A 57671-nucleotide genomic window follows, 5' to 3' on the forward strand; every position below is an offset into this window, starting at 1 on the left:
CGAGTTCAGCGGCGGCCTGCTGCATACCAAGTCAGTTGTGATTGATGAGCACTATGCGCTGATCGGTACGGTAAACCTGGACATGCGCAGCCTGTGGCTCAACTTTGAAGTCACCCTGGCGGTGGATGACAAAGCCTTTACTCAGGAGCTGTACTGGGTGCAGCAGTCCTATATCGAAAAAGCCCACAAAATTGAGTCGGCGGTATGGTCAGAGCGGGGATTCATTCACCGCTTCTTTGAACGCGCCTACTTCCTGCTCAGCCCTCTGCTCTGACCTCAACATACAGGGCATTGCTCCGTAGCCACAGATTGGTTAACCTGGAACAATGCCCGGCCGTTTTACGGCCGCATCAGAAATAACAAGGAAAAGTCATGCCTGATAAGAAACTCTCAACAAAACTGGTCACCGCCGGACGCGATAAAAAATGGACTCACGGCGTGGTAAACCCGCCGATTCAGAAAGCCTCCACCATCGTTTTCGACAGCGTGGCTGAGAAACACAAAGCCGCCAGCGAACGTATGGGGCCCACCCTGTTTTATGGCCGCCGTGGCACCCAGACCCACTTTGCTTTTCAGCAGGCAATGACGGAAATAGAAGGCGGTGCGGGCTGTGCACTCTACCCGTGCGGCGCGGCAGCGATCTCCAATGCCCTGCTTGCGTTTGTCTCCGCCGGGGATCACGTGCTGATGGTGGATACCTGCTATGAGCCAACCCGCGATTTTTGCGACATCATTCTGAAGAAAATGGGCGTGGAGACCACCTACTATCCACCACTGATCGGTGAAGGGATCCGCGATCTTATCCAGCCCAACACCAAAGTGCTGTTTACCGAGTCACCAGGTTCCATCACCATGGAGCTGCAGGACATTCCCACCCTGTCTGAGATCGCCCATCAGCACGATATAGTAGTAATGCTGGATAACACCTGGGGCGCAGGCGTGAACTTCTCCCCGTTTGAGCACGGCGTGGACATCTCGATTCAGGCGGCAACCAAATACATCATCGGCCACTCCGATGTGATGATGGGTACCGCTGTTGCTAATGAACGCTGCTGGGATCAACTGCGCGAACAGAGCTACCTGATGGGCCAGTGCATTTCTGCTGACGATGCTTACCTTGGCCTGCGCGGCCTGCGTACCCTGGAAGTCCGCCTTAAGCAACACGAGCAAAACAGCCTTAAAATCGCCAAATGGCTGGCTGCGCGCCCGGAAGTCGACCACGTTCGCCACCCGGCGCTGGAAACCTGCCCCGGCCATGAGTTTTTCGCCCGCGATTTCACCGGCGGAAACGGTCTGTTCTCGTTTGTGCTGAAAACCAGCGTACCCAAAGCCACCACTGCGCTGCTCGATGGTATGAAGCACTTCAGTATGGGCTATTCCTGGGGTGGATTTGAAAGCCTGATTCTGGCCAATGAACCGAAGAGCTTTAACAGCCTGCGCACTGTGGCAAATCCTGGCTTTGAAGGAACACTTGTCCGGCTGCATGTCGGCCTTGAAGACTGCGATGATTTGATTGCCGATCTGGAAGAAGGGCTTAAACGCTATAACCTCGCCTGTCAGTAACAATGCAACGGCTATAAAGAAGTAGCGGTAAAAAAAGAGCGAACCTCAGGGTTCGCTCTTTTTGCGGTATAGCTGCTAACGACCACGGCACGGGCAACTCACCAGGTGGTCATTCACCATTCCGGTTGCCTGCATGAAGGCATAACAGATAGTCTCGCCGACAAACTTAAAGCCCCGCTTTTTCAAAAATTTACTCATGGCTCTGGACTGGTCAGTACTCGCCGGGACCTGCTCCATCGACTGCCAGTGATTTACCTGCACCTCACCGCCGGTAAATTGCCACAGAGCGTCACTGAGCGAGCCGAACTCATCGATAAGCGCCAGTGCCGCGCTGGCATTGGAAAACACAGAGGCAATCTTGCCCCTGTGCCGGACCACATCAAAGTCTGCGATGATCCGCTCTACATCCTGCTCTCCAAAGCCCGAGAGACGTTCGATATCATAATCCTCAAACGCCTGCCGGTAGCCTTCACGCTTTTTGAGAATAGTGATCCAGCTAAGGCCCGCCTGCGCCCCTTCCAGGGTCAGGAACTCGAACAGCACCCGGTCATCAAAGACCGGGATACCCCATTCGCTGTCGTGATACTCCCGCTCCAGCGGATGATTCAGCGCCCAGGCGCAGGTCATATCTTCCGTCATCATGATACCTCTATACGATGGAAAATCCGGTACAGTACCGGCACCACAATCAGGGTCAGCACGGTCGCAAAACCAAGGCCAAACATAATGGTCACCGCCATCGGTTTAAAGAAAATATCCGGCAGAAGCGGAACCAGACCCAAGATAGTGGTAATCGCGGCCATACAAACCGGACGTACCCGGCTCAGGGACGCTTCCACCACCGCCTGATACGGCGCTTTACCTGACTTCATCTCAATCTCAATCTGATCGAGCAATACGATGCCGTTTTTAAGCAGCATACCTGACAGACTGAGGAAGCCCAGCAACGCCATAAAGCCAAACGGGGTATTGAACATCAGCAGGCCGGTGGTGACACCTATCACCGCCAGAGGTACTGTCAGCCAGACGATCAGCGGCTCTTTCACCGAGTTAAACAGGAACACGGTAATGAGGAACATAAACAGATAGCCCAGCGGCATGGTCTGATACAGCGAGCCTTTTGCTTTAGCCGATGACTCATATTCACCGCCCCACTCCAGCTGGTAGCCCGGCGGGAACTCAATGGCTTCAATTTTTTCCATCAGACGATTTTGCAAAGTAGCTGCGGTTTCCTCACCAAACGGGTCCGGGTCAGCCATCACAGTCAGGATGCGTTTACGATCTTTACGCTCTATTACCGGGTCTTCCCAGCGCAGTTCGTAATCCAGGATCACCTGCTGCAGTGGCACGTATTCACTCAGCGCCGGGCTCCAGATCTTCATCCCTTCGATGCTTTGAATCGTCGCACGTTCATCATCCGGCAGACGCGCAACGATTGGCATCAGAGTGGTGCCATCGCGGTACACACCAATGGTTTTACCGGAGAACGACATGCTCAGCATCTGATCCAGGTCCGATTTGGTTATACCGTAGCGGCGCGCCTGACTCTCGTTAAAACGTGGCTCCAGTACTTTGGTACGCTCGCGCCAGTCATGGCGAATATCAAACGCGCCAGGGTCTGCACGCATCACATCCACCACCTGACCCGCCAGACTTCTCAGAACGGTTGGATCAGAGCCAATGATCCGCGCTTCAATCTTGGAGCCACCACCTGGGCCAAGCTCGACCCGCTTCAGTTTATAATCGATTTGCGGGTAGTTTTTACCAATATGCCCTGCCAGTGATTGCATCAGGGGTTCGAGCTGCTCAAAATCTTTAACCCGTACCACTACCTGACCATACGCCGCATAGGATTTGCCCGGTGCATAAGTCAGCATAAAGCGCTGCAGGCCCCGGCCGGCGGTCGATGTGATGTGCTCCACCGCCTCGTCTTTTTCCAGCCAGTGAACCAGCTCACCGAGTTTCTCGTCAGTCGCACGAATATCAGTGCCTTCCGGCATCCAGACATCCACCATAAACATCGGCGTAGTCGAAGACGGGAAGAAAGACTGCTTAAGCTGAGTGAAGCCGTACAGTGAAGCCATCAGCGCCACCACCAGTACAATCACCGTTGCCCAGGCGCGCTTCATGCAGAACTCCAGGAAGCCTTTGTAAACAACAAACAGCATACCGTTGTACGGATCCGCCTGCTCTTCACCTTCGGCCTGCTTTTTCCCTTCCTTAAAGAAGAGATCGGCAAAAAACGGCGTCAGCGAAATTGCGGTAAACCAGCTCAGCATCAGGGAGATCAGCAGTACGCTGAACAGGGTGCCACAGTATTCACCGGTCGCATCTTCAGACAGCCCGATAGGGGCAAAAGCGGTGACGGCAATCACGGTCGCACCAAGCAGCGGCCACTTGGTCTGGGTAACGATATCGGTCGCAGCCTGAAGACGGGTCCGCCCTTTCTGGGTCCCGACCAGTATCCCCTCGACCACCACTATGGCGTTATCCACCAGCATACCCAGCGCGATAACCAGCGCCCCGAGCGAGATCCGCTGCAGCTCAATCTGCATGTACTGCATAAAGATAAATGAGCCCAGCACCGTCAGCAGCAGAATAAGCCCGATCAGCAGGCCGGAACGCAGCCCCATGAAGAACAGCAGCACCACGATAACAATCGCAACCGCCTGTGCCAGACTGACCACAAAGCCCTGTACCGATTTGTCTACTTCTTTAGGCTGACTGTAGATCTCAGCAATATCAATGCCCACCGGTTGCTGCTCTTTCAGCTCCGCCAGCCTGCGGTCAACCCGGGTACCGGCTTCTACAACGTTAATACCGGCACTGAACGAGATACCAATATTCAGCGCCAGCTTGCCATTAAAGTTGACGATGTTGCCGGGTACTTCAACGTAACCCCGCTTGATCTCGGCCACATCACGCAGATAAATCAGTCCCTGAGCGCCCCCTTCGGTAAGGATCAGGTTGCCCAGTTCATCCACATCGTTGAACTCGCCGGTTGGCTGAATACGGATGTATTCGGTACCGATACGGATCGCACCGGCGTCTGAGACGGTGTTTTGCGTCGAAAGCAGGTTATAAATGGTCGAAGGCGCGATCCCCAGGGTGTTCATCCGTTTCATCGAAATCTCAATAAACACCTGCTCCTGCTGCTGACCAGAAACACTGACTTTGCCTATCCCATCAATCAGCTCCAGGTCACGGCGCAGATAATCCACGTAGTCGAGCAACTCTTTATAAGAGTAGCCATCGCCAGTCACCGCCAGCAGAATCCCGTACACGTCACCAAAATCGTCAATCACCTGTGGCGGATTCACCCCGGGCGGAAGCTGGGCCTGGATATCGTTGACCTTACGTCTCAGCTCATCCCAGATCTGCGGCAGATCATCCGGGCCATAGTTGTTCTTCATGGTGACGGTGATCTGAGACAGGCCGCGTGTTGAGGTGGACTTGATCTCATCAACATAGGTCAGCTGCTGAATGGCTTTTTCAAGCGGGTAAGAAACCTCTTCTTCAACCTGAACCGGAGTCGCACCCGGATAGGTGGTGATCACCATGGCATCTTTAATGGTAAACGCCGGGTCTTCAAGACGGCCAAGGCCAAAAAACGCTGACGTTCCCCCAATCAGAAAGATCAGGGCAACCATCCAGCTGATCACCTTGTTCTGAATAAAGTAGGCTGCGATGCCTTTTTCCTGTGGCTGGTTAGCTACATCACTCATTGACCCGCCTCCTGCGTAACTGGTTTAACTTCCATTCCATCTCTCAGGCGGGCAACACCTGCGATAACAATCTGCTGACCTGGCTCAACGCCACTCAGTACCGCGACCTGATCATCAATCACTTTGCCGGTGCGTACCTGGGTTTTACTGACGATATTGCTCTCATTCACCAGCCAGACGAACTTGTTCTCCCGGTCAATGTCATCCCCGTCCTGGTTAAACAGAGCTTCAACCGGAATAGTCAGATGCGGGGCAAGATTGAGCTCACGGGTATTTTTAGCCCCCACTTCCAGCGCCGTACCGTCAAGAATGATGGTATCGTGTGGCATTGGCATAGTGAGTGTCAGATTGTAGGTAGCAGACTGCGGGTCTGGCTCTGTGGTGTACTCTTTGATCTTCGCCGGGTACTCCTGTCCCGGCTTGAGCCGGACACTGACTTCAATCGCATCCAGATCGATGTTCTTCGGCTGTTTGGTAAAGATCCGGTCTGGCACCTGGATCACCACATCCACACTGTCTGTGCGATGAATATTGGCGACCGGCTGGCCTGGCTGAATATTTTCAAACTGATCAACGGAAACCCGCGAAACGATACCATCAAAAGGAGCGGTTAAATCCGTGTAAGAGAGTCGCAGTTTAGCCAGATCCAGTTCAGCTTTGGCAATCGCCCGCTGAGCTTCCAGCTCGTCAAACTGGGACTGGGCCAACAGGCCTTTTTTAACCAGCTGGGCAGAGCGACGGTACTGACTGTCTGCCACGCTGTATTTTGCCTCTGCATTATCTACCGCCAGCCGGTAATCAGTCTTGTCGAGCCTGGCCAGAAGCTCGCCCTTTTTCACCAGGTAGCCGTCTGTGGCCATCAGCTTACTTATCTCACCAGAAACCCGGAAACTGAGCGCAGACTTGTGCGCCGCTTTCGCTATCGCCGGAAAGTAGAGCCGGGTATCACTTTGATTACTGCCTACATCCATCACGACTACTTCCGGCTGATAATCCCGCATACCAACCCCGGTATCACCACAGGCTGCGAGTGCGAGCGCTGACAATATTACGATTCCTGTACGTTTCATATTACAGCCCCCGCTCCTTAACCCATTCACGGACAACCAGACCTTCAGTAAGTGCACCCAGCCCTGAGCCCACAATCCGGTCACCATCACTGAGTCCCGAGACCACCTGATTGTCATCATTCAGTTCGACTTTCACTTTCGAGACCTGACCATTTTCATCCAGCCGCCATACCCAGCTCTCATCACCGGAAGTCTCCACCGCCGTCAGTGGTAAGCGACTCGGCTGCCCACGGGGAATTTCCAGTTCAACCTGACCGGACATACCTGGCAGCAGACCAACGTCTTCCGGCCGCTCCATCACCATGGTGACTTTATAACTGTTGGTTTTGCCGTCGGCCTCGGTATCTATTTCCTGAAATGAAAGCGGGAATGTACGACCCGGCGCGGTATCAAACACCATATCGGCCCGGACCACCTGATCCTGACTAAAGCGACGCAACAAATACTCTGGCAGCTGGAATACGACCTTAAGCATGCCGTTGGTCTGAATGTTCATGACCCTCTGCTGAGCATTCACATATTCGTAATTTTCAATGTCCGTCAGGGAAATCGTGCCATCATAAGGGGCTTTCAGCTCGGTATAGCTGACTTTAGCCTGAGCCTGCTCCAGATTGGCTTTGGCGCTGTTCAGGTTGGCAACCGCCTTGTCATAATCCTGCTCAGAAACAACCTTCTCACCGCGCAACCGCTTGTAACGCTTAAACTGAACATTCGCCAGCTGATAATTCGCCTGAGCCTGTTTGAGCAGTTGCTGGTACTCATCCGGGTTAAGCCGTGCCAATACCTGGCCTTTGGCAACCAGCTGACCTGCGCGTACGTCCAGACTCATCATTTGCCCGGGCACCCGAAACGCCAGTGACGCTTTGTCACCAGCTTCAGCAACCGCCGGGAAAGTTCTGATTGTCGCCTCTTCACTGAGGGAAACGGTAATGATCTTGGCCGGCCGCGATGCCGGTTCAGGAACCGGAGCTTCACGCTCCGAGCAGCCGAGCACACTCAGTGCCAGCAGAGAAACAGAAAACAATCCTGTCCGCATAGTCTATTCATCCTGATGATTTATTTACTGTTCACCATAGATGACATCCGGCCTGACCGCCACTTACCCTGTTTAAAGTTTGATGAATTTCAATTAGTTGAAATAAAAATCCCGGCAAAAGCAGCCGGGATTTACAAATTGGTGATTAATCAGACAGCTCAGAGCCTGCTGAACTCACGCTCGGTCTTAAAGGTATCAGACGTGACATGCGCTTCCATCGCCTGTACCGAACGCTCAAGACCGGTGAACTCTTTTTCAAGACTCTCCAGCAACTGATGAGGCGACTCGCCGGTCTGCCAGGGCTTGCTCTTGATCTTCATCTCTGCGTGAGGCTGATATTCACGGCCGTCACCGGCGGTGTAAGGCTTTTTTTCCAGCATCAGCGCCAGCGCAAGGTAGGCAAGTATGACCAGAAACCCACCACCCAGCAGCGCGGCCGAGGCAACCAGGATCCGCACCAGCCAGGTCTCAACACCGAAGTACTGAGCCAGCCCCGCACACACACCGGCCAGTTTGCCGTTACGCGGATCACGGTATAGTGCACGGTCACTCATAACTTCTGCCTCCAGCTCGGTGATTCAGAGTCCAGGATACGCTCAAGGGTCTGAACACGCTGCTGCAGGCCTTCCGCCTGACGGGTCAGCGACTGCAGTTTCGCAAAGTCTTCTTCTGACAGACCCTGTGCGGTATTGCGCTTGCTGCGGTAATGCAGCCACAGCCACAACGGTGCGACAAAGATCAGAAAGACGACCAGTGGTGCAGTTAAAAAAGCTGCAGACATATTCATACTCCCCTGTTAGGTTATTTATCCTGTTGATTCAGTTGCTGTTTCATTTTTTCCAGCTCCTGCTCAATCTCATCCTGCGCCTGCAGTTCAGCAAACTCCTGATCCAGGTTGCGCCCTGAGGTATAGCTGTCCGCCTCGGCTTCCAGCTCATCAATCTTACGCTCATACTGCTCAAACTTGGAGAACGCTTCCGCAGTTTTGCTTTCATGCAGATGACGCTGCACATCGCGGCGGTTTCCGGCAGCCTGACGACGGATAATCAGTGACTGCTGTTTGGCGCGGGTCTCATTGATCTTGGCTTCCAGCTTACCGATCTCACCGGTCAGCTTCTCAATGGTCTCTTCCACCAGAGTCTGCTCAGTATGCAGGCCTTTCACCATATCCTGAAGCTTCTGCTTTTCAATCAGAGCGGCGCGGGCCAGATCTTCACGACCTTTGGTCAGTGCCAGCGTAGCTTTATCCTGCCAGTCTTTGAGCTGAGCCTCAACTGACTCAACCCGGCGGGCCAGCTCTTTTTTATCCGCGATAGCACGCGCCGAGTTGGTGCGAACCTCTACCAGGGTATCTTCCATCTCCTGGATGATCAGGCGGATCATTTTTTCAGGATCTTCGGCTTTATCCAGCAGTGCGCTGATGTTGGAATTTACGATGTCTGCAAAACGAGAGAAAATGCCCATAATCAATCTCCTTCTATAATACCGTTAGCGGTGATACCTGAATATAATCAACAAGCATGCCAACTTTTTAGCTCTTATATATCAGCACCTTAACGCAATCACACTCCTATGCACAAGTATGCTATGATGAATTTCACCAATACCTGGTAAAATTCGCCACGGAGGCATGATGAAACAGCAAAACCTGATCGGAGAATCTCCCGCTTTCCTCAGCGTACTGGACAAAGTATCCCGTCTGGCCCCGATTGAACGCCCGGTGCTGATCATCGGCGAGCGCGGTACCGGTAAGGAGCTTATCGCCCAGCGCCTCCATTACCTCTCACGCCGCTGGGATCAGCCACTGATTTCCATGAACTGCTCCACCCTGAGCGAAGGAGTGATGGACTCGGAGCTGTTTGGTCATGAATCCGGCTCGTTTACCGGTGCCAAAGGCCGTCATCAGGGGCGTTTTGAACGGGCCGAAAATGGCACTCTGTTTCTCGATGAGCTGGCCACCGCCCCATTGACGGTACAGGAAAAGCTGCTGCGGGTGATTGAATACGGTGAATACGAACGCGTGGGCGGTAACCGTACCCTGAATGCCAATGTGCGCCTGGTGTGCGCCACCAATGCAGATTTGCCGAAAATGGCCGCCAGCGGTGACTTTCGCGCCGACCTGCTCGACCGGCTGGCTTTTGACGTGATCCACCTGCCACCACTCAGGGCCCGCCGGGAAGACATCCTGCTGCTGGCCGAGCACTACGCCATTAAGATGTGCCGGGAGCTTTCCCTGCCGCTGTTCGCCGGTTTCAGCCATCAGCTTCAGAAAAAGCTGACAGACTACGACTGGCCAGGCAACGTACGTGAGCTGAAAAATGTTACCGAACGCGCCGTCTATCAGCACGGCAGCAACCCTGAGCCTGTCAGCGATATTGTGTTTGATCCGTTTCGCAGTGACTGGCAGGAAACTGAAGCCTCCCCCACACCGGATGCCCCGCCATCAAAGCCGGTTTTCCCGCTCGACTACAAACAATGGCAGGAAGAAAGTGATATTCAGCTTTTAAACCAGGCACTTGAAGAAGCCAGACACAATCAGAAGCAGGCTGCGAAATTGCTCGGCCTGAGCTACCATCAGTTAAGGGGAATGCTGCGCAAATACGGACTGGTCGGACAAACAGGCGACTAATCGTTTGGTGTGGTTCAAAAAAAATGATAAATTAGCCGGATCAAGAGGTTTCAGGAAATGCCTTGTTTCACCTCGTTTTTCACCAAAGCACACTTTCACATGAAAGCGATACTACAGATAACGCTCACGCTGCTCGCCTCACTGGTGGTCAGTGGCTGCAGTGATGAAATCGATCACAGCAAGGTCCGCAAAAGCGGCTTTGTTTTTTGTGGTCAAATCAATCCGAAAACGTTTAACCCGCAGCAGGCCGAAACCGGGATAACCTCTGATGCGCTCAGCCGTCAGCTGTTCAACACCCTGTTTACCCTGGATCCGGAAACCCACAAACCGGTTGGAAGTCTGGTCACCAGCTGGGAAATGGACAAATCCGGTACGGTTTACACCTTTAACCTGCGTAAAGGGGTGAAGTTTCACACCACGCCATGGTTTAGCCCGAGCCGCGACCTGAATGCCGATGATGTGGTGTTCAGCTTTATGCGCATCATCAACCCGGACCACCCTTATCACCTTGTCGGCCCGGGACGCTACCCCTTCTTTGATGCCATCGACTTCGCAGGCCTGGTTAAGGACGTAAAGGTAACCGGTCCCTACCAGGTTACCTTTACCCTGAAACGGCCGGACAACAGTTTTCTGCCCAATATATCTACACCGTATGCTGTGATCCATTCAGCAGAGTACGCGCGTAAACTGCAGCTGATTGATGACAAACTTCAGCTGGACAATCACCCGGTCGGCAGCGGCCCGTTTATGTTTGATGAGTATCAGGTTGGAGACCTTATCCGCCTTAAACGCCATGTCAGTTACTGGCAGGGCACGCCTAAAATGAGCCAGGTGGTGTTTGACATTTCAACCCGTGGGACCGGCACCCTTGCGAAACTGCTGCGCAACGAGTGTGATGTGCTCTCCTCCCCGGTCTCCAGTCAGTTGCCGGTGATCGCCGATGACCAGGATCTGGTGTTGCACGCCAAGCCGGCGATGAATGTTGCCTTTATCGCACTGAACACTTCGCACCCTGCGCTCAACGATCAGCGTGTACGCAAAGCGCTGAATCTGGCCATTAACCGTCAGCTCATTCTGGACTCGGTTTACTACGGCACCGGTGCTATCGCCTATACCCTGCTGCCGCCTTCTTCCTGGGCTTACCAGAAAGACAGCATTCAGATCCGCTATGACGCGGATTACGCCAGAGCGCTGCTTCGTGAAGCCGGTTTTGAAAAAGGCCTGGAGCTTTCCATGTGGGTGCCGCTGGATCCCAAACCTTATAACCCAAGCCCGATGAAAACCGCCGAGCTTATCCAGAGCAGTTTTGCCGAGATCGGGGTAACACTGAATCTCTACACCGATGACCGCTTCGCCAGAACCGAACTGACCAGACACAGCGATCTGGATATGGTTCTCACCGGCTGGCTGGCCGATACCGGAGACCCGGACAACTTCCTGCGTCCGCTGCTTTCGTGCGGTGCAGAGCGTGCCGGGCTTAACGTCTCCATGTGGTGTAACGACGACTTCGACTTCCTGCTCGACCTGTCGCGGGAAACCAATCAGCCACGTTACCGGCTCAACCTCTACCGTCAGGCACAAAACCTGCTCAATGAGGAGATGCCGGTGATCCCGCTGGCACACGGCACTCAATACCAGGCCAACCACAAGTCCCTGACCGGATTTGAGCTGAGCCCGTTTAACGCCCGCTCGTTCCACAATGTAGAAAGGAAGCAGTAATGCTGGTTTACATTATTCGTCGACTTAACCTGTTTGTGATCACCCTGCTGATCCTGACAATGGTGGGATACAGTATTCTGCGGCTTGATCCCGCAGTCAGCGCTGCTGAGCCCGCGTTTTTCACCGGCTGGCTGAACTACCTGGCAAACATCAGCCAGCTCAACTTTGGCCTGAACCAGTATGGCGAGCCAATCTGGAATGACATTATGGTGGTCTTCCCGGCGACGTTTGAGCTGTGCTTCTTCGCCTTTATGATCGCCCTGCTGATTGGCCTGCCACTTGGCACTCTGGCCGGTACCCGCCAGGGTAAGTGGATCGACACCCTGATTTCGTTTGTCTCCATGGCCGGCTACTCTGCTCCACTGTTCTGGGTGGCGCTGCTGCTGATCATGTTCTTCTCGCTCAATCTTGGCTGGTTCCCTGTATCAGGCCGCTACGATCTGCTCTACCAGATCGATCACGTCACCGGTATTGCCATCGTTGACGCCCTGATGTCTGAAAAGCCGCTGCGCGCCCAGGCTCTGCAGAGCGTACTGGAGCACCTGGCCCTGCCGTGTATGGTTCTGGCGCTGGCACCAACCACCCAGATCATCGCGCTGATGCGTACCTCCGTTGCAGAAGTGATGCAGCAAAACTACATTCGTGCAGCCAAAATTAACGGTCTGTCCAAATACGAAATCATCATCGAACACGTAATCCGTAACGCCCTGCCGCCCATCATTCCAAAGTTCGGCGTTCAGCTCTCCAGTATGCTGACCTTCGCCGTCCTGACCGAATCGATTTTCAACTGGCCGGGCATTGGCCGCTGGCTGCTCGATGCGCTGGCCAGCCAGAACTACGTAGCCATTCAGGCCGGTGTTATGGTGGTGGCGACCTTTGTACTGATTGCGAATATTTTGTCTGATTTGATTGGCGCTATCGCCAACCCGCTGGTGAGAAAGGAGTGGTATGCTGTCCGATAACGTTTACCAGGAAGAGCAGATCCCGGGCCAGTTTAACCTTTTCTGGCGCAGTTACCGGGCCAACACCCTGGCCATGTTTGGCCTGTGGTGTCTTGGCATCCTGCTGCTTCTGACCCTGCTGGCTCCGTGGCTGCTTCCGCATGATCCGCAGCTGCAAACCAGTCACCTGCTTCTGCCACCATCGTGGGACCCTCAGGGTACGGTCGAGTACTTCCTTGGCACCGATGACCTTGGCCGGGATATTCTCTCACGCCTGCTTGAAGGCTCACGCCTGACACTCGGTGCGGCCATCATCATTACCCTTATCGCAGCCCTGGTGGGTGGTGTTATCGGCATTCTGGCGGGGATGACCCGGGGCCTGCTGTCGAGTACGCTGAACCACCTGCTTGATACCGTGATGTCTATTCCGTCACTGCTGCTGGCGATCATCTTTGTCGCCTTCCTGGGCTTTGGTGAGTTCAATATTCTGCTGGCGATCTGTCTGGCGCTTATTCCGCGCTTTGTCCGCTCAATCTACGTGGCGGTTCACGCCGAGGTAGAAAAAGACTACATCATGGCAGCGCGTCTGGACGGGGCAAACAACTTCTACCTGCTGTGGAACTCCATCTTCCCCAATATCCTGCCGGTGATGGCTGCTGAGCTGACCATGGCCCTGACCATCGCCATTCTTGATATTACCGCGCTGGGCTTCCTCGGCCTGGGCGCTCAGGCTCCGAGCACCGAGTGGGGCGCGATCCTGGGTGACTCTGTAGAGCTTATCTATGTAGCACCGTGGACAGTGACCCTGCCGGGTCTGGTGATCATGTTCACCATCATCGTTATCAACCTTGTTGGCGAAGGAACCCGCCGCGCTCTGAATGCGGGGATCGAATAAATGCCAATTCTTGATATACGCCACATGACGATCGAAATCGATACCCCGCAGGGTATGGTGAAAGCCGTCGATCGTATGAGCCTGACCATCAGCGAAGGGGAAATCCGCGGCCTGGTGGGTGAGTCCGGCTCGGGTAAAAGCCTGGTCGCCAAAGCGATTCTGGGCATTACCAAAGACAACATGCGCGTCACCGCTGACCGCCTGCGTCTTGGTAATATCGACCTGCTGCAGCTGACTGCCAAAGAGCGTCGCCGGGTGATCGCCCGCGACATCGCGATGATTTTCCAGGAGCCGTCTACCTGTCTGGACCCGTCTGAAGAAGTAGGTCAGCAGCTGGCAGAATCCATTCCGCCTGGCGCTTTTGAAGGTCGCTGGTGGCAGCGCTGGAAATGGCGCCGTGAACAGGCTGTCGCGCTTTTACACAAAGTGGGCATCAAAGATCATAAACGGGTGATGAAAGCTTATCCGTATCAGCTGACTGATGGCGAGTGCCAGAAAGTAATGATTGCCATGGCGATCGCTACCAAACCAAAAGTCCTGATCGCCGATGAGCCAACCAACGATCTCGATCCGATCACCCAGTCGCAGATCCTGCGTCTGCTGAGCCGGATGAATCAGATCAACAACACTACCATTTTGCTGATCGGTCACGACCTGACCACCATTACCCAGTGGGCCGACCGTATCACCGTTATGTACTGTGGTCAGTCGGTAGAATCTGCAGCAACCAAACAGATCATGGAAGTGCCCAAACACCCTTACACCGTTGCTCTGCTGCAGGCAATGCCGGACTTCAGCCAATGGGTGGCACACAAATCCAAGCTGGAAGCCCTGCCCGGTGCTATCCCGCCGCTGGATCACCTGCCGATTGGCTGCCGCCTGGGGCCGCGTTGTCCGTATGCCCAGCGTCAGTGCGTGGAAGCACCACGTTCGAAGAAGATTAAAGACCACAAATTCAGCTGCCACTTCCCGCTGAATATGGAGAAAAAAGCATGAGTGCCCTGCTTGAAGTCAACGGTCTGAGCAAGCGCTTTGTCAGCCGCTCAGGCCTGTTTAAGAAAACGGTGAAAGAAGCGGTCAAACCGGTCAGCTTCACCCTGGAAGCAGGTCAGACTATTGGATTTATCGGCCAGAACGGCTCGGGAAAATCGACCCTTGCCCGCATGCTGGCCGGTGTTATCGAGCCAAGTGACGGTGAAATCCGGGTGAACGGTGAGCTGCTCGATTACAAAGATTATGAGACCCGTTGTAAGCTGATCCGGATGATTTTCCAGGACCCGAACACCTCGCTCAATCCGCGTATTCAGATAGGCCGGATCCTGGAAGGTCCGCTCAAACGAAACACCAACATGCCCCCGGAAGCACGACGCAAAAGGGTGAAAGATACCCTGTGCCGGGTCGGCCTGCTGCCGGAGCACGCTTACTTCTATCCGCAGATGCTGGCGACCGGCCAGAAACAGCGGGTATGTCTGGCGCGTGCCCTTATTCTTCAGCCTTCGATTATCGTGGCCGATGAAGCGCTCAACGGTCTGGATATGGCGATGCGCTCGCAGATCATCAACCTGTTCCTGGAGCTTCAGGAAGAGATGGGACTCTCGTTTGTGTATGTCTCCCAGCACCTTGGGATCATCAAACACATCACGGATAAAATCATTGTGATGCACGAAGGTGATGTAGTGGAATGCGGCGAAACCCTGGAGGTGATGGCAAACCCGCAGCACGCCATTACCCAAAGACTGGTGGAGAGCCACTTCAACACCACCAGCAACCGCTGAAAAGGCCGGCCATGCTCAAAGGACTGACGCACTGGCTTGCTGCCACACTGCTCCTTACTTCCCTGCCCGCAAGGCCTGCTGCGCCGCGCTGGCAGGATCCGGAATACATCCGCCAGTCTTTCCTGGAAATCGCCCTGCACAATGAATATGAGACCCGCCAGCAACGGGTCCGCAAGTGGCGTCAGCCCATTAACGTCTTCCTCGACCACAGGGTGGCTGACCAGCAGCTGCACACAGAGCTGGCCCAAATGCACATCGACCACCTTCAGGCACTCACCGGCCACCCGATAAACCTGGTCAGCAGTCAGGAAGAGAGTAATGTGCATTGGGTCTATACCCGTCAGTCAGAGTGGGAGTCAGTAGTCAAAGAAGTGATGGGAGAAAGCTCGCTGGCGCATACCCGATCATCGCTGTGTATGGCGAACTTTGCCACCAACCTCAACTATGAGCTGGTGAATGCCAATATCGTGATACCTGTTGACCAGGCCCGCGACCACGGCAAGCTGCTCGCCTGTGTGGTAGAAGAGATGACGCAGATAATGGGCCTGCCCAACGACTCAGACAAAGTCTACCCATCCATCTTCAATGACCACTCCCCTGAAGACCTGCTTTCCCCGCTCGATGCGCTGCTGCTCAAGTTGCTCTACGCACCTGAAATAAAAGCAGGTATGACCCGCGAAGAAGCAGAGCCGGTCATTGAGGAGCTGCTGCTTGGCTACCTGTTTGACGGCACCATAGACAACATCAACCGGGAAGTGCTTAAAGGGGAGCTGTATCAACTGATGGGGTATCGCTGAGTCAGCTCTGTCCTTCTGAGGAGGAGTCGATCAGGCTGCTGCAGAACTCCTCCCACGGCATTGGTCTGGCAAACAGGAAACCCTGCTGAAGATACACTCCGCGTTCCAGCAGGTAATCTGCCTGCTGTGGTTCTTCTACCCCTTCGGCGATAATACGCACACCAATGTTAGTGGCAAACTTAATGATCTCATCCACCACCAGGGTTTTGGCATCACTGCAGCCGATGCTGGTGACAAACATCCGGTCAATTTTAATAAAGTCGATCGGCAACTGCTGAAAATAGCTGAAACCACCGTAGCCCGTTCCGGCATCGTCGATTTTTATCGTGATCCCAAGCTCACGCAGTCTGTCGATATTGGCTTTAGCACTTTCGACATCCGATATCGGCTGACGCTCGGTGATTTCAAAGCCAATCCGGCTTGGATCGACGCCACTTTTTTCTATACTTTTCAGCGCCTTAGCAACAAATGAGCGACACTCCAGCAACCTTGGCGTCAGATTAATACTGACTGCCACTGAATCAACGCTTCCGATATCTTTCAGCGCCTGCCCGATAAGCTGATGCGTCACATCCACAATCAGATCGGAAGACTCCAGGTAGGGAATAAACTCACCAGGAGGGATCAGCTGACCTTTCTTTTTCCAGCGGATAAGCACTTCACTGGAAACAACTTTGCCGCTGCTCCGGTCGATGATTGGCTGATAAAAAGGGATAAACTGGCCCTGGCGAATGGCTTTTTTAATCAGCGCCTTTCGGCTGGATGTGAGATGCAGAAAGCCCCATATCAGCAAAATTACCGAACCGCCGGTCGCAAGACAGAGCAAAACATAATACTGCATCACTTCAGAAGAGAGGCTGGCGATATACTCTCTCGACAACCAGCTGGTCATACTGATTTTTGAGCCTGGAAGAGTAAAGTGACTGCGCACTGCGTAGAGATCCATTGTCAGGCTTTCATCACCAATGACATAAGCCTGATAAAGAGAAGGAGAAGAAAGCTCAACGCGGATACAGCCGTTTTCACACATCTTATGCATCCGTCGTGAGACGATAGCGAGGTCTGGTTCAGCAAAATAGGTCACCGTCTCCGTTTTCAAACCGACAGCCAGAAACGCCCGCTGAGATTTCCGCTCTTCCAGGCTGTACAGGCTAAGTCCCGGCAGGTCGAGCGGTTCCTGGCCCAGTACTTTAATCTCCATCTCCGGCAGCATCCCGGAACAACCATGCCCCTGGTCGTCAAACCAGCCAACATCTTTGGCCACCGAAGAAAACAGCTCGATATTTTCCAGCCGTTGCCGGTTGGCCGGGGTACACTCACTGACAGCCTGAGCATTCATACCGGTCAGCAGTTCCTCGATTTCCTCGGTACGATTAAGGTCCGTTTGTTCGGCTTTAACTCTTAGCTCTTTCAGAACATCAGATATCAGGTAACTGTCAAGCACAGGCCATAGCGCAACGGACAAAGCCAGCATAAAGGCTGATGAGATAAGAAGTGTTGTCGCTGTGGAGAATCTTGCTCGCATTGCCTACGCCTTATGCTATAGATGAGCTGTATGAAAAAGATAGCAATAGTACAGCAGACATAAAAAACGCCCGTCAAGCGGGCGTCAGAAATGCATTCTATAAATGAGAGATTAGGCCAGTTCGGTCTGCAGCCAAGGCCAGCCCTGCTTCTTACGGCTCAGGGTGTTTTCCATCATCAGCATGCCGTCTTTTTCGTGCTTAACCAGCTTCTCAGCCCACTCGCCTTTAAACAGCAGACGGGTCTGTGCGGTAGTGATGTCAGTCAGCATTACTGCAGCCAGAGCCAGGCCCTGCTCGTTGCAGCGCTTCTCAAGGTCTGCTTCCAGCGCATCGATCATGCCGTCAACCTGCTCAAGGGTTGCCAGCTCAACCTGACCTACTACTACTTCACGCTCATTGAACGGGTATGCTTTCAGGTCTTTCTCTACCAGTTCAGCAGCAGACAGGCCTTCGATGTTGGTTTTTGCGATCAGCAGATCTTTGATGAACGCGTCCAGGTCAGCAACACCAGCGATTTCAGCCAGCTCAGCTACAGCGTCTTTATCTTTCTCAGTACAGGTCGGAGAAGCAAAGCCAACGGTGTCAGACAGGATTGCAGACATCATCAGAGTCGCCAGAGGCTTGGTGATTTCAGTGCCTTCCATCTTGAACAGGTTAAACAGAATGGTACAGGTACAGCCTACCGGCCAGATCCACGCTTCCAGTGGGTTTACTGTCATCACATCACCCAGACGGTGGTGGTCAACAATACCCAGGATTTCTGCTTCGCCGATGTCATCCGGTGCCTGAGACAGGTCAGTGTAATCCACCAGCCATACTTTCTCACCCGCTACGCTGGTACGCAGCTCTGGCTGGTCAACACCTGCAGTTTCAAGAATATGTCGTGTTTCACGGTTAAGTTCACCCTGGCAAATTGCTTTTGCTTCCAGGCCACGCGCTTTCAGCAGCTCAGTGGCTACCAGTGCGCTACATACGCTGTCACTATCCGGGTTCTTATGACCAACTACTAGAATCATTTTGCTTCCTATACCTATTCATTACGGCCTCTCGGGCCGCTGTTTCTGTGATCGGGATACTTTACCTGATTTTACCCCTTTCTCCAATCGTAAAAAAGCCCGCAGTTTCCTGCGGGCAAAAGTGCTTTTTTTATGGAGAGTTAAGCTTAACTGACTTCGATCGGGCCGCCGAATGACGTCACCGGTGGCACCTTACCGCGGAACTTCTCGAAGTCCACGATACAGGTGTTAGCCGAAGTCGCCTGAGCCAGCTCTGAAGAGCCGATATCCAGCGTCAGGGTATTCGGATCACCGTAGGTACAGATTGCACCCTCTTTCTCGTTGAGCGGGCCATACCATGCGCCTTCTTCGATACGGATAACGCCGCGTGGGTAGCTGTCTGTCAGCACTGCACCTGCCAGAAGCTGACCACGGCCGTTAAATACGCGTACCAGGTCACCGTCTTTAATGCCTTTTGCTTTGGCATCTTTCGGGTTGATGTACACCGGCTCACGACCTTTCACCGCATAAGTAGCGCGGTACTCTTCTGACTCACACATCTGAGAGTGCAGACGTTTGTCCGGGTGACACGACTGCAGCCAGAACGGGTATTTATCTGAACCCGGGCCACCGTGTGAACGTTCTGTCTTCTCAAACCACATAGGGTGGTCCTGACAGTGCTCGTAACCCATACGGCCGATAGTACGGCTGGAGATTTCGATAAAGCCTGATGGAGTACCCAGAGCATTGATTTCAGGGTCTTTACGGAACGCCTCATGGCGAACCCATGGCTTACCGGTACCAAAGTCCAGTACGCCTTTTTCCCAGAACTCATCAAACTCAGGCATATCGAACTTACCTTTGTTTGCGTTGCGACAGTCTGCGTACAGTGAGCGTACCCACTCCATCTCGTCCATACCGCGGGTGTACTCTTTATGACGGCCGAAGCGACGGGTCAGCTCGGTGAAGATGTCAAAGTCAGTACGGGACTGGAACAGTGGGTCTACCAGCTTTTGCATCGCCAGCAGGCCACGGCCAGAGTATGAGCCCATTACGTCGATATCGTTACGTTCCCACTGAGTACACGCCGGCAGCACGATGTCTGAGAAGCGGCAGCTCGCGGTCCACGCGAAGTCGATGGTAACAACGGTCTGAAGCTGCTTGAACGCTTTCTTCATCCGGTTGCGGTCCTGGTGGTGGTGCCACGGGTTGTTACCCGAGATAACCATCATCTTGTACGCAGGCAGTTTAACTTTGCTGCCGTTGTAGCGGATCTCTTTGCCCGGCTCAAGCAGACAGTCGATCCAGCGCGCCACAGGGATGGTGCGGCTGTAACCGTTAAAGTCGTTGTTGTCCCACTTCGGCTTCATGCCCTGATCCAGGTTACGCGGGAAGCCACCAGGCGCCGCAAAACCGGTTGAAGGCACACCGATGCCTGAGTAGTGGTGACCATAAGAGATACCACCGCCTGGCAGACCAATCTGGCCAACCATGGCTGCGATAACCGCGCCCGCCCAGTACGGCTGCTCACCGTGCTCCTGACGCTGGATACACCAGCCAAACAGAAGCTGGGTACGGCCGTTAACCAGCATACGGGCGAATTCACGGATCTTGTCCGCTTTAACGCCACAGATCTCTTCTGCCCACTCAGGGGTTTTCTCAATCTTGTCTTTGCTCTCGCCCTGAACGTACTTGATGAACGCATCAAAGCCCAGACAGTAAGTCTTGATAAACTCTTTGTCGTACAGATCTTCGTTGTACAGCACGTGCGCGACCGCCAGCATAAAGGCAACGTCGGTCTGTGGGTTGATGTAAAGGTGATCGTTACCCAGGAAACGCTGGGTCTTGTTCTTCACCGGGTCAACCGACAGGACGTTGATTTCGCCCTTGGCCACTTTCTCTTTCAGCTGATCCAGGAATGGATACGCTTCGTGAGTAGCACAGTTCCAGCCTACCTGCAGGTTCTTAACCGGGTCGGTCGCCCACAGTACGATGTTGTCACTGTTTTTCAGGATTTCAGACCAGGAAGTACCCTGAGCGTACACTTCGGTCGAACCCAGCACGTAAGGCATGATGGTCTGACCGGCACCGGTCGAGTAGTCACCAACTTTGGTAATGAAGTTGCCGTGCATACCCACCGCGCGCTGCATGTGGCTGGTACAGCTGTGGAACTGACCAGTCTGACGCCAGCCGGTCTGGCCTGCGTGCAGTGCCCATGGGCCGTAATCTTTCTGAACACGCTCCAGTTCACGGTAGAAAAGGTCTAACGCCTCATCCCAGGTCACGCGCATAAAGCGGTTGTTACCACGGCTCTCCGCAGCGTATTTGTGTTTTTTCAGCCAGTCCAGGCGCACCATCGGATAACGCACGCGGGACGGGCTGTAAAGAATACCTTTCACACCGTTGATCATATCGGTCGGATGGCTGTCCATCTCAAGCGGTTTGATCTCCTGAACTTTACCCGCGTACACGTGGGCGCGGAATGCGCCCCAGTGTGAGCCGGAGACTTTCCAGGTACCGGTGGTTTCAGCAGCGTTTGCCGCAGCAGAAGTCAACAGGCTTGGGCCAATCACAGACGCCGCACTTGTTGTTGCTACACCTTTAAGAAAACTTCTTCGTGTAATTGCCATTTTTTATACTCCGTCTCTTAGTGGTGGCCTTCAGCAAAATCTGAAGAGTGTTTCTGCAGGTACTTCAGCACCAGGGCTTCACTGTCGGTGTCGAAGTTTACAAACGCCAGCATGCCGTTAAACATACCTGGCCAGCCGTTCGCACTGAAGTGCGCTTCGTCAGGCTGAGTGTGACAAACTGAACAGTTGGTCTGGTACGCTTCACGCGCTTTGTCCCAGATAGGAGTCACATCGTTCAGCATGGCTTCTTTTTTCAGCCACAGTTTGGTAGTTACACGCTGCCATGGCAGACCAGTCAGCTCGTCTTCTTTGGTTTCAAAGGTCTGAACCATATCCGGGTTGATAGCGGTATCTTTAAGCAGAGAACCTACCGCGATGTTCATACCGAAATCTTCCTGGATAACACGGCCAAAGCCTTTCGCTTTACGCCAGCCGGAGATCTCTACCTGAACTGCATCGCCGCTCTCGTCCACAACTTTCACAGTCGACGCCGGATTCAGCAGACCCGCTTCAACGGTCAGTGCTTTATCTTCATAGATTGGCAGATGACGTACGCTGGTCAGCATCTGGCCTGAAGCGTAATCGGTGCCCGAAGCCAGTTGCTCAAGCTCGCCAATCATGCCGCCGGAGCTGTCCATGTTTTCAGGCAGTTTGTGAGCAATACCTTTGTGACAGTCCAGACAGCTCTGATCGCGCTCGGCTGCCTGCTTCATCTGAATACGGGCGGTTGGGCGCATCTTTTCAAAATCCATCGAGTCGTAGTTGTGACAGTTCTTACACTCAAGGGATTTGTTGGCCGAGAAGCGGTCCCACTCATGCTTGGCCAGCTCAACACGGCGTTTTTCAAATGCGCCTTCTTCATCATAGTTACCGAAGATCTGAGCAAACACCTCTTTAGACGCCTGCATCTTACGGGCAATCTTATCGGTCCAGTTGTGAGGAACGTGACAGTCAGGACAGGTCGCACGAACACCGGAGTTGTTCTTCCAGTGAACGGTATGCTGCAGTTCCTGGTACACGTTGTCACGCATGGTGTGACAGCTGACACAGAACTCTTCAGTATTGGTCGCTTCCAGTGCGGTATTAAAGCCGCCCCAGAAGATCACACCGGCGACAAATCCGCCGAGGGTCAATACACCCAGGCTGATATGTACCGCCGGACGGGTCATAGTGCGCCAAATTTTAATAATCAGGGATTTCATAGATTTGTTCTCTTAAAAATTGAGGTCAAAAGTTCGAAGAGAGGATCAGCCGTGAACGCCCGGAGGGCCCATCACGAATACCTGCAGCATCCAGACGATAAATCCATAACCGCCCACTAGCGCCACACTCAGAACCGGAAAGAGAACGACGGCGATCAGAAAAAATGACCTCCACTCAAGTGAGCGGGTTTCTTCTGACTCCACATTATTAACATTACTCATACAATTGCCTGCTTATGAAGTGATAAATCGGTTCGTATTCCGCTTATTTGCCGAATACACTCACAACGGATATTGATAAATTTTAGAACATGGAAATCAAAAGCGGCAATCAAAAAACAGGCTTTAAGCCTTGCTGTTCAACACTTTTTTGAGGTGAAACGGAGATGTATTGAGTTACTTTTTATTGTGAAAACATGTGAACAGATATGACAAATTAATCAGGTAAACATAGAGTTGCAAGTGTTAAACAAATGAAAACCAAAGAAGCTTGCCATCCGGCAGAACCGCCAGAAAATGCTTTTTACAGACGTCTGAAATAAGATACTGACCGTTCAGATGTTTCACAGTGGATAATGGAACGTTAACAGACCGATCTCTCATGCACTGATTTGGGCAGCTCATCACTTATTACTGTGAGCCAGTCAACCACCAGCATCGGGAAGCAGAAGTCATGTCCGCCAGCAGTAGCAAAACTGTGGTATAACTGACTATAAAAAAAGGAAAAATGATGCAGCAAGTAATCGATATCAGCTGGGGCATGCTGGCACTGTTTTCCACCACCCTGCTGATCCCGGTATGGATAAACCGCCAATACCGCCTCGAACTCGGCCGGGATATGGCAGTAGGTGTAGCCCGGATGACCATCCAGCTGATCCTGATCGGCCTTTACCTGGAGTTCGTGTTTGAACTGAATCTCTGGTGGGTCAACCTGATTTGGGTCGCGCTGATGATTGCCATCGGTGCCAGCGCCATCACGGGCAAGGCCAAACTGCCGAGAGACAAATTGTTTATCCCGGTCAGCTGCGGACTGCTCACCGGGCTGACTCCGCTTATCGCCCTGCTTTGCCTGGTCATCGTAAAACCCCAGCCTTTTTACAGCGCGCAGTACGTGATCCCCCTGTGTGGCATGCTGCTGGGTAACAGCCTCAGCGGCAACATTGTCGCACTGCAAAACCTCTATACCGCGTTTAAGCAGCGCCAGGCAGAATACGAGGGTGCCCTTTCCCTTGGCGCCTCACCGCTTTATGCTTCTGCACCTTTCGTTCGTGAAGCAATGCAAAAAGCGCTGGCACCGATTCTGGCTTCCATGACCACCACAGGTCTGGTCACCCTGCCGGGTATGATGACCGGCCAGATCCTCGGCGGCGCCAGTCCGCTTATCGCCATTAAATACCAGCTGGTGATCATGATAGCGATTTTCGTCATGATGACAGTATCGCTCGCTGTTTCCCTGCAGATGAGCCTTAAACGCACTCTTACCAAAGAAGGCAGGGTTATCGTCTCCATCGAAGAATAAGCCACTGTGCTGACACTAATATGACATTAGGCGGATATCCTCGGCGCCGACACTGAGGAATCAACTATGACACTAACCATCACAACCCTCCTTTTTGACGATTTCGAGCTGCTGGATGTTTTCGGCCCGCTGGAAATGTTTGGCATGGCCCGCCACCTGGGAAAAGAGATTGAGCTTCACTTTGTCTCTGAAGACGGAAAACCGGTAAAAAGCTCCGCCGGACCGGTCAGTATGGTCGAGCGCAGCTTTAACGACGACTTCCATACAGACATCCTGCTGGTACCGGGTGGGCTCGGCACCCGTGAACAGGTCAATAATCCTGTCCTGCTGAAATGGCTTGAACATAAAAGCACGGAAGTCACCTGGCTGACCTCTGTCTGCACTGGCTCTGCCCTGCTTGCCAAAGCAGGCCTGCTGGACGGACATCAGGCAACGACGAATAAAGTCGCCTTTGACTGGGTTGCAGGTCTGAGTAATAAAGTGGACTGGCAACGAAGTGCCCGCTGGTCAGAGTCGGGTAACCGGATGACTTCTTCCGGTGTCTCAGCCGGCACGGATATGGCTCTTGCCCTGTTGGCAAAGCTGTTCGGGACTGAGTTTGCTGAAAAAACCGCCAACATGGCCGAATATCAGTGGAACCCGGATCCGGGTAATGATCCTTTTTGCACTCATGACGCATAGTTAACTGAGCATTCCATCAAAAAAGCTCTAAATGACAGTAAGTTAAGTAAATCCAGCTACCACAGCCAGTTCATTATCCCCTGTATATCAGGGGATACAAAGCACGTACAAAAAACACAAATCCACACTTGACTCCCCCTCCAGCGCCCGTGACATAAAGCTGTTAACCAAGTTATCCACAGAAAATGTGGATAACCAAAACCACAAAAATACAGTACGTTAGCCGCATTTTCGCAGGGTTACTCCATTCATCATTCAACTTTTATCTGATTTCATCGACCCGTCATACTTTGTCGCTACTCTTCTGCTCATTAACAGGCAAAGAGCCGTGAAATACCGGGTATAGATGGAGTTTGACCATGAACAGAGTAATAACGGGTTACAACAACCGAAAGTCGCCGGACTCAGGCCCGGAGAACTGGCTGAAAACCGATCTAAAGTGGCTGTTAGGCGAAGAAGATCACCGTCTGAGCCTGGAGTACCTACCGCATCAGGAAAAAGCCCAGCGTTTCCCCGCCAACTTCCTGAACGACAGCTACTGATAAGAAAAAGACGCTGACCGGTAAAACCAGCCAGCGCCTGAAATCTTCTCGTGATTGACGAAACTGCAACTCGGCTGTTATCAGTCTTCTCTCAGATAAATCAGCCAGTAACCCATCCCCACAAACAGACCGCCGCCGATAATGTTACCCAGTGTAACCGGGATAAGGTTATGGGTAATAAAGCCAATCATGTTCAGGTCGGCAAAATCAGCCACCGATGCACCGGTCATCTGCCAGAACTCTGGTGAAGCGAAGTTTTTGATCCCAATCGCCATTGGCACCTGGAACATATTAGCAATACAGTGCTCAAAACCCGCTGATACAAACATCGCTACCGGCAGGATAAGCACAATGATTTTATCCATCAGGGTCCGGCCACTGAACGTCATCCACACTGCAATACAGACCAGTACGTTACACATGATCCCAAGCGCTACCGCCTGGAAGAAATCATGATGCAGCTTATGCTGGGCGATGTGCATAGTATTGATACCCACCTGACCGCCATCAAACATATACTGCTTGGCCGTCAGCATGATACCGACCAGCAACAACGCACCAATCAGGTTACCGCAGTACACCACCAGCCAGTTTTTAAACAGGCTCTGCCAGGTGATTTTGCCACTTGCGCGTGCCACCAGGGTCAATACCGAGCTTGTGAACAGCTCTCCACCGGTGATGATAACCAACACCAGACCCAGGCTGAACGCCAGCCCGCCCATAAAGCGGGTCAGACCCCACGGCAAGCCCTCTGCACCGGTAGTAATGGTGGTATAAAACAGAAAGGCAATTCCGATATGCAAACCTGCGGTGATCGCCAGAAGGAAAGATTTTACCGGGTCTTTGGTGGCTTTAGATACGCCGACTTCTGCGGCACGCTCTGCCATTTGTGGTGGCAGCAAACAGTCAAATTGGTTGGTGTTCATGGGTATGGAAACATTTAGTTACAAACGGAAGAGCGCGGATAATCCACCTATTCCATATCAATTTCAAGGGATTTCTTCATGTTAACCTAAAATGTTGTAAAGGTGATGCCTTTCGATAATTTTTAGCTATATAGACAAATATGTTAATAGCTGATTTTAAAGAAAATTGCTCAGGAGATGCCCGATTCATTCACAGCCCGGATAACAACAGGCTATAACGCCGTTTCCGGCTTGCTCCTGGTGCATTTTTCATCGAAACCGGCCTGGATAACACTTCGGTAAATCAGAGGTTGTATAAGGGCTGGCAGCTGAATTATGGTGGGGACAACAATAACAGAAGGAATACAGCATGAAATTTGACCAGGACCATATCGCAGAGCTAAACCTGTTGCTTCAGTTCGATATCAGCAGCGCAGCGACCGGGATCAAAGTGCATCATGATGCGAGCGAGGAAATGCAACAAGCCGTAACGCGCCTCTACGAGAAAAACCTCTGCACCCTGCCTGACGGCGGCTACCTGACCGATGAAGGCATTGAGATGGCCGAGCACGCTGACCGTATCCTGCGGGTGTTAAGCGCCAGAGTCTGATGAACGTCACCATCATTGGTACCGGCTGGCTGGGAAAACCACTGGCTAAAGCACTCCGCGCCCACCGGTACCAGGTCTGCGCCAGCAGGCAAAGCGAAGCCGGGGTCAGTAAACTGGAAAGTGAAGGGATTACCGGCTTTCTGTTACAGCTTCCGGACGCCCCCACCACAAAAGACACTGAGCAGCTGGCACAGAAGCTTGCCATCCAACAGTCTGATGTGGTGATCGGTGCCTTCCCTCCCGGCTTTCGACGAAACCCTGATTCCTGCTACGACAAGCAATGGCAGCTTATCTGTTATGCCGCCGTCCGGGCCGGAGTGAAAAAGCTTATTATGATCAGCGCCACCAGCGTCTATCCCGATAAGGCAGCCCTGATGACCGAAGCCCACGCCAGCGCGGCCCTTGCAAAAGATAATCCGGACTTCAGTGATAAGGCCCGCTTGATTCTGGCGGCTGAGCAGGCAGTGCTCGACAGCGGACTGGATTACTCCATTATCCGGGCATCGGGCCTGTTTGGTCCCGGCCGTCACCCGGCCCGGTTTGCCACAAAACTACCAACGGTCAGCCGCGCCGCACCAGCCAACATGCTGCATCTTGATGATGCGGTGGCCATCACTGAATTTGCCATTGAGCACCTTCATAACCAGGTGGTTAACGCCACCAGCCCAAAGACCACCGACAAAGCCAGTTTCTACCAGACCGCGCTGCACCGGGCCGGAAGTACCCAGCCCCTGCCCCCGGTAACGGATACACCAGACAAACGTATCTGCGTGAATAAGCTGCTTTGTGCCGGCTATCAATTTATCCACCCCAACTGCAGTGAGGCACTATGAGCAAAGGGATCTACGCCAGCATCAATACCCTGTGGCAATACATGCGAATGGATCATGAGCCTGAACTGAGTGACTGCATCTTCTGTATGTGCAGTAACGATCCCCGGGTAGCCGAATATGCCGCAGACCTCTATCTGCAGGGATTCGCTCCCAAGCTGATCTTCTCCGGCGGGGTTGGCCGGTTTACCGAAGGGATGTTTGATAAATCCGAGGCCGAGGCTTTCGCCGAAATCGCTATGGACAAAGGCGTACCGGCTCACGACATTCTGATCGAAAACCGCTCCACCAACTCCGGTGAGAACATCCGTTACACCGCAGAACTGCTTGAAGAGGTGGGCTTTTGTCCCGAACGCTTCATTCTGGTACAAAAGCCCTACATGGTGCGCCGGGCTTACGCCAGTTTTCTCAAACAGTGGCCACATCACACCACCCATGTACTCTCCATCGCACCGCCCACTTCATTTTGCGACTATCTCAGTGATGAACTGCCTTCCAGCCTGGTCATTCCGGCACTGGCAGGCGATTTTGAACGCGTTCTGACCTACCCGGATAAAGGATTCCAGATCCCCCAGCAGGTTCCGGATGAAGTGATGCAGGCATATAAGGTGATAAAAGCGTTACCCATTTAAAAATATTTACAAAAGTTTGAGCCAGATCTCTTGCAAGGTTCGACATCAAACTGTAATCTGCTTTCAGGCAATAACTTCAAAGAAAGCAAACACAATGAAAAAAACAATTCTTTCTGCCCTGATGGGTCTGATGATGGCAGGCACACTGCAGGCTGCCGAGTTTAAATCTGCTGACCAGGCTTTTCTTGAGAAAGCAGCACAGATGACCGTAACCCAGCAAAACTGGGACGGCGCAGAGTACGCAGCATCGACTTTCCCGAACGCCTACAAGTTCACCGCATCCTACGACATCTCAACCGGACTGCTGGGCGATGGTTCAGCGGTACTTACACCTGAAGAGCTGAAAACAGGTAAGCAACTGAACTTTGATCAAATCACTGTAGACGCCATGGATAAGACCATGTCGCTAAACTCATTCCTGCGTGACCGTCTGAAAAACCACTCAATGGTGGTACTGAAAGGTGACCAACTGGTGCACGAGCACTATTGGAACGGTATGGATGAGAACTCCACTCACCTTGACATGTCTGTCACCAAATCCTTTACCTCTATGCTGGCTTCCGTTGCCGTTGCTGAAGGTAAGCTGGACATGGACCAAAAAGTGACCCACTACCTGCCATGGCTAAAAGACAGCGCATGGAAAGATGCGACCGTTCAGGAAGTGGCAGACATGCGAACTTCCCTGAAGATCGAGCTTACCCCCCACAAATCGTGGGACGTCCGCATGACCGACTCACAAAGCTGGCACGGCGACAAGTCTGCACAGTACCCTAACGGTGTTGCTGACTACATGAAACTGGTAACCGATGTGAAAGCGCCGATGGGCAGCAAATACGACTACCAGTGCATCAACACTGAAGTCCTGGGCAAAATCGTTGAAGCTGCTACGGGCGAAAACCTTGCAGACATGCTGGAAAGCCGCATCTGGAAAAAAGTGGGCATGGAAAACAACGCACACTTTATGTCTGATGCAAGCGGTTACCCTGTCGCGTCAGGCGGCCTGAACGCGGCAACCAAAGATCTGGCACGTATGGGCCGCGTTCTGATGAACGATGGTAAAAACTACATGGGTGAAGAAGTGATCCCTGCCAAGTTCATCGACGCCCTGCTGGAAGGCAACGATGACGTGCGCAATGCCTGGAAGAAAGGCAAAGAATCTGCGCTGGCTGACGGCTGGTACAAAGACCAGTTCCGCGTACTGGACATTCCGGGCCGTCGCATCATCGCAATGGTTGGCATCCACGGTCAGGTGGTGGCAATGGATAAGGCAACCGGTACAGTCGTTGCGATGAACGGCGGCTATCCACAAACCGAAACTCCGCGCATGGCTGTGATGATCTTCTACAAAGCGCTGCCAGCCATCTTTGATGCGGCTGACAAGCTTTAATCAATACCGACCCTGTTCAAAAAGCCTCTTCGGAGGCTTTTTTTGTACCAGCAAAAACCGCCTGTACTTATTGAGAGAATTGTCACATAATCCGTACGGTATAAATTACCGCACGTTATAAGATTTACAGACATGAACACTCGCTCAACTCAAAACAGCCGAATGAATGGCTTTACACTGCTGGAGATGGTAGTGGTAATTGTTGTGCTCGGTATCCTTGCCGTCACCGCAGCTCCAAAGTTTTTGGGAATGAGCAGGGAAGCTAAGATCGCCAGCCTGGATGCTTTTGTCGGTGCCTTTCAGGCCGCCGATGGGATTGCTATGGGTAAAGCTCACATCCATAACCTTGGTGGCGGCTATACCATAGAAACGATTCCAGGTACAAACGTGGACGTTCAGCAGGAGCACCTTCTCCTCACACCCGGGAATCTGCAAAATGCGATGGACATTGATAGGCTGGAGCTTTTCTCCCGCGGTGGTGATATTCCGACTGTATTTGTGTCCTTCCCGATAAAGGGCCTGTCTGGCATAGAAGCACTGCATATGTCGATGTGTTTTGTTCAACTCTCACGCATATTAATTGTCAATACCGCAGCCGGAACCCGTGAACTCGGAGAGCTCACTGTCAATCGCTTCTACGAGGGTTGCTGAGTGTATGTGATCCTCAGCATACCGCGCACAGTCCTCTGCCTGATTGAACTACTCAGCACACCTGCGATTTAGTATATTGGCCTGAACGAACAAAATTCAGGCCTTATACGTGTCAGAACTTCAAACCTATATCGACCTCCTGCTGGCCAATCAACTGGTACTGAGTATCCTGCTGATTGGCATCGTCATTGTCACCCGTCAGATCGCTATCACCTGTATCCGCGGGGACGCTAACTTCCTCAGCCAAACGCAGCGTACCTGGATCTCCCGCACCAAGAACGGCACCTTTGCCGTAGCGGTTATTCTGTTGTTCGTGATCTGGGGGAGTGAGATTAAAGAGTTTGCCCTGTCACTGACCGCGATTGCCGTGGCGATAGTGGTCGCTTCCAAGGAAATTATCCTGTGTATTACCGGCTCGATTCAGCGCGCAAGTTCGCGTTCATTCCGTGTTGGAGACTGGATAGAGGCCGGGACGGTATGTGGTGAAGTGATTGAACACAACCTGATCGCTACCGTAGTCCAGGAAATTGACCTGCATCATGGCCGCTACCATTACACCGGCAAAACGGCCACGCTGCCCAACAGCATGTTCTTCACCACCCCGGTGAAAAACCTCAACTTTATGAAGCGCTACGTCTATCACAACTTCAGCATCACGGTGAAAGAGTTCCACAACCTCTATCCACTGCTGCCACAGATGCTGGCGAAAATTGATGACCATTGTGAAGACTTTATCGACATCGCCCGGCGCTACAACGATGTCATTGAACGCCACGCGGGTGTCGACCTGCCCGGCGCTGAACCACACATAGATATTTCCACCACTGCTACCGGCGAACAGCTGGTGCACTTTATGCTGTTCTGCCCGACCGAACGGGCCTGCGAGCTGGAGCAGATGATCAGGGAAGATTTCATGAACCTGTACCAGCAACGAATGTCAGAACGCCCAGCCGAGGCCGATGTTGAATGAGGTCGGATTGCTGACGTAGTGGTTGCTGACCAGACTCTTCTCAAGGCCCGCATTAAGAATTAAACGCGGGCCAAGATAAAACCGCATTCCCCCGCCAAAGTTAAAACCCAGATTTCCGGTACTGTGCTGCGCGTTATCTGTATCCAGATAAGCGATACCACCCAGAACATACAGGGAAAACTGATCGGTCACCCGCCAGTTCGGGCCGCTGTTTAACGTCCATAACATGTTGCCCTCTTCACCGGAAAACAGTGTTGTTGACATCATAAAGTCAGACTGACCGCCTGGCATCAGCCCGGTCAGTGACGCGCCATGCCAGCTCTTTCCCGCACCATCTTCAAGCGTTGCATAGCCAAGGGTAAATTCCTCAGCGCTTGCCTGCGTTACAAACAACAGCCCTGCGGCCAGAGAGAGCAGTGATTTTTTCATACCGGTTCCTTATCAATTGAACAGCGTTCATTTACATGACGGGCATACTACTCCCATTTTGAACAGCGTACAATTAAATTATAAAAATAAACGCCCCTGCTGTGAGGGGCGTTTGATCATGGTCTGATAATCAGCAACTCAGTCTGCTTTTATTGAAAGGGTTTTCGTATATAACTTTCGATAAAATGAGAGCAAAAAAAAGCCGCCTTTAACAGACGGCTTGATAAGCAACTAATGACGAAAAGCTAGATCACCTCTTCAAGAAGCTGCTCAGTAGCGGTTTTGGGTTTCTCACCAAAACCTTTCAGGCCAACAACATGAACGTGTTCGTGATCTTTGAAGACTTTACGCACCAGCTTGTAGGTGGTGCCCTTCTCGGGACTGATGTTTTCCGGTGCTGCGATCAGCAACTGCATATCGAGGCGGTCACACAGCTCGAACAGGGTCGAAATAGACTTGGCATCGAGTCGCGCGGCCTCATCAAGGAACAGCAGACGACACGGCAGGATATCTTTGCTGCGCAGACGACGGGACTCTTCTTCCCAGCTCTGCACTACCATCAGCAGGATAGACTGGCCGGTACCGATCGCTTCACCGGTCGACAGTGCGCCCGACTCCGCCTGCAGCCAGCCGTCAGAGCCACGGTTAACTTCAACGCTCAGCTCGAGGTAGTTACGGTAGTCCAGCAGCTCTTCACCCAGTACCTGAGGTGAACGCTGGCCCATATCGATATGCGGGTTCACGCGCTGGAACAGTTTCGCCATCGCCTCAGAGAAGGTGTAACGCGGGCTTTCAAACAGGTCTTTGTGCTGTGCCTGCTGCTCAGCAAGGCCATCCAGCAGTACCTGGTGGCTCTCACGCACATTGACGTTCAGACGCACGCCTTTCACCTGGCCAAACGAGATGTTAGACAGACCCTGGTTGAGCATACGGATACGGTTCTGCTCACGCTGAATAGTCTTCTTGATGATTGCCGCAACAGACTCAGAACTGATCGCCAGACGGTGCTCACGCTGGGTCAGCTCTTCAGTCAGACGCGCCAGCTCCACTTCCATCTCTTCGATCGCTTCTACCGGATCGTCAGTACGGATAATATCGTGACGAATACGCTCACGCAGATGCTGGTAGACCGCGATATAGAACAGGACTTTGCGCTCAGGGCGGCTGTTGTCTTCTGACGCGCGCAGTGCATCACGCAGATCGTCGTTGTCAGCAACGGCCAGACGCAGCGCACCCAGCGATTTATCTGACATGGAGCGCAGTTCATCAGCGCCCATGTAAGCCAGTTCACGGCGGTGCAGACGACGCTCAACGTCGTTGGCACGCGCCAGACGCATCACGCTGCACCAGCCTGCTTTCGCTGCGACGACAAAGGTGCGCAGCTCGGCATACTCTTTCTGAACTTTCTTCAGGCGCTTAACCAGCCCCTTCATCTCAAGTTCTGTCGAAGTGATGGTACGTTCCAGCTCACTCTTACGGTTACGCGAGGTATGCAGACGCTCGTTCAGTTCTGCCCGGCGACGCTCAGCACGCTCCAGCGCAGACTCGTCGGCCTGAACACCGTATTCCGCCAGCTCCTGGCGGAACTCCTGCATGGTTTCCGCTTTTGCCTGGTGAGAACTCTTAAGCGATGCCATCACCTGGTTGTACTGGCTCAGCTGTGCCTGTGCCTGTTTCAGTGCTTCACGGGCTTTGCCACGCTGGGCTTCAGCGCTCACCAGTTTGGCTTTCAGCTGCTCACTCAGCTCGCTGCTCTTACTCAGCAGGTCTACTGAGTCAGCGTAAGCAAAGTGATGACGGCGCTCATGCAGATCGGCCAGGGCAAACAGGGTTGCCTTGATCTGCTGCAGCTCGCTGTTCGCCTGCTCATAAGCGTGCTTCAGGGCATCAAACTGCTCCGGGTCACCGCTCAGTGCGTTAACGCATTTCGCCAGCTCATCGAGCTTGCGGCCAAACTGGCTGATAAAGGCTTTATGTTCCGACAGCTCAGAAAGCTTCTGCTCCAGCTCCTGGTGACGTTCACTCAGGGTGTCATCTTCCAGTGAGCCGATCACCGGGGCGATCTTGTCCAGGCTGCTCAGAGCCTGTTTGCTCGCGGTAAGCTGCGAGCGTTGCTGCTGCTCTTTGCTGCTCAGTTCGTTCAGCTCACGCATTACCTGGCTGCGCTTATCACGGATGATCTGCAGCTGCTGCTCAGGATCGGCTTCAAACGCTACCGAAATATGCTTAGCAACAAACTCGTTGAATGCCTGGTACAGACGCTGCAGTTTCTGCGCATCAAACGCGGCTTTAGCGTGGGCTTCCACCACTTCATCGCGCTGCTCACGCAGAAGCTCCAGGCGCTGCTCGCGCGCTGCGCGGCCAAACAGAGGAATTTCCGGAAAGCGGGAGTAACGCATCTGACGGTCATTGAGCTGCACGCATACTGCGCCTTCCAGCTCATCGGCATTAAACGAGCTGTCATCAAAGGCATCCACGTCACCTTCGATGATGTAGAGATCTTCCGGACAGTCGTCCAGTTCAACCAGCTTCTCTTTAATGCCATCCAGATCAGACACAACAATCGCGTGACGGGCCGGGCCATACATGGCACTGAAGTAAGGCGCATCATCAATGGTGATGTCATCGTAGATTTCAGACAGCAGCACACCACCAACGGTATCGGCCAGGCCTTTCAGGCGCGGGTCGTTTGAACCGCCCGGCGAAGCCAGACGCTCAATTTCCGACTCAAGCTGAGTGCGCTGCTCTGCAAGCTTGTCTTTGGCGATGGACTGGGCTTTTTCCTCTTCCATCACCTGCTGCATCTGGCTCATTACTGACTGGCTGTCAGCAAGCTCTGCACCGGTCTGCTCACGCAATTTCTCCAGTGCGTCGTTCGCTGCAATCCAGCCCGGGGCAATAGCTTCGTATTTTTTGATTCCGGCATCGCAGTCCTGCTCTGCGCGGCGAAGTTCACTGCGCGATTCACGCAGCACTTCCTGCTCGTGTTCCAGGCTTTCAACGCGAGCCGCGTGACGCTCGCTCTCCTGCTCTACGCTCAGTTCATCTTCCAGCACGCTCTGATGCTGTTTCTGGTACCCGTCCACCAGCTTGCGCACCTGTGCCTGCTGATTTACCCGGCGCTCCAGGTCATTGAACGACGAGCGAAGCTGAGCTTCGTTTTCCAGCTGACGGCGGGCATTGGCGCCCTGCTCCAGAACCTGTTTCGCTTTGGCTGCTGCCTCACCACGGGCAACTTCGCCAGCGATATCGCGGATCAGGCGGTAAGCCTGGTCAAACTGCTCTGCAGCCGCAGAGGAGAGATCCAGCTGGTGTTTTTTCGCCAGAAGCTGCTCAGTCTTGTCGCTTTCCTGCTGCTTAAGCTCAGCAACCAGGGTCGCGGCGTTGTCTTTATCCAGACCGTCAAAGCCACTCGCCTGACGGGCTTTCTCCAGCGCTTTCAGCGCCTGCTGGTACTGAAGTGCACGGGTCTGCTGCACGTCCAGCGCCTGCTGGTAATCGGCCAGCTGGGTTTTCAGGCTGTCAACTTCTTCTTCGCCGACCAAAGCCTGCTCTTCAGCCATGGCTACGCGCTCGGCGGCTTCTTCAACCACCATCACCTGCTCTTCCAGGCGCTCGCTCAGCTCTTCCAGATCTTCCTGGTAGCGGGCGATCTTCTCCTGCTGGCGCAGGGCATTCTGAACCAGCTGAAGATGATCCTGAGCGGCCTGATGATCCTGCTCAAGGCCCGACTCCTGCTCGATCAGCATGCTCAGCTCTTCCTGAACGCGGCCAAGCAGTTCATTCTGGCTGACCAGAGTCTCACGTGAACCAAACAGCTCGCTGCGCAGCGCCATGGTCTGTTCCAGTTTGCTGCGGCGCTCGTTGGCGTGGCGCATATAGTCTGCCGCCACGTAGTTGGTCGATTCGGTGATCAGGTGTTTAAACAGGTCACGGTCTGCCTGGGTGGTTTTGATCGCTTCCAGCGTCATGCGGTTTTCACGCAGCGCCGATTCCATATCCTGGAACGCTTTCTTAACCCCGCCGTTTTGCGGCAGCAGGTAGTCACGCAGTGAGCGGGTGATCGCGCTTGAAATACCGCCGTACAGCGACGCTTCGATCAAACGGTAGAACTTGGAACGGTCACTGCTGTTACGCAGTTTCTTCGGCAGTACGCCCAGCTCAAACATCACTGAGTGGTATTCCACCACCGAGTTGAAAGCCTTGTACTGCACGCCTTCCATCTCTGCCACGCACTCTTTTACCTCGTTCACCTGGCGAACGCGGGCGTGCTTTTCAGAAACAGTCTCAATAAGAACATCGGTCGGCTTGATATGGCTTGGCAGGCCCTGAATCACAAACGGCTTGATGTCTACTTTCTTGTCACGACCGGCAACCTGCTGCAGGCGCACGGCAAACAACACACGCTGGTTACGGGAGTTCACAACATCCAGAGCCGCGTAACAGGAACCTGGCTGAAGCTTACCGTACAGGCCCTTGTCGCGTGACGCCTGAGAGCTGCCCGCTTCGGTGGTGTTACGGAAGTGAAGCAGGCTCTGATCCGGGATCAGTGCAGTGATAAACGCCGCCATTGTGGTCGATTTACCTGCACCGTTACCGCCGGACAGCGTGGTGACCAGATTGTCGATATCAAAGGTACGGGCAAAAAAGCCGTTCCAGTTAACCATGGTCAGTGATTGATATTTACCTCTTTCAATCATGCTTCTTCACCTTCTGTATCCTGTTGCTCCTGCTCATCAAGCAGGCTTGCCTGACTCGGCTCCTGCTGATGCACCACGGCTTCACCGTCACGGATCAGACGCAGCTGCGCTTCGCGTACATCGTCGCCCACACGAACATCCGCACCAAAGCGGAACACCGCTTCGCTGATGCGGAACTTACCGCTGTCACCAATTGAGATCAGCATGCCCAGACGGCGCAGACGGCGCAGCGAGGTACGTACTTTCTCAAACAGCTTCTCTTTATCAAGGTCAGAGCCACTGGCGCGGTTGGTCGCCAGCTTCATCAGCTTCTTCTCGTCTGCCAGGGCCAGCAGTTCGTCATACAGCTCCTGGTTAGTGAAGATGCCTTCGTGTGCCAGGCGCTCAGGGCTGAGGTAAAGGAAACAGAGTACTTTACCCACCAGCATATCCAGTTCAGACAGAACGCTGCGGCCAATCAGGGAAGTGGAGCGCGGGCGCAGGTAGAAAAAGCCTTCCGGCGCTTTTACCAGTTCGGTGTTGTAGCGCTGGTAAAACAGCGCCAGTTCGGTTTCAAAGTCACACAGCAGGGCGTGGTTATCCAGATCTTCAGATGAGATATGACGGCCTGCACGCAGCGCGCTGTCGAGCGCAGGAAACAGCGGATTTGAAATCGCTTTAGCCAGTTTCTCTGGCATATATTCTTCAGTATTTGTCGATGACATTTGCTTGTACCTTTGCACCAAAATCGTTGATGGCCTGCCAGTCCGGCTGAATCGCACGGTAATCTGACTCTGAGTAACCCAGGCGTACCGCCTGGTCGACAACGATTCTGGCTAAATCGAAATGATGTGTTTGCGGGTGAGCGGCGAGGTAGTCGCGCAGCACCAGACCAAGGTCAATCGGTGCGCCCTGCTCTTTGTGTACTTTAAGCATTGCCGCGATCCGCTCGGACAACTCATCATTTACCTGTTCGAATTCTTCGTATTCCACGTCCAGTGGCACTTCACCGGTGACCTCGTCATTACGCAGTACCAGCGCTTCGTCGCGCATATCGCGCAGTCGCTCGGCATCGGCGAACGTCAGCTGCCACGGCGCATCGAAGTAGTCTTTAATCGACTGACGCAGGCGCTGGCTGAAGGCCCGGTTCTTATCCATATCAATCGCGGTACGGATAAATTTGTGTACGTGACGGTCGTAACCGATCCAGAGATCGATCGCCTGCTGTCCCCAACTTACGATGCGATCGAGCTTCATCTGCAGCCCATACAGGGTCTCTTCGATAAACTCCAGCTCACTCTGGCCGTAAACCAGCTCCTGAATGTCCAGCAGCTGAGTCTGCATCTCATCCCCCGCAGCCTGCAGGGTGTCCTGCAACTCACGAAGGGTGTCGGACGTCTCGGTCAGCAGCGATTCACAACTGCTAATCGCTTCGCGCCAGTCCTGGTTTAACAGCTCTGCAATCTGGTCTTTAACCGACTGCTGCTGCTCGTCCATGACACGCTGGTTAAGGTCGATCTGGTCAAAGATCTCGCCAACCGAGTACTTCAGCACGCCGTATACGTTTTTCTTCCAGTGCCCCGGAGTACCACCTTCTTTGGCTGCGGCGATGGCTTTTTCCATCTCATCAGCAACCATAGAGAGCTGAATAGAGAGCCGGAGTTTGGAGAACTCACGGTGGCGTACATAGTAATCAGTGATACCGACAGCCAGCGGGCTGAGACGATAGATGCTCGCCCCTTCGGTCATCTCACTGGTAAACCGGCTTAACAGGCGCTGGCGCACCATTTCGTTAATAGCATTGTTGGCGCGAAACGCCGATGCTTCTCCGGTTTGCTCAAAAAAGCGGGTGACAATAGAGAACGCGTCATGCAGCTCCCCTTCGCCCAGCTCTTCATCAAATCTTTCATTGCTTAATACAGCTAACGCGATCAAAAAAGCCAGGCGCTCTGTCGATAAGCTCAATGAGAAATCGTGTTGCTTAACCCAGCCGACCAATTCATCGATTGGCTGCTCAGCAACATCCTGTGAAAATTCACTCATTGTCAGTCCTGTTGTTGTTCTTTCTTCCGGGCCAGTACATGAATGTAGCGGCCCAGAGAGCGGTATGGCTCCTGACGACACAGCTTTCTTTCGAGAGCCAGTACGTCCTCAGGCTGGTAATCGCCCATATACTGGTGATTACCTATATAATCATGGAAACAGCGAATGCCAGATTTGACTTCTATATCAAATCCGGACTGTCCTATCCACTGGTAAACGTCTTCCGGTATCAGTCCCTGCTGTGGCTGCAGCTTAAAGCGCTTGCGGTGTGGCATGCCATTCAGCACGTGCGGAATGTTGCCACACACCACATTTTTGTAGACCAGGCCGTGGTGGTTGTAGAACATCACCGATGCCACTCCACCCGGTTTAACCTGCTCAAGGACTTTTTCAAGTACAGCGCGGGGCTCAGCAAGCCACTCCATCACGGCGTGAAACAGCACCAGATCCACCTGGGTGTCCAGGTGCTGGTCCACTTCCTGAGCCGGACAATGAATCAGGCGATACTGCTCAAGCAGCCCGTTCTTTTCAATGTCCTCTTTGGCGAGCGTCAGCATTTGTGAAGAGAGGTCACATAATGTGATCTGGTGCCCGCGCTCAGCAATTTTTTGCGACATCTGACCCAACCCGCCACCTGCGTCGAGCACATTCAGGGTTTGTTCTCTATCATTAAGAAGGTTAAGGGCGTAAACTAAATCTTCCCAAACAATGACTTGTCGGATATCACCCTTACCCGTCTGGTAAATATTTTTTGCGAATTTGTGGGCAATATCGTCGAAATTGCGATCTTCTCTCACGGCGGCTTAGGTTATCATGTCTAATCGTGCCGCCTATTCTGGCACAGGATTTCAACTAATAAAGGTCTGTGTGCCTTTTTCATAACCAAGTGATGATTTTTCGGACTATTTGTATATGTTTGAGCTGAAAAAAGTGTTTGCTTCCCTGCTGATGCCATTGCCTGCCCTGCTTATCCTGGGCATGCTGGGGCTGATACTGGTGGCATTCACCTCAAGACGAGCCACGGGCTGCGCAATCATTCTGATGTCGTTTACCGGCATCTTCCTTGCCTCTTTCCAGCCTGTCGCCTCTAAGCTCCTGATGCCACTTGAACGCCAGTACAAAGGCTTTCTTCCGGTCGAAGGAACGATTGATTACGTGATGGTGCTGGGGAACGGCCATATTGTCGATGACGATATTCCGCCCACCTCTGAGCTGAGCAGGATAGCTCTGATGCGCCTGACTGAAGGGATCCGGATTTTGAGAATGTATCCGGGCTCCAAACTGATCCTCTCAGGTTATGCCGGGGGCTCAGAAATCAGTCACGCCCGCATGATGGCCAGAGTTGCACTGGCGCTCGGCGTACCCAAAACCGATATTGTGCTGCTTGAAACCGCCAAAGACACCTGGGAAGAAGCACGCCAGGCCGCCGTGTTTGTTTCACGCAAACGCATGGTACTGGTGACCTCTGCCAGCCACATGGAGCGCGCGATGAATGAGTTCCATGATGCAGGCCTGGACCCAATCCCTGCCCCGACTAATTTCCTGGCACACGATGCACAGATGCAGGCATGGAACCGCTACCGCCCGTCAGCCAAATACCTGGAGTGGAGCGAAACCTACTGGCATGAAACCATGGGCCAGCTGTGGAGCGGCCTGAGAGATTTTGCAGCCGACACTCATAGTCAGGCTTCAGCATCCACCAACGCAGCGCCAACCACAACAACTCCTGCAACGGAAGTTTCTCCGATGGAGTAAAAACACTCTCATTAAGAAAAACGGGAGCACTGTCAGTGCTCCCGTTTTTTTATGCGTATATCCGCAGCCCTGAACTAGTCTCCGGCAAACATATACCCTTCACCGTGGACCGTCACAAAGATCTGCGGGTTCTTCGGGTCCTGCTCCATCTTGGCACGCATACGCCGAATCAGAACATCAATGGTTCTGTCGTTAGGCGCATCCACACGGTGACTGATCATGTTCAGAATACGCTCACGGCTCAGTACTTTATTAGGATGAGACGACAGCGCGACTAACAGCTCATACTCGGCCTTGGTCAGTTTCACCGGCTCACCATTACGGCTCAGCGCGCGGCGCTGAACATCAAAGGTCCACTCACCAAAACGGATAAGCTGTCCGGACTCTTCCTTACGGGTCTCACTTGAGCGGGCCTCAGCCACCAGAGAAATCCGCCACAGCAGGTTTTTCACCCGAACCAGCAGCTCGCGCAACTCAAACGGCTTGGTCACGTAATCATCTGCCCCCATTTCCAGCCCGACAATGCGGTCAATACTGTCGGTACGGCCGGTCACCAGGATAATACCGATATCCGACTGGCTTCTCAGCTCCCGGGTCAGCATCAGCCCATCTTCACTGGGAAGGTTGATATCCAGCATCACCAGATCCACACTGCTGTTTGCCAGCACTTCGCGCATCTGCTCGCCGTTTTCGGCTTCGCTGACGGTATACCCTTCATTTTGAAAGTAACCCGCCAGTTTGCTGCGTGTTACTACATCGTCTTCAACGACCAAAACGTGATAGCTCATCTACACCACTTATATTTCTTCTGATTTCATTATTATTCTATTCACAATCCGTTACATTTCTAGCAAATAGGCTAAAATTAATAGTGTTTCCCGGGTTTTATTGATGCAAGACAAACCGGAGACGACTGTTAACATATTGTCAAAACAACACTTTTTCTTACATAACCCGACCGGATGCTGTTCATATATATGCGATACAATCGCCACATCAATAGTTTACGGAGTACCCGACATGCAAGAGAGCAAGCTGTTTAACGAAAAGCGTGCCGAAATATACTGGTGGCTGTCCAGCCTCTTTGCCAGGGAGATCAATGAAAAAGAGCTGGCGACCTATCACACCCCTGAGATCCGCAGCTTCATCAGCGGCCTGGGTGAAACAGAGCAGCTGAAAGCGTCCACTACCGCCCTGGTTGATGCCCTTAACCGTCTGCAGGACAGAGAAGATGCCATGATCGAACTGGCCGCTGACTTTTGTGGTCTGTTCCTGACCACTGACAAAAACGCCGCCCTGCCCTATGCCTCGATGTACATTGGCAAAAGCGGCCTGCTCAATGATGAGCCTGCCCGGCAGATGGAAGAACTGATGCAGGAAAAAGGCATTTCAATGCAGGAAGGCTTCAACGAACCGGCGGATCACCTGGCCGTTGAGCTCGATTTTTTGGGTAACCTCATCATCCGCTCCAACGAGTGTGAAAAACCGGAGAAGTTCGAAGCATCGCTCCTGGAACAGAAAGCCTTCATTGATGAGTACCTGCTGAGCTGGGTTCCTCAGTTTAAGCAAAAATGTCAGCAGTTTGACGAGTTTGGTTTTTATGCCGCGGTAGCGTCGCTTTTGCATGACTTCCTGATCCTGGACGGACACTACCTGGCGGGCGAATAGGCCTGCCAGACCTTTTTAGCTGGCGTTAAGAAAAATTAATTTGTGTGATGGAAACGCGGCAAAATGACATATTTATGATTGTCAGGTCTCAATTATGAGTCTAGAATTGTGACCGCAAACGATAAAATATGATAAACCATTTGGAAAGCAAGGTAAGCCGCTGTTAGTTAGCGGTTTTTTGTTTTTTAACAGATATGTTTTCAGCCAGGTTCGCTTTTCACGCCAACTTTTCTGACCGCAGTATGGCCTTTTCCCCTGCGGCAGAACTGATAAAAGCGCCCATACGGCAGAAACAGGAACAAATATATGGCCACAATTAAAGATGTTGCGCGTTTAGCTGGGGTGTCCACCACCACAGTCTCGCACGTGATTAACAAAACCCGCTTTGTTGCTGAAGCAACGCAGGAAAAAGTGCTGCAGGCAGTAAAAGAGCTAAACTATGCTCCGAGTGCCGTAGCGCGCAGTCTGAAATGTAATACTACCCGTACTATCGGTATGCTGGTCACCCAGTCAACCAACCCGTTTTTCTCGGAAGTGGTTGATGGTGTGGAAAGCTACTGTTACCGCCAGGGCTACACCCTGATCCTGTGTAATACAGGCGGTATCTACGAAAAGCAGCGCGACTATATCCGCATGCTGGCAGAAAAACGTGTCGACGGCATCCTGGTGATGTGTTCTGACCTGACCGAAGAGCTGCGTGAAATGCTTGATGCTCACGCGGACATCCCTAAAGTTATCATGGACTGGGGCCCTGAAAGTTCAGGTGCCGATAAGATCATCGATAACTCAGAAGAAGGTGGCTACCTGGCGACCAGTTATCTGATCAAAAACGGCCACAAAGACATTATGTGTCTGTCTGGTCAGTTTGAGAAAGCGATCTGTAAAGAGCGTATCGCCGGTTACAAACGCGCAATGGAAGAAGCCGGTCTGCCATTCGAAGAGAAGAACATCATTGAAGGTAACTTCGAATGTGATACTGCTGTCATGGCAGCAGAGCAAATCCTGGCGATGGACAAACGTCCGACCGCTGTGTTCTGCTTCAATGACACCATGGCGCTGGGTCTTATCAGCCGCCTTCAGGAAAAAGGCTTACGCGTCCCTGATGATGTTTCCGTGATCGGTTACGATAACATGGACCTGTCGGCGTACTTCTCGCCACCACTGACGACCATCCACCAGCCTAAACGCCGTGTGGGTAAAACAGCATTCGAGCTGCTGCTGCAGCGCATCAAAGATAAAGAACATGAGCGCCGCGTGTTCGAGATGCAACCTGAGCTGGTTGAACGTAAGTCAGTTAAACGCCTTGGATAAGGCAGCATAATGAAACAAAGCACGCATAACGCGTGCTTTTATTTGGATCAATGTCACACTAAATGCAGACGAGTGTGATGTTAATTCCGCTTTTTCACTATTATTTTTTATATCAGGCTTTCTCCGAAATACGATTTCAAATGAAAACCTGAACTGATGTCACGCACAGGGCAAACCACCTGAAAGGGTGGGACGCAAAGCCACCGGCCTAATCCAGTAACTGAGACGTGTCAGGGACTGGGATGGTAGCGGGGTTGCCGATGGCAAATATGCACACCAGCGCGAGCTCGCGCTATCAGTCATGCATCGATTTGCTCAAATGCTCGGACCTGAATTTAGTGGCGGAACTTCTAAACCGGGACATACAGCATGAACAAACCTACTCTAAAAAACTCGCTGAGACTCTTCGAGAGTCTGGGAACTATTAAATCCCGTTCAATGTTCGGAGGCTTCGGCGTCTTCGCGGACGACGTAATGTTTGCACTGGTGGTTGGCGATACCCTTTTCATCCGCGCTGACAACCAGAAAGCAAAAGATTTCAAACTGGCCGGCTTCGAACCTTACATTTACAAAAAACGCGGCTTCCCCGTGGTCACCAAATACTTCGCCCTGCCAGAGGCAATGTGGCAGACACCGAACATCATCATTGAAGAAGCCACCCACGCACTCGAAATTGCCCGCCAGGAGAAAGAGCAGCAGGCTCAGGCCAAACCTGACCGTCTGAAAGATCTGCCTAATCTTCGCCTTGGTACCGAACGAATGCTTAAAAAAGCCGGTATCTGCAGTGTGGAAGAGCTGCAAAATCAGGGTGCAGCAGGCGCATATAAAGCCATCCAGCAAAGCCATTCAGGCAAAGTGGGCGTAGAACTGTTATGGGCGCTTGAGGGAGCGATCCGCGGCAGTCACTGGTCTGTTATTCCACAGGCCCGGCGTGATGAACTGCTCAGTCAGGTGGGCTAAAAATTTAACGTGAACAAACACCGGCTTGATGCCGGTGTTTTTGGTTGCGCGGTACGTGGTACGTGGTACGTGGTACGTGGTACGTGGTACGTGGTACGTGGTACGTGGTACGCAGTTTACGGGCTTTACCGGCCACCACAATGAAACTCTTTATATCTGAAAGAAATCTCACTGTTTCCCTGTCATAATTCTAAGAGACATAAAAACGGAATATTGAGATGAACAAAAAGGTCGTTATCGGAATCGTACTGTTAGCCGCTATTGTGGGGCTGGGTTATCAGTTTGGTCCCCTGCTGACTCTGGAAAACGCCAAAACGCAGCAGGCGGCGCTGGCGGGCTTTATTGAACAAAACTTTTTGTTAGCCTTTGGTGGCTACTTTCTTTTATACGTTGCGGTGACCGCGCTTTCCATTCCCGGCGCTACCGTGGTTACCCTGCTGGCTGCCGCCCTGTTTGGCTTTACCAACGGCCTGCTGCTGGTCTCTTTCGCCAGCACCCTTGGTGCAACCCTGGCATTTCTCAGCAGCCGCTACCTGCTGCGTGACTGGGTCCAGCAGCGCTTTGGCAGTAAGCTGACCACCATCAATCAGGGCATTGAGCGCGACGGCGCGTTTTATCTCTTCTCCCTGCGGCTTATCCCGGTTTTCCCGTTTTTTCTGATTAATCTGGTGATGGGCCTGACCCCTATCTCTGCCGGCCGTTTCTATCTCATCAGTCAGATAGGCATGCTGCCTGGCACCGCAGTGTACGTCAACGCCGGTACTCAGCTGGCTCAGATAGAATCGCTTTCAGGTATCGCTTCCCCTGCGGTACTGGGCTCATTCGCCCTGCTGGGGATCTTCCCGGTCGCAGTGAAATGGCTGATGGCAAGGTTTCGCAGCGTACCGGACGGCACATCTGAGGGGCGTTCATGAAGCTGTGTCACGCTTCCACACCGCCTGAGGCTCATATCCTGTGTGAGATGCTGAAAACCCATGGCATAGATGCTGAAGTGCGGGGTGAGGGGCTGTTCGGGCTGCAGGGAGAGCTGCCATTCGGCTCAGACAGCGAACCGTATATCTGGCTGTTCAGACCTGAGCAGTTTAAGCAGGCCAGCGGACTGATAGAACAGCACAGAATGAGTAATGTGAATCCGGGGCAACCCTGGCGCTGTCCGGAGTGCCAGGAGGAGATTGAAGCGCAGTTTGGAGTATGCTGGAAGTGCGGCAAGAGTCTTTAAATGTTAGCCTGAGTAGAGAACTCAGGCGTGCTGACGAATAAAATCAATCGAAGTCTGGTTAAACTCATCCGGCTTTTCCACGTTACAGACGTGACCACAGCCAGGAATTTCCACAAGCGTGCTCTCCTGGTGCACTTTCACCATCTCTTTCACCGGCTGGATGAACATGTAATCCCTCTCCCCCATCAGGTACAGGGTTGGAATAGAGAGGTCACGGTCTTTGAAATAGCGCATCAGAGGGTTTACCTCTGCCGCCAGGGTGTACCAGCGTTTAAACTCCTTCTGACACAGCTTCTTCGCTTCGCGGATAAACATGTGCCTCGATTCCCGCTGACTGCGCTGCGGCATCACAATAAACGCGAACAGGCTGTAGAGCCACATATAAGGGATAAAGTGCTTGCTCCAGTCTCCCAGCTTAACCAGCACCTGAGAGCGGGTATTAAAACGGGTAACCGCGCCGCCCAGCACCATGCTTTTCACCCTCTCAGAGGCAATCTCGGCAAGATTACGGACGATAATGGTACCAAGGGACATGCCGACAAAGTGCGCCGACTGGATCTTAAGGTGGTCAAGCACCTTCAGTACGTCCTGCGACACGTCCTTAAACGTATACTCACTGGAGATAATGTCTTTGAGAAGCTGATTTGAATTGGAGCGGCCATGACCGCGCAAATCCACCAGCACCAGATTGAAATGCTGACGATAGGCTTTGATCTGCTTAAACCAGATGGACGAACTGCCGCCCGCCCCGTGGACAAAGACTACCCACTGGTCGCTGGTTGGATGAGGATACGTTCTATGAAATAACAGGTCGGCGGCCATAAAAAGCTTCTGGTGATGAATTAGTAAATAGCATACTTTTTGCAGTGAAGATTAGCACAGAAAAAGTAGTCAAAGTACTCTAACGGTGGCAAAACACCGTAAACAAACGTAAAAAAGCCCCCACTCAGGAGGCTTGAATTACTTAACATGGCAATCATTAATGCTGTTGACCGGTTATTGCTGCGCGATACATCACCAGGTATTCCTCTGCAGCCAGCTCCCAGCTGAAGTCTTTCTTCATCGCATTGAGCTGAACTTTACGCATCGTCTCCGGGCTCTGGAGGCTCAGGATCAGTGCGCGCTGCAGAGTCGCCAGCAGAGCATACGGCTCCGGCTCTTCGAAGCAGAAACCAGTCGCATCTTCCGGATTCTGATCGTAATCGGTCACAGTATCCTTCAGGCCACCAACAGCACGGACAATTGGCAGAGTGCCATAAGCCATGCTGTAGATCTGGTTAAGGCCACAGGCCTCGAACTCAGACGGCATAATGAAGAACTCACTGCCCGCTTCTACGAGGTGCGCCAGGCGGTTGTTGTAGGCTTCAACAAAAGCAAACTTCTCCGGGAAACGCGCCGCAATTGCGTGCAGTTTCTCAGCCACTTCCGGTTCACCGGTACCCACGATAACCAGCTGCACATCGTTGTGGAGGAACTTATCCAGGATTGGCAGCAGGTAATGAAAACCTTTCTGGTGAGTCAGGCGGCAAACCATGCCAAACATCGGCTTCTTCACTTCCGGCAGGCCGGTTTCTTTCTGAAGCGCGCGTTTGTTTTTCGCCTTACCGGCGATCATGCTCTTCTGCTCAACGCGGTAGTTTGCCGCGATGTGCTTGTCGTTCTCCGGGCTCCACTCGCTGTAATCACAGCCATTGAGGATGCCGTACAGATCGGCGCTGCGGTGAACAAAGTCATCCACCATGCCGTGCGAACCCAGCGCTGTCATCAGCTCTGACGCGTAGTTCGGGCTGACCGCGTTGACCTTATCGGCAAAATGAACGCCCGCACGCAGCATGCTGATATGGTCGTGACCATACTGAAGGTGTCCCATACCAGACAGGTTGAGCTCAGGGATGATTTCCAGCTCGCGGTACGAGTAAATACCTTTGAAGATGGCGTTGTGAACCGTCAGGACACTCTTAATACCTGTGTAACGCTCATCGTGCGCATAACGGGTTTTAAGCAGGAATGGGACAAGGCCGGTATGCCAGTCATTGGCATGAATGATATCCGGGTGAACACCCAGTTTCGGGAGCATATCCAGCGCCGCTGAAGCAAAGAAGCCAAAGCGCTCGCCATTATCCGCATACGCTTTGTTCGCTTCTGCGTAAAGCTCAGGACGATCGAAGTACTTATCACACTCCACTGCGTAAACCGTTACGCCATCAAGCGCCAGTTTACGAACCTGGTAGCGAATGTGCGGCCAGTAATCCAGCTCTGCAGAGAGGACAACTTCCGCTTCTGTTTTTCCTGGTAGTTTCTGATAAGCAGGAAGAACAATGGCCACTTCGTGGCCAATGTTTTGAAGGGCTTTCGGCAGTGCCTTGGCCACATCGGCCAAGCCACCACTTTTTACCAGTCCTTCTGCTTCGGAAACTGTAAACCAAATATTTAGTTTAGAATCCAACTTTTGTTCCTTTACTGATCACAACGATACCGTCTGGTGAGACGTGGAAGCGCTGCGCATCCAGCTCAAGATCTTCACCGATAACAGTACCTGGTGCAATTTCAACATTCTTGTCGATAATAGCGCGACGGATCTTACAACCCGCACCAATCTTGGTATCACCCAGCAGAATCGATTCGCTGATGACAGAACCGGCAGCAACGTTACTGCGGTAACCCAGCACTGACTTGTAGATTTCAGAACCCTGAACGTAGCTGCCGCCAGAGATCAGGCTGTCAGTTACTTTCACTTTGCGGTCATTTACATCCACAAAAGTTGCAGGTGGCAGAGGCGGGTAGTATGTGTGCAGCTGCCAGCTGCGGTTGTACAGGGAGAAGTCAGGATCGTGCTCAAGCAGATCCATGTGCGCCGCCCAGTACGAGTCAATCGTACCTACATCACGCCAGTAAGTGGTATCTTTCTCACCACTGATCTTATTGGTTGAGAAGTCGTACACGTACACGTCACCTTCCGGGAACATCTTAGGAATGATGTCTTTACCGAAGTCGTGGCTGGAGTTTTCCAGCTCTGCATCTTCGCGCAGCTCTTTACACAGAGCGTCAGATTCGAAGATGTAGTTACCCATTGAAACCAGTGCTTCCTCAGGAGAACCCGGGATAGATTTTGGATTTGCAGGCTTCTCTTCAAAACCGATCATCTTACCGGTTGAATCTACTTCGATAACACCGAACTGAGACGCCTCAGACAGTGGCATACGAATCGCAGATACGGTCAGCTTGGCTTCCATACGCTTGTGGAAGTCCAGCATCTGACGGATATCCATTTTGTAGATATGGTCAGAGCCGAAGATCGCTACCTGATCCGGGTTTGCCAGTTCAATGAAACGAATGTTTTGGTAAATCGCATCTGCTGTACCTTCATACCAGCGCTTACCATCACGCATCTGTGCAGGGACCGGATCGATGAAACGATCGGTGATACCAGACAGGTTCCAGCCTTTTTTCATGTGCAGGTAGAGGGATTGGGATTTGAACTGAGTCAAAACGTAGATGCGCATCAGGTCTGCGTTTACGAAGTTGTTCAGAGCAAAGTCGATCAGACGGTAGCTACCGCCGAACGGAACCGAGGGCTTACTACGGGATTCTGTCAGAGGACGCAGACGTGAACCTTCACCTCCAGCAAGAATCATACCTAGAACACCAGCCATTTTATATCTCCATATTTATAATGTAATTCACATCAGTGTGAGCGACCGGGCTAAAAATACAGGGAGGGGAGCTGAAGCAGCATTCATCCTTATGCTTTTAGCGAGGGGGCGATTGCCCACACTGTGAGCCGGACTCAGCCAAAAGCAAGAGGTACAAAAAGTGATCCTCATTCCAGTTTGGGCAAGTCAGGCAAAAATTTATTCCATATCGGGACTGTATATTTTTCGCGCACACCTGTCCCGTTTTTCCTGTGTACGCGTTAGTGATTCCATTTTTAACGAAATTTATATGCAATTACAATCACTAAATTAGTAAAATATACTGGTCTAACCAAATGTAACCAAAATCAAAGCCATTATGTAAATTGTGTGTTAACCCGGGGCGCTACTGCACCGGTCTGGTGCATGTGTTTTCCTGCATTAATAACTCGAATTCCTTCACACATAACGGCTTACTGAAATAGTACCCCTGACAGAATTCACACTCTCTGCTAAGAAGGTACTCCACCTGGTTGTGTTCTTCTATTCCTTCTGCTACTACCCTGAGTTTAAGTCCGTGAGCAATAATAAAAATTGCATCAAGCAGCACTTCTTTATCTTTATCCCCGATCCGCTTAATAAATGAGCGGTCGACTTTCAGTTTGGTCAGCGGCAGTTCGTTCAGATAGCTCAGGCTCGAATATCCGGTTCCGAAATCATCAAGTGCAATTTTGATACCAATATCTTTCAATTGTGTGATCTTATCGATCACATCCTGCTGACTGGAGAGCAGTGAGGTCTCGGTTACTTCGATGGTTAAAAGCGATGGAGAAAACTGGTATTTCTCAAACAGCCCGGTAACGTAGTCCACCAGATGTGGATCATTAAGCTGCAGGGCTGAAACGTTAACAGCGATATCATTGAGCTCAATTCCCTCGCTGCGCCAGCGGCTCATCTGTGCAATGCTCTGTTCCAGCACCCAGTTGCCAATCGGCATGATAAGACCACTCTCTTCCGCCAGCGGAATAAACTCCGCCGGGGATACCATGCCACGCTCAGGATGATGCCAGCGCAGCAGGGCCTCGGCTGATTCAAACCGGCCGGTCCGGGTACCAAATATCGGTTGAAAGTACAGCTCAAGCTCTCCACGCGGCAACGCGTTTCTGAGCTCAGCCAGCATTTCAAACTGAGCGCTGCCGATTTTGGCAAACGCAGGGTCGTAAACCCTGACGGCTGCACGTTCGCGCTTGGCAAAATACACAGCCAGATCAGCACAACGGATTATCTCCCCAGCCTCTTCCGAAGCCATGGCAGAGGAGGCAACGCCACATACCACCTGCGGTGTATACGCACGGTGACCGACCTCCAGAGGCTCAGCAAACACCGCTCTCAGTGCACCAAGCCTCTCCAGCGCGTAGTCATTGTCTGCACTGGGAACAACAAACAGGAACTCATTCCCTCCCCAGCGCGATAAGCCCTCACCCCGTCTGAGCTGCGCCTGGCCCCGCTCCGCCAGCTCTACCAGCAGCATATCTCCGAACTCATGTCCGTAATGGTCGTTAACGCGTTTAAAGTCGCAGATATCTGCCAGAGCAAGGGTAAAGCTCTGTCCTCCGCTGATATGGTCTGAGATCTGCTGCAAAACCGCGTAACGGTTGGGAAGTCCGGTCAGGCTGTCAAAACGGGCGTGATACTCAATTTCACGCTGATACTCTACCTGCTGAGTCACGTTCTCAAACATGCCCAGCACTCCACTCGCGGCCCCACCCTGATGATCAATGGAAGCAAAACGCCAGCGCAGTACGCGCTCAGTTCCGCCCTCTGCATACAGTTTGGCTTCCCAGCTTTTGCGGCTGTTACTGCCGCTGAGAAACGCTTTGAGGTGGCGCTCAAGACCCGTGAAATGTGTACGTACAGCGGGTGGAAGCTGCGTGATTGCACGGTTTTCGACATCCTCAGTAGCGACCATAAAGATACGTTCACACTCAGGTGACCAGCGGCAGATGCGCAGCTGTGCATCCCACTCAACCACGCCAAACGGTGAATGGTCCAGCAGATAATTGAGTCTCTGACAGGTGTCGGTCAGCTCCGACTGACTCTGAATCAGGTCGGTTTTCAGCCGTTCCTGCTCTTTGAGAACCTCCTTAAAGCGCAGATAAAAGCTTTCCATCTGGTCCAGGCTGGTTTCATCCCGGTCGTCCACACTCTCAATATACTGCTTGGAGGTTTTCAGCAGGGCATACACAGGTTTCAGCACGTTGTTGGCAAACCCATACCACAACAGGGCAATAAACAGCATATAGCCCAGCAGCAAAAACGCGCTGCTGCGCAGCAGGTAGTGATACGCGGACTCATACGCCTTTTCAGTAGCAAGAGAGACCACAAAGCGGATCCCGGTATCTTGTCCGTTCAGTTCCAGGGGAAGACTCACCGCCAGACGTTCTGTTCCCTGATTATCAGTAAACTCACTGATGCCCAGTCTGGTCAGCGCCAGCTCATTGCCTGTGAGCGGTTCCATTTTCGCTGTGATCATATCCTGATAACCAGAGGCGATAACCTTCTTGTCGGCATCGATGACAAACGCCTGTGCGTCGTCAGGCAGGCCGAGCTTCGCCAGACGCTGGCTCCACCAGTCGAGAGAGACAACGGCCACCACAGCCCCCACCAGGCCGCCTCCCTGCCGGTAGACCGGATAAGCAAAGTTAACCGAAGTCACCCCGGTTGCCCGGTCGAGCTGAAACTGACCGATGGAGAAAGTTTTCTGTGAAATGGTTTGCTGAAAGTAGGAGCGGTCCGCCACATTCACCGGACCACTGAGAGGCGTGGCGTTACAGTGGAGATCTCCGCGGGTATCCGGCAGCCCCAGATTAACGATATAAGCATTGAGCGGCACGCTTTCCCTGAGGGCAGAAACACAGGCAGCGCTGAGCGGATCCTGCAACTCAGCACGCCGGCTGAGACTGATTAAGAAGTGACGGGTATTGCTGATCACCTCACTATGCTCATCGAGCAGAACCTGGGCAGAGAACAGCGCCTGCTCTTCCACTTGCCTTCGCTGCTGCTGGTATTCAAACCAGACGTTCGCAGACAACACACCGACTGCCGGCAACAACGCTAGAAACGTGATCGCCAGCAACCGGGACCTGAGAGAACCTTTGATAAGTTTCACTCTTCCCCCCTAACCAACTTTGTATCGCAGCCGACGTTATGCTGCTTGTGATCCCGGCTAATGAACTGATTTTAATTGTATTTGTTAATCATGAAGCAACCGGAACGACCCTTGAATTAATAGTTATATTAGTTGAAATTTTATTTATGCTTTTGTTCTATATTTAGCCAAAATCCCTTATCCAGTCAAACACATGAACAAAAAAAAAGCAGCCCGGAGGCTGCTTCGTTTTATTTCTCTTTTGGCTTCTTACGCTTGTCGGTAATTTCCCATTTACCGTCAATGTATAGCGCCGTCCAGCCTGATGGTTTGCCATCAATCTCAGAGCGAACATAGTTCTCTTTCGATTTACGGCTGAAACGAACCACGGTTTCACGGCCATCCGGGTCGGCTACCGGCGCTGTTGCCAGGTATTTGAACTTATCTGACAGGCGATCCACGTACTGAGCCAGCTCAGACACTTTCGGCGCTCGCGTCTCACGAGATTTAGGGAAGTTGCTCGCTGCCATAAACAGGCCGGATGCTCCGTCACGCAGTACAAAGTACGCATCAGAGTTTTCACACGGCAGTTCAGGGAAGTGAACCGGATCCTCTTTAGGTGGCGCAACCTCGCCATTTTTCAGGATCTTACGGGTGTTCTTACAGGTCTCGCTTGTGCAGTCCATGTACTTACCGAAACGGCCGTTTTTCAGAACCATGTCGGAGCCACACTTGTCACACTCAACCACCGGGCCATCGTAGCCTTTCAGCTTGAACTCACCGTGTTCAACCACGTAACCATCACAGTTAGGGTTGTTACCACATACATGCAGCTTGCGCTTATCATCGATAAGGTAAGCGTCCATCGCGGTTTCACACTTAGGACAACGCTTTTTGGCGCGCAGGGCAGCGGTTTCAACGTCTTCTTCCAGAACGTTGATAATGCCTTCTTCGTCACCCAGGTTGATGGTGGTCTTACAGCGCTCTTTTGGTGGCAGAGCATAACCGGAACAGCCCAGGAACACACCGGTAGAAGCGGTGCGGATACCCATTGGGCGGCCACAGGTCGGACACTCAATATCAGTCAGAACGATGTTATTCGGCTTCATACCGCCCAAATCTTCGTCCAGCTCTGCTTTCTCAAGATCGGTGGTAAAGTCAGCAAAGAACGCATCCAGTACGCCTTTCCAGCTGGTCTGCCCTTCTGCGATCTGGTCGAGTTTCTCTTCCATACGCGCAGTGAAGTCGTAGTTCATCAGGTCGTTAAAGCTGTCATCCAGACGGTCGGTTACGATCTCACCCATCTTCTCAGCGTAGAAACGACGCTGGTCAACTTTCACGTAGCCACGGTCCTGAATGGTCGAGATGATCGACGCATAGGTAGACGGGCGGCCAATACCGCGCTTTTCAAGCTCTTTAACCAGCGCTGCTTCAGTAAAGCGTGCCGGCGGCTTGGTGAAGTGCTGTTTCGGATCCAGCGCTTCCAGACTCAGCTTATCGCCGATCTGTACTGCAGGCAGGATCTGGTCTTCATTTTTACCCAGAGGGCGCTGAACGCGGGTCCAGCCGTCAAACTTCAGGATGCGGCCTTTCGCTTTCAGGGTGTATTCCGCTGCTTTAACACTCAGTGTCGTCGAGTCGTATTTCGCCGGCGTCATCTGACAGGCAACAAACTGGTTCCAGATCAGCTGGTAAATCTTGTGCGCGTCCGGGTCCATGCCCTGCAGGTCTTCGGCTTTCACATCAACGCTTGAAGGACGAATCGCTTCGTGCGCTTCCTGTGCGCCCTGCTTACTGCCGTACAGGTTAGGTTTGGCAGGCAGGTACTGGTCACCGTACTCGCTGCCGATAAAGCCGCGTACAGCGTCTACCGCCTCGGCACTCAGGTTAGTCGAGTCGGTACGCATATAGGTGATGTAACCCGCTTCATACAGACGCTGAGCCAGCATCATGGTCTTCTTAACGCCGTAACCCAGACGGGTACTCGCCGCCTGTTGCAGCGTCGAGGTGATGTATGGTGCAGAAGGCTTGCTGCTGGTCGGACGGTCTTCACGCTTGCAGACTTCGTAGTCGGCTTTTTCAAGCGTGGCTACCGCGCTGTGAGCCTGCTCTTTATTGAGCGGCTTAAACGCACTGCCGTCTTTTTGTGCCACCAGCAGACGGAAGTCCTGCTGTGAGGCGGTTTTTGTGTCAGCGTGAATATCCCAAAACTCTTCCGGGATAAAGGCGTTGATTTCACGCTCACGCTCTACCAGCAGCTTCACCGCTACCGACTGAACACGACCTGCAGAAAGGCCACGGGCCACTTTCTTCCACAGCAGAGGTGAAACCATAAAGCCTACCACGCGGTCCATAAAACGACGCGCCTGCTGGGCATTAACCCCATCCATATTCAGCTCGCCAGGTTCCTGGAAAGCCTGCTGGATAGCGTTTTTGGTAATTTCGTTAAATACAACTCGTTTATAGCGCTCTTCATCTCCACCGATGATCTCACGAAGGTGCCACGCTATGGCCTCTCCCTCGCGGTCCAAATCGGTTGCGAGATAAACGTGATCAGCGTCTTTGGCGAGCTTTTGCAGCTCAGCGACCACTTTCTCTTTACCCGGCAGGATCTGATAATTTGGTTCCCAGCCGTGGTATGGATCAATACCCATTTTCTTGATCAGCGCTTTGCGATCTTTTTCTTTTTTGATACGAGCTTTCTCTTCAGGGCTCATACCCTTGGTAGAGATGGCTGCAGCTTTGGTACCGCTGCTTTGCCCGGCCGTAGGCAGATCACGTACGTGACCCACACTCGACTTTACGATGTAGTCTTTGCCAAGATACTTATTTATCGTCTTTGCCTTGGCAGGTGACTCCACTATTACAAGAGATTTACCCATATTGACTCAAACGTCCCCGTTAGATGGCGCATTTAACGCATACCATACTGATTCATTGCTTCTTTTTTTACTATTGTGCGAGTTTGACAGAAGATCAACCAGTTTTTAATAAAACCACTTTAACTGCTCGCCCAGTCGACAATCCTTATCGACCCTGGCAAACAAAAACGCCCGCCATAGTAATCATCCGGTATGAGATAAACTAGTAAAATAAATCGATTTCAGCGGCTGCTCACAAAATCAGGCAAAAGCACAACTCATCCCCTCAGCCGCATACCCGGACGTTAATACCACGTCTTCAAAATGAAAGTCTGCCGATAGCAATGCAGACAAACCGGCCGCGCAGTGTACACAAAAGTGGCGCTCGTGTAACACCCTGCCCTTGAATTCTCCTGGTGGGCGGTGTAAAACAGCGCTTTCAAAATTATCTGACTAACCAGGGTGTTGTATGAGTAACGAAATTAAAGCCATCAGTGAATTTGATCTGCTTCTGATTGCCAACCAGATTATTCAGGAACACGACGACTATCTTGAAGGGATGCGCGCCGATTCCGTCACCGAAAAAGACGGGGTTCTGGTGTTTAAAGGCAACTACTTCCTCGACGACAAAGGTCTGCCAACGGAGAAAACCACCGCGGTATTTAACATGTTTAAATACCTGGCGCACCACCTGTCAAAAGAGTTTACCCTGCAGGGGTAATCCCCTGGCTGCGGACAAGAAAAACCCCGGAGTAAAATCCGGGGTTTGTGTTTTATCAGGCCTTAGTACTCAGCCCGGCTAACTTATCAAAGTAATCCGGGAAGGTTTTTGAGGTACAGCCCGGATCATTGATGGTCACCGGTGTATCACTCAACGCGACCAGTGAGAAACACATCGCAATACGGTGATCATCGTACGTATCGATCGCTGCGTGTTTCAGCTTCGCTGGCGGGGTAATGATGATGTAATCTTCACCCTCTTCCACTTCGGCGCCCACTTTTCTCAGCTCTGTTGCCATAGCGAACAGACGGTCAGTCTCTTTCACCCGCCAGTTGTATACGTTACGGATTGCCGTAGTACCTTCGGCAAACAGCGCAGCAGTTGCAATCGTCATCGCTGCATCCGGGATATGGTTAAAGTCCATATCGACCGCTTTCAGCTCACCACGACGGGCAGTAACATAATCCCCGCCCCACTCGATTTCAGCACCCATTGCTGCCAGCGCGTCCGCGAACTGAACATCGCCCTGGATGCTGTTTTTGCCGATACCTGTAACCTTGATCTCACCGCCCTTAATCGCAGCCGCAGCCAGGAAGTAAGAAGCCGAAGAGGCATCACCTTCAACCAGAAAATCGCCCGGCGCTTTATAGCTCTGACCGGCTTTGACCACGAAGCTCTGGTAGTCACGGTTTTCCACCTCAACACCAAACTGAGCCATGATGTGCAGGGTGATATCGATGTAAGGCTTGGACACCAGCTCACCGATGATGTCGATCTGCACATCACCGGATGCCAGTGGTGCCGCCATCAGAAATGCGGTCAAAAACTGACTTGAGATCGAGCCATCAATACCAACCCGGCCGCCTTTCAGGCCACTGCCGGTGATTTTCAAAGGCGGATAACCTTCGTTTTCCAGATATTCAATCTCTGCGCCTGCTGTGCGCAGCGCGTCCACCAGGTGACCAATAGGACGCTCTTTCATCCGTGGTTCGCCGGTCAGAACAAAATCGCCTTTGCCAAGACACAGCGCCGCCGCCAGCGGGCGCATCGCCGTACCGGCGTTGCCCAGAAACAGCTCGAGCGCCTGAGGGGCATCAAACGCACCACCAAGGCCTTCAACTTCACAAACGGTCTTATCTTCTGAGAGACGATAAGAAACACCCAGTTGCTCCAGTGCATTGAGCATGTGGCGAATGTCATCACTGTCGAGCAGGTTAGTCAGTCGGGTGGTACCGGAGGCCAGTGCCGCCAGCAACAGGGCACGGTTTGAAACACTTTTTGAGCCAGGCAGGTTTACAACGCCGGAAACCTGCTGAATCGGCTGTAAGGTAAGGCTTTCCATTGAATTTGAGTTCATCCTTTATCTTCCGCAATACCGCATGCGGACTGCTAAAATTCATCGTTTTTGCAGACTAACGAAAAAGCCCCTGCTTGGCTAGGGGCTCCGGAATGAATTTTTATGCGAAAGGTTGGCTCAGTACACGACGTCCACCCGAACCCCGTTGCTGAAGTAAAGAATACGGACCTTGTCCCCCGGGCCAAACAGCATGTTGGGATCAATATCCTGAATTACATCGATCAGCTGGCCGTCTTCGGTTTTGATCAGCAGCTCCACCAGCTTATGCTCGATGCGGTAGACCTGCTCAGCCTGCTGGTGAGCCACGTGCGCACCCGCCAGCGCGCCGACTATGGTCGCCACTTCTTTGCCGTGCCCGCCGCCAAACTGATTACCGACCAGGCCACCAATCGTTGCACCGGCCAGGGTATGCCAGCCAGTGGCTTTTGACTGCACGATCTCCTGCTCTGTAATATACCGCACCGTTTCAAGCTGGCCATACACCACCTTTTCCACAGGTCGGGCCTGATTCCGCTGGTACGCAGCAGAACAAAAAACTGGTATAACCAGTAATAAAATAAGCCACTTTCTCATTATACTTCTCCAAAAAACTGTCACACTTGAACTATGAAGATTTACTTGCCCGACCTTGAAGGTCACCACGACCAGTTCCCCCCGC

At 52.5% G+C, this 57671-nt stretch carries 52 protein-coding genes and 1 riboswitch (2 of these 53 only partly in view); of the genes, 26 read left to right on the top strand and 26 right to left on the bottom strand.

Going from position 1 to position 57671, the window contains the following annotated elements; genetic code table 11:
• Both cls and ACVB80_RS04490 read left to right on the top strand, forming a co-directional pair.
• Positions 1–274, top strand: partial view of a cardiolipin synthase gene (gene cls, locus ACVB80_RS04485; protein ID WP_481080072.1) — the final stretch only. 1181 nt of this gene lie to the left of the window's left edge; the window shows 274 of its 1455 coding nt (coding positions 1182–1455); the start codon falls outside the window, past its left edge; its stop codon occupies positions 272–274.
• 98 nt (positions 275–372) lie between these two features.
• Positions 373–1563, top strand: coding sequence for a cystathionine beta-lyase (locus tag ACVB80_RS04490; protein ID WP_481080073.1), 1191 nt, complete (start codon positions 373–375; stop codon positions 1561–1563).
• 75 nt (positions 1564–1638) lie between these two features.
• Here ACVB80_RS04490 and ACVB80_RS04495 read toward each other — a convergent pair whose 3' ends face one another.
• From ACVB80_RS04495 to pspA, 7 genes are all read right to left on the bottom strand, one after another.
• Complete coding sequence (locus ACVB80_RS04495) at positions 1639–2205, bottom strand: DNA-3-methyladenine glycosylase I (protein WP_481080074.1); 567 nt, start codon at positions 2203–2205, stop codon at positions 1639–1641.
• Positions 2202–5288: an efflux RND transporter permease subunit gene (locus tag ACVB80_RS04500; RefSeq protein ID WP_481080075.1), complete on the bottom strand. Its 3087-nt coding sequence runs from the start codon at positions 5286–5288 to the stop codon at positions 2202–2204. The genes ACVB80_RS04495 and ACVB80_RS04500 overlap by 4 nt, the downstream gene beginning before the upstream one ends.
• Positions 5285–6358: an efflux RND transporter periplasmic adaptor subunit gene (locus tag ACVB80_RS04505; RefSeq protein ID WP_481080076.1), complete on the bottom strand. Its 1074-nt coding sequence runs from the start codon at positions 6356–6358 to the stop codon at positions 5285–5287. The genes ACVB80_RS04500 and ACVB80_RS04505 overlap by 4 nt, the downstream gene beginning before the upstream one ends.
• Position 6359: 1 nt before the next feature.
• Positions 6360–7394 carry an efflux RND transporter periplasmic adaptor subunit gene (locus ACVB80_RS04510; RefSeq protein WP_481080077.1) on the bottom strand — a complete coding sequence of 345 codons (1035 nt, stop codon included), beginning with the start codon at positions 7392–7394 and terminating at the stop codon, positions 6360–6362.
• A 158-nt stretch (positions 7395–7552) separates the two neighbouring features.
• On the bottom strand, positions 7553–7948 hold the full coding sequence (pspC, locus tag ACVB80_RS04515) for an envelope stress response membrane protein PspC (RefSeq protein WP_481080078.1): 396 nt from the start codon (positions 7946–7948) through the stop codon (positions 7553–7555).
• Positions 7945–8175, bottom strand: coding sequence for an envelope stress response membrane protein PspB (gene pspB, locus ACVB80_RS04520; RefSeq protein WP_481080079.1), 231 nt, complete (start codon positions 8173–8175; stop codon positions 7945–7947). The genes pspC and pspB overlap by 4 nt, the downstream gene beginning before the upstream one ends.
• Before the next feature lie 20 nt (positions 8176–8195).
• Positions 8196–8858, bottom strand: a complete 663-nt coding sequence (gene pspA / locus ACVB80_RS04525) for a phage shock protein PspA (protein WP_481080080.1) — start codon at positions 8856–8858, stop codon at positions 8196–8198.
• Between the two features lie 169 nt (positions 8859–9027).
• On the opposite strand from pspA, the gene pspF reads away from it, so the two are divergent.
• The 7 genes from pspF (at position 9028) to ACVB80_RS04560 (ending at position 16150) form a co-directional block, all read left to right on the top strand.
• Positions 9028–10023, top strand: coding sequence for a phage shock protein operon transcriptional activator (pspF, locus tag ACVB80_RS04530; protein WP_481080081.1), 996 nt, complete (start codon positions 9028–9030; stop codon positions 10021–10023).
• A gap of 99 nt (positions 10024–10122) precedes the next feature.
• Positions 10123–11742: an ABC transporter substrate-binding protein SapA gene (sapA, locus tag ACVB80_RS04535; protein WP_481080082.1), complete on the top strand. Its 1620-nt coding sequence runs from the start codon at positions 10123–10125 to the stop codon at positions 11740–11742.
• The gene (locus ACVB80_RS04540) at positions 11742–12704 is read left to right on the top strand and encodes an ABC transporter permease (protein ID WP_481080083.1); all 963 of its coding nucleotides are present in this window, start codon (positions 11742–11744) and stop codon (positions 12702–12704) included. Before sapA ends, ACVB80_RS04540 begins: the two co-directional genes overlap by 1 nt.
• Positions 12691–13578, top strand: coding sequence for a putrescine export ABC transporter permease SapC (gene sapC, locus ACVB80_RS04545; protein WP_481080084.1), 888 nt, complete (start codon positions 12691–12693; stop codon positions 13576–13578). The genes ACVB80_RS04540 and sapC overlap by 14 nt, the downstream gene beginning before the upstream one ends.
• Complete coding sequence (locus ACVB80_RS04550; RefSeq protein ID WP_481080085.1) at positions 13579–14574, top strand: peptide ABC transporter ATP-binding protein; 996 nt, start codon at positions 13579–13581, stop codon at positions 14572–14574.
• The gene (locus tag ACVB80_RS04555; protein ID WP_481080086.1) at positions 14571–15353 is read left to right on the top strand and encodes a peptide ABC transporter ATP-binding protein; all 783 of its coding nucleotides are present in this window, start codon (positions 14571–14573) and stop codon (positions 15351–15353) included. The genes ACVB80_RS04550 and ACVB80_RS04555 overlap by 4 nt, the downstream gene beginning before the upstream one ends.
• An 11-nt stretch (positions 15354–15364) precedes the next feature.
• A complete protein-coding gene (locus ACVB80_RS04560) occupies positions 15365–16150 on the top strand; it encodes a DUF2927 domain-containing protein (protein ID WP_481080087.1) in 786 nt (261 codons plus the stop codon).
• 1 nt (position 16151) lies between these two features.
• Here the strand turns inward: ACVB80_RS04560 and ACVB80_RS04565 are convergent, their stop codons facing one another.
• From ACVB80_RS04565 to torE, 5 genes are all read right to left on the bottom strand, one after another.
• Positions 16152–17675, bottom strand: a complete 1524-nt coding sequence (locus tag ACVB80_RS04565) for an EAL domain-containing protein (RefSeq protein ID WP_481080088.1) — start codon at positions 17673–17675, stop codon at positions 16152–16154.
• Between the two features lie 111 nt (positions 17676–17786).
• A complete protein-coding gene (locus ACVB80_RS04570; RefSeq protein ID WP_481080089.1) occupies positions 17787–18692 on the bottom strand; it encodes a manganese-dependent inorganic pyrophosphatase in 906 nt (301 codons plus the stop codon).
• Positions 18693–18838: 146 nt separating this feature from the next.
• Positions 18839–21301, bottom strand: a complete 2463-nt coding sequence (gene torA, locus ACVB80_RS04575; RefSeq protein ID WP_481080090.1) for a trimethylamine-N-oxide reductase TorA — start codon at positions 21299–21301, stop codon at positions 18839–18841.
• 17 nt (positions 21302–21318) lie between these two features.
• Positions 21319–22503, bottom strand: a complete 1185-nt coding sequence (torC, locus tag ACVB80_RS04580; RefSeq protein ID WP_481080091.1) for a pentaheme c-type cytochrome TorC — start codon at positions 22501–22503, stop codon at positions 21319–21321.
• A 45-nt stretch (positions 22504–22548) separates the two neighbouring features.
• Positions 22549–22725, bottom strand: a complete 177-nt coding sequence (gene torE, locus ACVB80_RS04585) for a trimethylamine N-oxide reductase system protein TorE (protein WP_481080092.1) — start codon at positions 22723–22725, stop codon at positions 22549–22551.
• A gap of 508 nt (positions 22726–23233) precedes the next feature.
• Between torE and ACVB80_RS04590 the strand changes: the two genes are divergently transcribed.
• The 3 genes from ACVB80_RS04590 to ACVB80_RS04600 all read left to right on the top strand — a co-directional run bounded on the left by ACVB80_RS04590 (position 23234) and on the right by ACVB80_RS04600 (position 25245).
• Positions 23234–24022, top strand: a complete 789-nt coding sequence (locus tag ACVB80_RS04590; RefSeq protein WP_481080093.1) for an ABC transporter permease — start codon at positions 23234–23236, stop codon at positions 24020–24022.
• Positions 24023–24088: 66 nt separating this feature from the next.
• Positions 24089–24703: a DJ-1/PfpI family protein gene (locus ACVB80_RS04595; protein ID WP_481080094.1), complete on the top strand. Its 615-nt coding sequence runs from the start codon at positions 24089–24091 to the stop codon at positions 24701–24703.
• A 359-nt stretch (positions 24704–25062) separates the two neighbouring features.
• Complete coding sequence (locus tag ACVB80_RS04600) at positions 25063–25245, top strand: hypothetical protein (RefSeq protein ID WP_481080095.1); 183 nt, start codon at positions 25063–25065, stop codon at positions 25243–25245.
• A gap of 80 nt (positions 25246–25325) precedes the next feature.
• Here ACVB80_RS04600 and focA read toward each other — a convergent pair whose 3' ends face one another.
• The gene (gene focA, locus ACVB80_RS04605) at positions 25326–26171 is read right to left on the bottom strand and encodes a formate transporter FocA (RefSeq protein ID WP_481080096.1); all 846 of its coding nucleotides are present in this window, start codon (positions 26169–26171) and stop codon (positions 25326–25328) included.
• A 349-nt stretch (positions 26172–26520) separates the two neighbouring features.
• Here focA and ACVB80_RS04610 point away from each other — a divergent pair, with 349 nt between their 5' ends.
• The 6 genes from ACVB80_RS04610 (at position 26521) to ACVB80_RS04635 (ending at position 31230) form a co-directional block, all read left to right on the top strand.
• Positions 26521–26760 (top strand): TIGR02647 family protein, encoded by a 240-nt coding sequence (locus ACVB80_RS04610; protein WP_481080097.1) that lies wholly within the window; start codon positions 26521–26523, stop codon positions 26758–26760.
• Complete coding sequence (locus ACVB80_RS04615) at positions 26760–27593, top strand: NAD(P)H-binding protein (RefSeq protein WP_481080098.1); 834 nt, start codon at positions 26760–26762, stop codon at positions 27591–27593. Before ACVB80_RS04610 ends, ACVB80_RS04615 begins: the two co-directional genes overlap by 1 nt.
• On the top strand, positions 27590–28222 hold the full coding sequence (locus tag ACVB80_RS04620) for a YdcF family protein (protein WP_481080099.1): 633 nt from the start codon (positions 27590–27592) through the stop codon (positions 28220–28222). The genes ACVB80_RS04615 and ACVB80_RS04620 overlap by 4 nt, the downstream gene beginning before the upstream one ends.
• 94 nt (positions 28223–28316) lie before the next feature.
• Positions 28317–29609, top strand: coding sequence for a serine hydrolase domain-containing protein (locus ACVB80_RS04625; RefSeq protein WP_481080100.1), 1293 nt, complete (start codon positions 28317–28319; stop codon positions 29607–29609).
• 132 nt (positions 29610–29741) lie between these two features.
• Positions 29742–30260, top strand: a complete 519-nt coding sequence (locus ACVB80_RS04630) for a type II secretion system protein (RefSeq protein ID WP_481080101.1) — start codon at positions 29742–29744, stop codon at positions 30258–30260.
• Between the two features lie 109 nt (positions 30261–30369).
• Positions 30370–31230: a mechanosensitive ion channel family protein gene (locus tag ACVB80_RS04635; RefSeq protein WP_481080102.1), complete on the top strand. Its 861-nt coding sequence runs from the start codon at positions 30370–30372 to the stop codon at positions 31228–31230.
• On the opposite strand, the gene ACVB80_RS04640 is transcribed toward ACVB80_RS04635, so the two are convergent.
• From ACVB80_RS04640 to cmoM, 5 genes are all read right to left on the bottom strand, one after another.
• Positions 31198–31659, bottom strand: coding sequence for an outer membrane beta-barrel protein (locus ACVB80_RS04640; RefSeq protein ID WP_481080103.1), 462 nt, complete (start codon positions 31657–31659; stop codon positions 31198–31200). The genes ACVB80_RS04635 and ACVB80_RS04640 overlap by 33 nt on opposite strands.
• A 245-nt stretch (positions 31660–31904) precedes the next feature.
• Positions 31905–36359, bottom strand: a complete 4455-nt coding sequence (gene mukB / locus ACVB80_RS04645) for a chromosome partition protein MukB (RefSeq protein ID WP_481080104.1) — start codon at positions 36357–36359, stop codon at positions 31905–31907.
• Positions 36356–37063, bottom strand: coding sequence for a chromosome partition protein MukE (gene mukE, locus ACVB80_RS04650; protein ID WP_481080105.1), 708 nt, complete (start codon positions 37061–37063; stop codon positions 36356–36358). Before mukE ends, mukB begins: the two co-directional genes overlap by 4 nt.
• A complete protein-coding gene (gene mukF, locus ACVB80_RS04655; protein ID WP_481080106.1) occupies positions 37044–38381 on the bottom strand; it encodes a chromosome partition protein MukF in 1338 nt (445 codons plus the stop codon). The genes mukE and mukF overlap by 20 nt, the downstream gene beginning before the upstream one ends.
• Before the next feature lie 2 nt (positions 38382–38383).
• The gene (gene cmoM, locus ACVB80_RS04660) at positions 38384–39178 is read right to left on the bottom strand and encodes a tRNA uridine 5-oxyacetic acid(34) methyltransferase CmoM (protein WP_481080107.1); all 795 of its coding nucleotides are present in this window, start codon (positions 39176–39178) and stop codon (positions 38384–38386) included.
• Between the two features lie 115 nt (positions 39179–39293).
• Here cmoM and elyC point away from each other — a divergent pair, with 115 nt between their 5' ends.
• Positions 39294–40136, top strand: coding sequence for an envelope biogenesis factor ElyC (gene elyC, locus ACVB80_RS04665; RefSeq protein ID WP_481080108.1), 843 nt, complete (start codon positions 39294–39296; stop codon positions 40134–40136).
• Positions 40137–40210: 74 nt separating this feature from the next.
• Here elyC and torR read toward each other — a convergent pair whose 3' ends face one another.
• Entirely contained in the window at positions 40211–40924 is a 714-nt protein-coding gene (torR, locus tag ACVB80_RS04670) for a two-component system response regulator TorR (protein WP_481080109.1), read from the bottom strand.
• Positions 40925–41156: 232 nt separating this feature from the next.
• On the opposite strand from torR, the gene torD reads away from it, so the two are divergent.
• The 5 genes from torD to ACVB80_RS04695 all read left to right on the top strand — a co-directional run bounded on the left by torD (position 41157) and on the right by ACVB80_RS04695 (position 45294).
• The gene (torD, locus tag ACVB80_RS04675) at positions 41157–41804 is read left to right on the top strand and encodes a molecular chaperone TorD (RefSeq protein ID WP_481080110.1); all 648 of its coding nucleotides are present in this window, start codon (positions 41157–41159) and stop codon (positions 41802–41804) included.
• A gap of 306 nt (positions 41805–42110) precedes the next feature.
• Positions 42111–43115: an HTH-type transcriptional repressor PurR gene (gene purR, locus ACVB80_RS04680; RefSeq protein ID WP_481080111.1), complete on the top strand. Its 1005-nt coding sequence runs from the start codon at positions 42111–42113 to the stop codon at positions 43113–43115.
• A 159-nt stretch (positions 43116–43274) separates the two neighbouring features.
• Positions 43275–43377: riboswitch (cyclic di-GMP riboswitch) on the top strand.
• Positions 43378–43484: 107 nt separating this feature from the next.
• Positions 43485–44075 (top strand): TfoX/Sxy family DNA transformation protein, encoded by a 591-nt coding sequence (locus ACVB80_RS04685; RefSeq protein WP_481080112.1) that lies wholly within the window; start codon positions 43485–43487, stop codon positions 44073–44075.
• Positions 44076–44293: 218 nt separating this feature from the next.
• Positions 44294–44989, top strand: coding sequence for a TVP38/TMEM64 family protein (locus ACVB80_RS04690; protein WP_481080113.1), 696 nt, complete (start codon positions 44294–44296; stop codon positions 44987–44989).
• The gene (locus tag ACVB80_RS04695; RefSeq protein ID WP_481080114.1) at positions 44986–45294 is read left to right on the top strand and encodes a DUF2007 domain-containing protein; all 309 of its coding nucleotides are present in this window, start codon (positions 44986–44988) and stop codon (positions 45292–45294) included. Before ACVB80_RS04690 ends, ACVB80_RS04695 begins: the two co-directional genes overlap by 4 nt.
• 21 nt (positions 45295–45315) lie before the next feature.
• Here the strand turns inward: ACVB80_RS04695 and ACVB80_RS04700 are convergent, their stop codons facing one another.
• From ACVB80_RS04700 to topA, 5 genes are all read right to left on the bottom strand, one after another.
• Positions 45316–46116 (bottom strand): alpha/beta fold hydrolase, encoded by an 801-nt coding sequence (locus tag ACVB80_RS04700; RefSeq protein ID WP_481080115.1) that lies wholly within the window; start codon positions 46114–46116, stop codon positions 45316–45318.
• A gap of 157 nt (positions 46117–46273) precedes the next feature.
• Positions 46274–47740 (bottom strand): glycogen synthase GlgA, encoded by a 1467-nt coding sequence (gene glgA / locus ACVB80_RS04705; RefSeq protein ID WP_481080116.1) that lies wholly within the window; start codon positions 47738–47740, stop codon positions 46274–46276.
• Positions 47730–48947, bottom strand: coding sequence for a glucose-1-phosphate adenylyltransferase (gene glgC / locus ACVB80_RS04710; RefSeq protein ID WP_481080117.1), 1218 nt, complete (start codon positions 48945–48947; stop codon positions 47730–47732). The genes glgA and glgC overlap by 11 nt, the downstream gene beginning before the upstream one ends.
• A 385-nt stretch (positions 48948–49332) precedes the next feature.
• A complete protein-coding gene (locus ACVB80_RS04715) occupies positions 49333–52095 on the bottom strand; it encodes an EAL domain-containing protein (protein WP_481080118.1) in 2763 nt (920 codons plus the stop codon).
• A 230-nt stretch (positions 52096–52325) separates the two neighbouring features.
• Complete coding sequence (topA, locus tag ACVB80_RS04720; protein WP_481080119.1) at positions 52326–54956, bottom strand: type I DNA topoisomerase; 2631 nt, start codon at positions 54954–54956, stop codon at positions 52326–52328.
• A gap of 448 nt (positions 54957–55404) precedes the next feature.
• On the opposite strand from topA, the gene ACVB80_RS04725 reads away from it, so the two are divergent.
• Entirely contained in the window at positions 55405–55656 is a 252-nt protein-coding gene (locus tag ACVB80_RS04725) for a YciN family protein (RefSeq protein ID WP_481080120.1), read from the top strand.
• A 55-nt stretch (positions 55657–55711) separates the two neighbouring features.
• Here ACVB80_RS04725 and aroA read toward each other — a convergent pair whose 3' ends face one another.
• Both aroA and ACVB80_RS04735 read right to left on the bottom strand, forming a co-directional pair.
• The gene (gene aroA / locus ACVB80_RS04730; protein WP_481080371.1) at positions 55712–56998 is read right to left on the bottom strand and encodes a 3-phosphoshikimate 1-carboxyvinyltransferase; all 1287 of its coding nucleotides are present in this window, start codon (positions 56996–56998) and stop codon (positions 55712–55714) included.
• A gap of 132 nt (positions 56999–57130) precedes the next feature.
• Complete coding sequence (locus ACVB80_RS04735) at positions 57131–57586, bottom strand: outer membrane lipoprotein (protein WP_481080121.1); 456 nt, start codon at positions 57584–57586, stop codon at positions 57131–57133.
• A 33-nt stretch (positions 57587–57619) separates the two neighbouring features.
• On the opposite strand from ACVB80_RS04735, the gene aat reads away from it, so the two are divergent.
• Positions 57620–57671, top strand: the beginning of a protein-coding gene (aat, locus tag ACVB80_RS04740; protein ID WP_481080122.1) for a leucyl/phenylalanyl-tRNA--protein transferase. It continues 677 nt past the right edge of the window; the window shows 52 of its 729 coding nt (coding positions 1–52); it begins with the start codon at positions 57620–57622; its stop codon lies off the right edge, out of view.

Source organism: Vibrio sp. 9-16B-A1 (genome assembly GCF_056726165.1).

Excerpts from the sequence above, each read along its gene's own strand:
- ACVB80_RS04490 (WP_481080073.1), top strand. The coding sequence starts at position 373 with ATGCCTGATAAGAAACTCTCAACAAAACTGGTCACCGCCGGACGCGAT.
- ACVB80_RS04495 (WP_481080074.1), bottom strand. The coding sequence starts at position 2,205 with ATGATGACGGAAGATATGACCTGCGCCTGGGCGCTGAATCATCCGCTG.
- ACVB80_RS04500 (WP_481080075.1), bottom strand. The coding sequence starts at position 5,288 with ATGAGTGATGTAGCTAACCAGCCACAGGAAAAAGGCATCGCAGCCTAC.
- ACVB80_RS04505 (WP_481080076.1), bottom strand. The coding sequence starts at position 6,358 with ATGAAACGTACAGGAATCGTAATATTGTCAGCGCTCGCACTCGCAGCC.
- ACVB80_RS04510 (WP_481080077.1), bottom strand. The coding sequence starts at position 7,394 with ATGCGGACAGGATTGTTTTCTGTTTCTCTGCTGGCACTGAGTGTGCTC.
- pspC (WP_481080078.1), bottom strand. The coding sequence starts at position 7,948 with ATGAGTGACCGTGCACTATACCGTGATCCGCGTAACGGCAAACTGGCC.
- pspB (WP_481080079.1), bottom strand. The coding sequence starts at position 8,175 with ATGTCTGCAGCTTTTTTAACTGCACCACTGGTCGTCTTTCTGATCTTT.
- pspA (WP_481080080.1), bottom strand. The coding sequence starts at position 8,858 with ATGGGCATTTTCTCTCGTTTTGCAGACATCGTAAATTCCAACATCAGC.
- pspF (WP_481080081.1), top strand. The coding sequence starts at position 9,028 with ATGAAACAGCAAAACCTGATCGGAGAATCTCCCGCTTTCCTCAGCGTA.
- sapA (WP_481080082.1), top strand. The coding sequence starts at position 10,123 with ATGAAAGCGATACTACAGATAACGCTCACGCTGCTCGCCTCACTGGTG.
- ACVB80_RS04540 (WP_481080083.1), top strand. The coding sequence starts at position 11,742 with ATGCTGGTTTACATTATTCGTCGACTTAACCTGTTTGTGATCACCCTG.
- sapC (WP_481080084.1), top strand. The coding sequence starts at position 12,691 with ATGCTGTCCGATAACGTTTACCAGGAAGAGCAGATCCCGGGCCAGTTT.
- ACVB80_RS04550 (WP_481080085.1), top strand. The coding sequence starts at position 13,579 with ATGCCAATTCTTGATATACGCCACATGACGATCGAAATCGATACCCCG.
- ACVB80_RS04555 (WP_481080086.1), top strand. The coding sequence starts at position 14,571 with ATGAGTGCCCTGCTTGAAGTCAACGGTCTGAGCAAGCGCTTTGTCAGC.
- ACVB80_RS04560 (WP_481080087.1), top strand. The coding sequence starts at position 15,365 with ATGCTCAAAGGACTGACGCACTGGCTTGCTGCCACACTGCTCCTTACT.
- ACVB80_RS04565 (WP_481080088.1), bottom strand. The coding sequence starts at position 17,675 with ATGCGAGCAAGATTCTCCACAGCGACAACACTTCTTATCTCATCAGCC.
- ACVB80_RS04570 (WP_481080089.1), bottom strand. The coding sequence starts at position 18,692 with ATGATTCTAGTAGTTGGTCATAAGAACCCGGATAGTGACAGCGTATGT.
- torA (WP_481080090.1), bottom strand. The coding sequence starts at position 21,301 with ATGGCAATTACACGAAGAAGTTTTCTTAAAGGTGTAGCAACAACAAGT.
- torC (WP_481080091.1), bottom strand. The coding sequence starts at position 22,503 with ATGAAATCCCTGATTATTAAAATTTGGCGCACTATGACCCGTCCGGCG.
- torE (WP_481080092.1), bottom strand. The coding sequence starts at position 22,725 with ATGAGTAATGTTAATAATGTGGAGTCAGAAGAAACCCGCTCACTTGAG.
- ACVB80_RS04590 (WP_481080093.1), top strand. The coding sequence starts at position 23,234 with ATGCAGCAAGTAATCGATATCAGCTGGGGCATGCTGGCACTGTTTTCC.
- ACVB80_RS04595 (WP_481080094.1), top strand. The coding sequence starts at position 24,089 with ATGACACTAACCATCACAACCCTCCTTTTTGACGATTTCGAGCTGCTG.
- ACVB80_RS04600 (WP_481080095.1), top strand. The coding sequence starts at position 25,063 with ATGAACAGAGTAATAACGGGTTACAACAACCGAAAGTCGCCGGACTCA.
- focA (WP_481080096.1), bottom strand. The coding sequence starts at position 26,171 with ATGAACACCAACCAATTTGACTGTTTGCTGCCACCACAAATGGCAGAG.
- ACVB80_RS04610 (WP_481080097.1), top strand. The coding sequence starts at position 26,521 with ATGAAATTTGACCAGGACCATATCGCAGAGCTAAACCTGTTGCTTCAG.
- ACVB80_RS04615 (WP_481080098.1), top strand. The coding sequence starts at position 26,760 with ATGAACGTCACCATCATTGGTACCGGCTGGCTGGGAAAACCACTGGCT.
- ACVB80_RS04620 (WP_481080099.1), top strand. The coding sequence starts at position 27,590 with ATGAGCAAAGGGATCTACGCCAGCATCAATACCCTGTGGCAATACATG.
- ACVB80_RS04625 (WP_481080100.1), top strand. The coding sequence starts at position 28,317 with ATGAAAAAAACAATTCTTTCTGCCCTGATGGGTCTGATGATGGCAGGC.
- ACVB80_RS04630 (WP_481080101.1), top strand. The coding sequence starts at position 29,742 with ATGAACACTCGCTCAACTCAAAACAGCCGAATGAATGGCTTTACACTG.
- ACVB80_RS04640 (WP_481080103.1), bottom strand. The coding sequence starts at position 31,659 with ATGAAAAAATCACTGCTCTCTCTGGCCGCAGGGCTGTTGTTTGTAACG.
- mukB (WP_481080104.1), bottom strand. The coding sequence starts at position 36,359 with ATGATTGAAAGAGGTAAATATCAATCACTGACCATGGTTAACTGGAAC.
- mukE (WP_481080105.1), bottom strand. The coding sequence starts at position 37,063 with ATGTCATCGACAAATACTGAAGAATATATGCCAGAGAAACTGGCTAAA.
- mukF (WP_481080106.1), bottom strand. The coding sequence starts at position 38,381 with ATGAGTGAATTTTCACAGGATGTTGCTGAGCAGCCAATCGATGAATTG.
- elyC (WP_481080108.1), top strand. The coding sequence starts at position 39,294 with ATGTTTGAGCTGAAAAAAGTGTTTGCTTCCCTGCTGATGCCATTGCCT.
- torR (WP_481080109.1), bottom strand. The coding sequence starts at position 40,924 with ATGAGCTATCACGTTTTGGTCGTTGAAGACGATGTAGTAACACGCAGC.
- torD (WP_481080110.1), top strand. The coding sequence starts at position 41,157 with ATGCAAGAGAGCAAGCTGTTTAACGAAAAGCGTGCCGAAATATACTGG.
- purR (WP_481080111.1), top strand. The coding sequence starts at position 42,111 with ATGGCCACAATTAAAGATGTTGCGCGTTTAGCTGGGGTGTCCACCACC.
- ACVB80_RS04685 (WP_481080112.1), top strand. The coding sequence starts at position 43,485 with ATGAACAAACCTACTCTAAAAAACTCGCTGAGACTCTTCGAGAGTCTG.
- ACVB80_RS04690 (WP_481080113.1), top strand. The coding sequence starts at position 44,294 with ATGAACAAAAAGGTCGTTATCGGAATCGTACTGTTAGCCGCTATTGTG.
- ACVB80_RS04695 (WP_481080114.1), top strand. The coding sequence starts at position 44,986 with ATGAAGCTGTGTCACGCTTCCACACCGCCTGAGGCTCATATCCTGTGT.
- ACVB80_RS04700 (WP_481080115.1), bottom strand. The coding sequence starts at position 46,116 with ATGGCCGCCGACCTGTTATTTCATAGAACGTATCCTCATCCAACCAGC.
- glgC (WP_481080117.1), bottom strand. The coding sequence starts at position 48,947 with ATGGCTGGTGTTCTAGGTATGATTCTTGCTGGAGGTGAAGGTTCACGT.
- topA (WP_481080119.1), bottom strand. The coding sequence starts at position 54,956 with ATGGGTAAATCTCTTGTAATAGTGGAGTCACCTGCCAAGGCAAAGACG.
- ACVB80_RS04725 (WP_481080120.1), top strand. The coding sequence starts at position 55,405 with ATGAGTAACGAAATTAAAGCCATCAGTGAATTTGATCTGCTTCTGATT.
- aroA (WP_481080371.1), bottom strand. The coding sequence starts at position 56,998 with ATGGAAAGCCTTACCTTACAGCCGATTCAGCAGGTTTCCGGCGTTGTA.
- ACVB80_RS04735 (WP_481080121.1), bottom strand. The coding sequence starts at position 57,586 with ATGAGAAAGTGGCTTATTTTATTACTGGTTATACCAGTTTTTTGTTCT.